At 36.0% G+C, this 56447-nt stretch carries 64 protein-coding genes, 3 tRNA genes, 1 other RNA gene and 1 pseudogene (2 of these 69 running past the window's edge); 42 read left to right on the forward strand and 27 right to left on the reverse strand.

What is annotated here, in order from left to right; all coding sequences use genetic code 11:
* Both PLI06_01655 and PLI06_01660 read left to right on the forward strand, forming a co-directional pair.
* Window positions 1–202, forward strand: partial view of a DUF433 domain-containing protein gene (locus PLI06_01655; protein ID HOI76305.1) — the 3' portion only. Its footprint begins 44 nt before the window's first position; only the last 202 of its 246 coding nucleotides appear in the window; the start codon falls outside the window, past its left edge; its stop codon occupies window positions 200–202.
* A 2-nt stretch (window positions 203–204) separates the two neighbouring features.
* Complete coding sequence (locus tag PLI06_01660) at window positions 205–564, forward strand: DUF5615 family PIN-like protein (protein HOI76306.1); 360 nt, start codon at window positions 205–207, stop codon at window positions 562–564.
* A 183-nt stretch (window positions 565–747) separates the two neighbouring features.
* Here the strand turns inward: PLI06_01660 and PLI06_01665 are convergent, their stop codons facing one another.
* From PLI06_01665 to PLI06_01685, 5 genes are all read right to left on the reverse strand, one after another.
* Window positions 748–945 (reverse strand): hypothetical protein, encoded by a 198-nt coding sequence (locus tag PLI06_01665; GenBank protein HOI76307.1) that lies wholly within the window; start codon window positions 943–945, stop codon window positions 748–750.
* Between the two features lie 4 nt (window positions 946–949).
* Entirely contained in the window at window positions 950–1165 is a 216-nt protein-coding gene (locus tag PLI06_01670) for a hypothetical protein (protein ID HOI76308.1), read from the reverse strand.
* Window positions 1166–1176: 11 nt separating this feature from the next.
* Window positions 1177–1542, reverse strand: coding sequence for a hypothetical protein (locus PLI06_01675; protein ID HOI76309.1), 366 nt, complete (start codon window positions 1540–1542; stop codon window positions 1177–1179).
* 98 nt (window positions 1543–1640) lie between these two features.
* Entirely contained in the window at window positions 1641–2696 is a 1056-nt protein-coding gene (locus PLI06_01680; GenBank protein HOI76310.1) for a PQQ-binding-like beta-propeller repeat protein, read from the reverse strand.
* A 36-nt stretch (window positions 2697–2732) separates the two neighbouring features.
* Window positions 2733–3827 carry an inositol-3-phosphate synthase gene (locus tag PLI06_01685; GenBank protein ID HOI76311.1) on the reverse strand — a complete coding sequence of 365 codons (1095 nt, stop codon included), beginning with the start codon at window positions 3825–3827 and terminating at the stop codon, window positions 2733–2735.
* Window positions 3828–3916: 89 nt separating this feature from the next.
* Between PLI06_01685 and PLI06_01690 the strand changes: the two genes are divergently transcribed.
* Together PLI06_01690 and PLI06_01695 are read left to right on the forward strand one after the other, a co-directional pair.
* Window positions 3917–4234, forward strand: coding sequence for a PadR family transcriptional regulator (locus PLI06_01690; GenBank protein HOI76312.1), 318 nt, complete (start codon window positions 3917–3919; stop codon window positions 4232–4234).
* Window positions 4235–4270: 36 nt separating this feature from the next.
* Window positions 4271–5212, forward strand: a complete 942-nt coding sequence (locus tag PLI06_01695; protein HOI76313.1) for a DHHA1 domain-containing protein — start codon at window positions 4271–4273, stop codon at window positions 5210–5212.
* On the opposite strand, the gene PLI06_01700 is transcribed toward PLI06_01695, so the two are convergent.
* The 3 genes from PLI06_01700 to PLI06_01710 form a co-directional block, all read right to left on the reverse strand.
* Window positions 5196–5969, reverse strand: coding sequence for a hypothetical protein (locus PLI06_01700; protein HOI76314.1), 774 nt, complete (start codon window positions 5967–5969; stop codon window positions 5196–5198). The two genes, PLI06_01695 and PLI06_01700, sit on opposite strands and share 17 nt — an antisense overlap.
* Window positions 5966–6466 carry a hypothetical protein gene (locus tag PLI06_01705; protein ID HOI76315.1) on the reverse strand — a complete coding sequence of 167 codons (501 nt, stop codon included), beginning with the start codon at window positions 6464–6466 and terminating at the stop codon, window positions 5966–5968. Before PLI06_01705 ends, PLI06_01700 begins: the two co-directional genes overlap by 4 nt.
* Window positions 6467–6519: 53 nt before the next feature.
* Window positions 6520–6595 (reverse strand) — tRNA-Gln (locus tag PLI06_01710).
* A gap of 75 nt (window positions 6596–6670) precedes the next feature.
* Between PLI06_01710 and PLI06_01715 the strand changes: the two genes are divergently transcribed.
* Window positions 6671–7090, forward strand: coding sequence for a translation initiation factor IF-2 subunit beta (locus PLI06_01715; GenBank protein HOI76316.1), 420 nt, complete (start codon window positions 6671–6673; stop codon window positions 7088–7090).
* Between the two features lie 100 nt (window positions 7091–7190).
* Window positions 7191–8120, forward strand: a complete 930-nt coding sequence (locus tag PLI06_01720; GenBank protein HOI76317.1) for a hypothetical protein — start codon at window positions 7191–7193, stop codon at window positions 8118–8120.
* Between the two features lie 17 nt (window positions 8121–8137).
* Here PLI06_01720 and PLI06_01725 read toward each other — a convergent pair whose 3' ends face one another.
* On the reverse strand, window positions 8138–9298 hold the full coding sequence (locus tag PLI06_01725) for a sugar phosphate nucleotidyltransferase (protein HOI76318.1): 1161 nt from the start codon (window positions 9296–9298) through the stop codon (window positions 8138–8140).
* 63 nt (window positions 9299–9361) lie between these two features.
* Between PLI06_01725 and PLI06_01730 the strand changes: the two genes are divergently transcribed.
* From PLI06_01730 to PLI06_01740, 3 genes are read left to right on the forward strand one after another with little or no spacing between them, the layout of a single operon-like run.
* On the forward strand, window positions 9362–9967 hold the full coding sequence (locus PLI06_01730; GenBank protein ID HOI76319.1) for a TIGR00296 family protein: 606 nt from the start codon (window positions 9362–9364) through the stop codon (window positions 9965–9967).
* 4 nt (window positions 9968–9971) lie between these two features.
* Window positions 9972–10823 carry a diadenylate cyclase gene (locus PLI06_01735; GenBank protein ID HOI76320.1) on the forward strand — a complete coding sequence of 284 codons (852 nt, stop codon included), beginning with the start codon at window positions 9972–9974 and terminating at the stop codon, window positions 10821–10823.
* Window position 10824: 1 nt separating this feature from the next.
* Complete coding sequence (locus tag PLI06_01740) at window positions 10825–11637, forward strand: mechanosensitive ion channel (GenBank protein HOI76321.1); 813 nt, start codon at window positions 10825–10827, stop codon at window positions 11635–11637.
* A 36-nt stretch (window positions 11638–11673) separates the two neighbouring features.
* Here the strand turns inward: PLI06_01740 and PLI06_01745 are convergent.
* Window positions 11674–11758: transfer RNA gene (locus PLI06_01745), tRNA-Ser, on the reverse strand.
* Window positions 11759–11796: 38 nt separating this feature from the next.
* Window positions 11797–12105, reverse strand: an RNA gene (ffs, locus tag PLI06_01750) — signal recognition particle sRNA.
* Between the two features lie 88 nt (window positions 12106–12193).
* Between ffs and PLI06_01755 the strand changes: the two genes are divergently transcribed.
* Complete coding sequence (locus tag PLI06_01755) at window positions 12194–13057, forward strand: DMT family transporter (GenBank protein ID HOI76322.1); 864 nt, start codon at window positions 12194–12196, stop codon at window positions 13055–13057.
* Here PLI06_01755 and PLI06_01760 read toward each other — a convergent pair.
* The gene (locus tag PLI06_01760; protein HOI76323.1) at window positions 13049–14191 is read right to left on the reverse strand and encodes a pyridoxal phosphate-dependent aminotransferase; all 1143 of its coding nucleotides are present in this window, start codon (window positions 14189–14191) and stop codon (window positions 13049–13051) included. The two genes, PLI06_01755 and PLI06_01760, sit on opposite strands and share 9 nt — an antisense overlap.
* Window positions 14192–14292: 101 nt before the next feature.
* On the opposite strand from PLI06_01760, the gene PLI06_01765 reads away from it, so the two are divergent.
* Genes PLI06_01765 through cas4 form a run of 5 tightly spaced genes read left to right on the forward strand, consistent with a single transcriptional unit; the run spans window position 14293 to window position 18354 of the window.
* A complete protein-coding gene (locus tag PLI06_01765) occupies window positions 14293–14472 on the forward strand; it encodes a hypothetical protein (GenBank protein ID HOI76324.1) in 180 nt (59 codons plus the stop codon).
* Window positions 14469–15596 (forward strand): O-phospho-L-seryl-tRNA:Cys-tRNA synthase, encoded by a 1128-nt coding sequence (pscS, locus tag PLI06_01770; protein HOI76325.1) that lies wholly within the window; start codon window positions 14469–14471, stop codon window positions 15594–15596. The genes PLI06_01765 and pscS overlap by 4 nt, the downstream gene beginning before the upstream one ends.
* Window positions 15597–16700: a tRNA uracil 4-sulfurtransferase ThiI gene (gene thiI, locus PLI06_01775; GenBank protein HOI76326.1), complete on the forward strand. Its 1104-nt coding sequence runs from the start codon at window positions 15597–15599 to the stop codon at window positions 16698–16700.
* Window positions 16691–17533 carry a UbiA family prenyltransferase gene (locus PLI06_01780; protein ID HOI76327.1) on the forward strand — a complete coding sequence of 281 codons (843 nt, stop codon included), beginning with the start codon at window positions 16691–16693 and terminating at the stop codon, window positions 17531–17533. The genes thiI and PLI06_01780 overlap by 10 nt, the downstream gene beginning before the upstream one ends.
* Before the next feature lie 14 nt (window positions 17534–17547).
* Window positions 17548–18354: a CRISPR-associated protein Cas4 gene (gene cas4, locus PLI06_01785; GenBank protein HOI76328.1), complete on the forward strand. Its 807-nt coding sequence runs from the start codon at window positions 17548–17550 to the stop codon at window positions 18352–18354.
* Here the strand turns inward: cas4 and PLI06_01790 are convergent.
* The 7 genes from PLI06_01790 to PLI06_01820 form a co-directional block, all read right to left on the reverse strand.
* On the reverse strand, window positions 18351–19274 hold the full coding sequence (locus PLI06_01790; GenBank protein ID HOI76329.1) for a transglutaminase-like domain-containing protein: 924 nt from the start codon (window positions 19272–19274) through the stop codon (window positions 18351–18353). The genes cas4 and PLI06_01790 overlap by 4 nt on opposite strands.
* A gap of 45 nt (window positions 19275–19319) precedes the next feature.
* Entirely contained in the window at window positions 19320–19664 is a 345-nt protein-coding gene (locus PLI06_01795; protein ID HOI76330.1) for a response regulator, read from the reverse strand.
* Window positions 19665–19673: 9 nt separating this feature from the next.
* Entirely contained in the window at window positions 19674–19925 is a 252-nt protein-coding gene (locus PLI06_01800) for a hypothetical protein (protein ID HOI76331.1), read from the reverse strand.
* A 156-nt stretch (window positions 19926–20081) separates the two neighbouring features.
* The gene (locus PLI06_01805; GenBank protein HOI76332.1) at window positions 20082–20816 is read right to left on the reverse strand and encodes an A24 family peptidase C-terminal domain-containing protein; all 735 of its coding nucleotides are present in this window, start codon (window positions 20814–20816) and stop codon (window positions 20082–20084) included.
* 108 nt (window positions 20817–20924) lie between these two features.
* A complete protein-coding gene (locus tag PLI06_01810) occupies window positions 20925–22280 on the reverse strand; it encodes an NADP-dependent malic enzyme (protein HOI76333.1) in 1356 nt (451 codons plus the stop codon).
* 8 nt (window positions 22281–22288) lie between these two features.
* The gene (locus PLI06_01815) at window positions 22289–22885 is read right to left on the reverse strand and encodes a FumA C-terminus/TtdB family hydratase beta subunit (GenBank protein ID HOI76334.1); all 597 of its coding nucleotides are present in this window, start codon (window positions 22883–22885) and stop codon (window positions 22289–22291) included.
* Window positions 22886–22889: 4 nt separating this feature from the next.
* On the reverse strand, window positions 22890–23771 hold the full coding sequence (locus tag PLI06_01820; GenBank protein HOI76335.1) for a fumarate hydratase: 882 nt from the start codon (window positions 23769–23771) through the stop codon (window positions 22890–22892).
* A 337-nt stretch (window positions 23772–24108) separates the two neighbouring features.
* On the opposite strand from PLI06_01820, the gene PLI06_01825 reads away from it, so the two are divergent.
* The 9 genes from PLI06_01825 to PLI06_01865 all read left to right on the forward strand — a co-directional run bounded on the left by PLI06_01825 (window position 24109) and on the right by PLI06_01865 (window position 34484).
* A complete protein-coding gene (locus tag PLI06_01825) occupies window positions 24109–25860 on the forward strand; it encodes an ABC transporter ATP-binding protein (GenBank protein HOI76336.1) in 1752 nt (583 codons plus the stop codon).
* Between the two features lie 159 nt (window positions 25861–26019).
* Entirely contained in the window at window positions 26020–28005 is a 1986-nt protein-coding gene (locus tag PLI06_01830) for a CoB--CoM heterodisulfide reductase iron-sulfur subunit A family protein (GenBank protein HOI76337.1), read from the forward strand.
* Between the two features lie 5 nt (window positions 28006–28010).
* Window positions 28011–28433 carry a hydrogenase iron-sulfur subunit gene (locus PLI06_01835; protein ID HOI76338.1) on the forward strand — a complete coding sequence of 141 codons (423 nt, stop codon included), beginning with the start codon at window positions 28011–28013 and terminating at the stop codon, window positions 28431–28433.
* Window positions 28430–29401 (forward strand): oxidoreductase, encoded by a 972-nt coding sequence (locus PLI06_01840; protein HOI76339.1) that lies wholly within the window; start codon window positions 28430–28432, stop codon window positions 29399–29401. The genes PLI06_01835 and PLI06_01840 overlap by 4 nt, the downstream gene beginning before the upstream one ends.
* The gene (locus PLI06_01845) at window positions 29398–30855 is read left to right on the forward strand and encodes a Ni/Fe hydrogenase subunit alpha (GenBank protein ID HOI76340.1); all 1458 of its coding nucleotides are present in this window, start codon (window positions 29398–29400) and stop codon (window positions 30853–30855) included. The genes PLI06_01840 and PLI06_01845 overlap by 4 nt, the downstream gene beginning before the upstream one ends.
* Window positions 30855–31259 carry a 4Fe-4S dicluster domain-containing protein gene (locus tag PLI06_01850; GenBank protein ID HOI76341.1) on the forward strand — a complete coding sequence of 135 codons (405 nt, stop codon included), beginning with the start codon at window positions 30855–30857 and terminating at the stop codon, window positions 31257–31259. Before PLI06_01845 ends, PLI06_01850 begins: the two co-directional genes overlap by 1 nt.
* On the forward strand, window positions 31259–32137 hold the full coding sequence (locus PLI06_01855) for a CoB--CoM heterodisulfide reductase iron-sulfur subunit B family protein (protein ID HOI76342.1): 879 nt from the start codon (window positions 31259–31261) through the stop codon (window positions 32135–32137). Before PLI06_01850 ends, PLI06_01855 begins: the two co-directional genes overlap by 1 nt.
* A 2-nt stretch (window positions 32138–32139) precedes the next feature.
* Window positions 32140–32826 carry a 4Fe-4S dicluster domain-containing protein gene (locus PLI06_01860; GenBank protein HOI76343.1) on the forward strand — a complete coding sequence of 229 codons (687 nt, stop codon included), beginning with the start codon at window positions 32140–32142 and terminating at the stop codon, window positions 32824–32826.
* An 8-nt stretch (window positions 32827–32834) separates the two neighbouring features.
* On the forward strand, window positions 32835–34484 hold the full coding sequence (locus PLI06_01865; GenBank protein HOI76344.1) for an FAD-binding protein: 1650 nt from the start codon (window positions 32835–32837) through the stop codon (window positions 34482–34484).
* Window positions 34485–34515: 31 nt separating this feature from the next.
* Here PLI06_01865 and PLI06_01870 read toward each other — a convergent pair whose 3' ends face one another.
* The 3 genes from PLI06_01870 to PLI06_01880 form a co-directional block, all read right to left on the reverse strand.
* Window positions 34516–35802, reverse strand: a complete 1287-nt coding sequence (locus tag PLI06_01870) for a phenylacetate--CoA ligase (GenBank protein HOI76345.1) — start codon at window positions 35800–35802, stop codon at window positions 34516–34518.
* 213 nt (window positions 35803–36015) lie between these two features.
* Complete coding sequence (locus tag PLI06_01875; protein HOI76346.1) at window positions 36016–36255, reverse strand: hypothetical protein; 240 nt, start codon at window positions 36253–36255, stop codon at window positions 36016–36018.
* Window positions 36234–36761: a DUF6125 family protein gene (locus tag PLI06_01880; protein ID HOI76347.1), complete on the reverse strand. Its 528-nt coding sequence runs from the start codon at window positions 36759–36761 to the stop codon at window positions 36234–36236. The genes PLI06_01875 and PLI06_01880 overlap by 22 nt, the downstream gene beginning before the upstream one ends.
* Window positions 36762–36887: 126 nt before the next feature.
* On the opposite strand from PLI06_01880, the gene PLI06_01885 reads away from it, so the two are divergent.
* Window positions 36888–37376 (forward strand): hypothetical protein, encoded by a 489-nt coding sequence (locus PLI06_01885; protein ID HOI76348.1) that lies wholly within the window; start codon window positions 36888–36890, stop codon window positions 37374–37376.
* A 17-nt stretch (window positions 37377–37393) separates the two neighbouring features.
* Window positions 37394–37870: a DUF2226 domain-containing protein gene (locus PLI06_01890; GenBank protein ID HOI76349.1), complete on the forward strand. Its 477-nt coding sequence runs from the start codon at window positions 37394–37396 to the stop codon at window positions 37868–37870.
* On the opposite strand, the gene hycI is transcribed toward PLI06_01890, so the two are convergent.
* Window positions 37836–38339 (reverse strand): hydrogenase maturation peptidase HycI, encoded by a 504-nt coding sequence (gene hycI, locus PLI06_01895; protein HOI76350.1) that lies wholly within the window; start codon window positions 38337–38339, stop codon window positions 37836–37838. The two genes, PLI06_01890 and hycI, sit on opposite strands and share 35 nt — an antisense overlap.
* Before the next feature lie 92 nt (window positions 38340–38431).
* Between hycI and PLI06_01900 the strand changes: the two genes are divergently transcribed.
* From PLI06_01900 to PLI06_01910, 3 genes are read left to right on the forward strand one after another with little or no spacing between them, the layout of a single operon-like run.
* The gene (locus tag PLI06_01900; GenBank protein ID HOI76351.1) at window positions 38432–39676 is read left to right on the forward strand and encodes a putative sugar nucleotidyl transferase; all 1245 of its coding nucleotides are present in this window, start codon (window positions 38432–38434) and stop codon (window positions 39674–39676) included.
* Window positions 39677–39680: 4 nt separating this feature from the next.
* Window positions 39681–41036 (forward strand): phosphoglucosamine mutase, encoded by a 1356-nt coding sequence (gene glmM / locus PLI06_01905; protein HOI76352.1) that lies wholly within the window; start codon window positions 39681–39683, stop codon window positions 41034–41036.
* Entirely contained in the window at window positions 41030–42070 is a 1041-nt protein-coding gene (locus PLI06_01910) for a DUF2117 domain-containing protein (GenBank protein HOI76353.1), read from the forward strand. The genes glmM and PLI06_01910 overlap by 7 nt, the downstream gene beginning before the upstream one ends.
* Window positions 42071–42363: 293 nt before the next feature.
* On the opposite strand, the gene PLI06_01915 is transcribed toward PLI06_01910, so the two are convergent.
* On the reverse strand, window positions 42364–43167 hold the full coding sequence (locus tag PLI06_01915; GenBank protein ID HOI76354.1) for an ATP-binding cassette domain-containing protein: 804 nt from the start codon (window positions 43165–43167) through the stop codon (window positions 42364–42366).
* Entirely contained in the window at window positions 43164–43988 is an 825-nt protein-coding gene (locus PLI06_01920) for an ATP-binding cassette domain-containing protein (GenBank protein HOI76355.1), read from the reverse strand. Before PLI06_01920 ends, PLI06_01915 begins: the two co-directional genes overlap by 4 nt.
* 66 nt (window positions 43989–44054) lie before the next feature.
* On the opposite strand from PLI06_01920, the gene PLI06_01925 reads away from it, so the two are divergent.
* The 3 genes from PLI06_01925 to PLI06_01935 all read left to right on the forward strand — a co-directional run bounded on the left by PLI06_01925 (window position 44055) and on the right by PLI06_01935 (window position 46014).
* On the forward strand, window positions 44055–44954 hold the full coding sequence (locus PLI06_01925) for a carbohydrate kinase family protein (GenBank protein ID HOI76356.1): 900 nt from the start codon (window positions 44055–44057) through the stop codon (window positions 44952–44954).
* The gene (locus PLI06_01930) at window positions 44947–45906 is read left to right on the forward strand and encodes a ribose 1,5-bisphosphate isomerase (protein HOI76357.1); all 960 of its coding nucleotides are present in this window, start codon (window positions 44947–44949) and stop codon (window positions 45904–45906) included. Before PLI06_01925 ends, PLI06_01930 begins: the two co-directional genes overlap by 8 nt.
* A 33-nt stretch (window positions 45907–45939) precedes the next feature.
* Window positions 45940–46014, forward strand: a tRNA-Thr gene (locus tag PLI06_01935).
* A gap of 154 nt (window positions 46015–46168) precedes the next feature.
* On the opposite strand, the gene PLI06_01940 is transcribed toward PLI06_01935, so the two are convergent.
* Entirely contained in the window at window positions 46169–46360 is a 192-nt protein-coding gene (locus tag PLI06_01940; GenBank protein HOI76358.1) for a hypothetical protein, read from the reverse strand.
* A gap of 213 nt (window positions 46361–46573) precedes the next feature.
* Between PLI06_01940 and PLI06_01945 the strand changes: the two genes are divergently transcribed.
* The 6 genes and pseudogenes from PLI06_01945 (at window position 46574) to PLI06_01970 (ending at window position 51449) form a co-directional block, all read left to right on the forward strand.
* On the forward strand, window positions 46574–46786 hold the full coding sequence (locus PLI06_01945) for a hypothetical protein (GenBank protein HOI76359.1): 213 nt from the start codon (window positions 46574–46576) through the stop codon (window positions 46784–46786).
* A 687-nt stretch (window positions 46787–47473) separates the two neighbouring features.
* Window positions 47474–48501: pseudogene (locus PLI06_01950) on the forward strand (MASE3 domain-containing protein).
* A complete protein-coding gene (locus PLI06_01955; protein ID HOI76360.1) occupies window positions 48499–49461 on the forward strand; it encodes a PAS domain S-box protein in 963 nt (320 codons plus the stop codon). Before PLI06_01950 ends, PLI06_01955 begins: the two are co-directional and overlap by 3 nt.
* A gap of 603 nt (window positions 49462–50064) precedes the next feature.
* Window positions 50065–50454 (forward strand): transcriptional repressor, encoded by a 390-nt coding sequence (locus tag PLI06_01960; GenBank protein ID HOI76361.1) that lies wholly within the window; start codon window positions 50065–50067, stop codon window positions 50452–50454.
* A gap of 85 nt (window positions 50455–50539) precedes the next feature.
* Window positions 50540–50968 carry a DUF6508 domain-containing protein gene (locus tag PLI06_01965; GenBank protein ID HOI76362.1) on the forward strand — a complete coding sequence of 143 codons (429 nt, stop codon included), beginning with the start codon at window positions 50540–50542 and terminating at the stop codon, window positions 50966–50968.
* Between the two features lie 97 nt (window positions 50969–51065).
* On the forward strand, window positions 51066–51449 hold the full coding sequence (locus tag PLI06_01970) for a tetratricopeptide repeat protein (GenBank protein ID HOI76363.1): 384 nt from the start codon (window positions 51066–51068) through the stop codon (window positions 51447–51449).
* Between the two features lie 13 nt (window positions 51450–51462).
* Here PLI06_01970 and PLI06_01975 read toward each other — a convergent pair whose 3' ends face one another.
* On the reverse strand, window positions 51463–51717 hold the full coding sequence (locus PLI06_01975; protein ID HOI76364.1) for a SemiSWEET transporter: 255 nt from the start codon (window positions 51715–51717) through the stop codon (window positions 51463–51465).
* A gap of 246 nt (window positions 51718–51963) precedes the next feature.
* Here PLI06_01975 and PLI06_01980 point away from each other — a divergent pair, with 246 nt between their 5' ends.
* From PLI06_01980 to PLI06_01995, 4 genes are all read left to right on the forward strand, one after another.
* The gene (locus PLI06_01980) at window positions 51964–53379 is read left to right on the forward strand and encodes a S8 family serine peptidase (GenBank protein HOI76365.1); all 1416 of its coding nucleotides are present in this window, start codon (window positions 51964–51966) and stop codon (window positions 53377–53379) included.
* Between the two features lie 61 nt (window positions 53380–53440).
* Complete coding sequence (guaA, locus tag PLI06_01985; GenBank protein HOI76366.1) at window positions 53441–54988, forward strand: glutamine-hydrolyzing GMP synthase; 1548 nt, start codon at window positions 53441–53443, stop codon at window positions 54986–54988.
* Between the two features lie 9 nt (window positions 54989–54997).
* Window positions 54998–55915 (forward strand): MBL fold metallo-hydrolase, encoded by a 918-nt coding sequence (locus tag PLI06_01990; protein ID HOI76367.1) that lies wholly within the window; start codon window positions 54998–55000, stop codon window positions 55913–55915.
* Between the two features lie 9 nt (window positions 55916–55924).
* A protein-coding gene (locus tag PLI06_01995; protein ID HOI76368.1) for a hypothetical protein crosses the window boundary here: on the forward strand, window positions 55925–56447 show its 5' portion. The gene runs 458 nt beyond the window's last position; 523 of the gene's 981 nt are visible here — the first part of the coding sequence; the start codon lies at window positions 55925–55927; its stop codon lies beyond the right edge, outside the window.

Here is a 56447-nt window from a genome sequence, read left to right on the forward strand (position 1 = left end):
AGTCATGACAGGAAAGCCAATCATAAAAGGCACAAGATTATCCGTACAATACATATTAAATCTATTGGCTAATGGCTATACAGTTGATGAAATATTGAAGGAATATGAAGGGCTAACAAAAGACGATATTAATGCTTGTCTTGTATACGCATCCGAAACAATTGAGAATACTACCTATATGCCACTTGCAGAGGCAATTTAAAGATGAAATTTATAGTTGATGAGTGCACCGGCCCAAAAGTTGCAAGATGGCTAAGATCATTAAACCACGAAGTATTGTCAGTTCACGATGAGGCAAAAGGTGCCGATGATGAAACAATAATAGATAAGGCCAACAGAGAGAATTTTATTCTAATTACTAATGATAAAGATTTTGGGGAACTCATTTTTAAATTTAACAGAGAGCACAAAGGAGTAATATTATTAAGACTCAAAAATGAAAGACCAGAAAATAAAATTTATGTATTATCACAACTACTTGAATTTTATTCAGAAAAATTGGCAAACAATTTCATTGTTGTCACCGAGAAAAATGTCAAAATAATTGAAATTGAGAAGGAATAGTAGTTAGTATTTTTGTAAAATAATTATGCGCCCTTCTCCATTTTGCTACCTCAGCAATTCCATTCCCCCGATTTTTTTCTAAGTTCATCTTGAATCTTTATAGCTTTTTTAGTGTATGAGTTTTCTATTAGACCTTTTTCTTTCTCCATAAGGTTCAACAACTCTATGAATTCTCTTTTAGATCTAATCTTTCTTGTACATTGAATTGATAAATTTTGAGTGTTGTTTGCTCCACTCTTTATTTGGTGTTTTCTTTATCCATTCTGCATATAATCTTACAAACTCTATTTTCTGCTTGAAGTTTCTTTTCTTTTCTTCCTCAAGCTCCTTTAGAATTTGTTCTCTGTTCTCATCAAATTTTTTTCTTTCAGATTCCTTCATCAATTCACCAGAAATTATCCAACTTATTTTGAATCTTAAAATACTTGGCCCAGTATTCGATTTCATCTCTTTGGACATTATTCTGAAATAACTCATATAAATATACTGCGTCCATTATGTCCTTTTCGCTGCCTAAAAAAAGTTTGTATGCTAACTGGATTTCTATAGGGGATATATACAGTAGATTCTTATCCAATTCAACTTTCAATCTGTTATCCAATACATATTTCTCTACTCATTTTTTATAATTTTAAGTTCGATGTTAGGTATAATTTCATTCTTTTTAGATATTCTTATCCATAAATTTTCACTTAACATCTCATACAAACCTTCTCTATCTTCAGGATTAAGAAAGTCGTATCTATCTTCGATTTCACTGACAAAGTTGAAAAATTCAGATTTAGTTATTTTTTCAATTAATATATCAATATCTTCAGTACCTCTGGATCTGCCGAATAATATAGCAACGTAACCACTTACTATAACATACCTAAAATGATTTTTTAGTATGTCTAAAAACTCTAGTACAAACCTATCAACGTTAGATAAGGACTTATTTTCCAATATTATCGAATCCTTTGAATACTCAATTTCCATTAATACTTAATTGAGACATCTAATATTTAATTTTATGGTTTGAACAAAAGTGACTCATATAATTAGAGAATTAAAAATAAAAGAAATATAAAAAATAATTATTTCTTCTTAATCTTCTTCGTGTAAATCAAAGCTCCTGATGCTAAAATTATCAATAGAGGAATTGCAATATATGTAGGATTAAACTTTGAGCTCTTCTCAGGTGTTGGCATTGATTCTACATCTAGGAAATAAACATAGGTATCAGTTGAGCCTGCCACAACATTTTTCCCGTCAGGCGTTATTGAAACTGACCAGACGTTTCCTTCGGTCTTGAATTCTCTTAAATGTTCTCCAGTCTTTGAGAATACATGCACCTTTTTATCCCAGGCACCTACAGCAATATAAGATCCGTCGGGCGTCATTGAAACAGAAGTAACGGTGTAACCTATTTTTTGATCCCATAATAATTTTCCATTGCCATCAAACAAATAGATTCTATAGTCCTTTGGAGCATCTCCCTCTTTTGACTCAAGACTTCCTGTTCCACATACTAGATATGAAGAATTGGGCGTTACTGCAACAGAAATTACGGGCATTTTTGTATCATATTTCCATAAGAGCAAACCTGACCTGATAAGATACACATTATTGTCTGATGAAGCTATAGCTAATGTTTGGCCATCTGGAGTTATAGAAACATAATTTACTTTATCTTCCGTCTTATAGTCCCACAAAGGCTTTCCATCTTTATAGACCATGGCATAACTATTTGATGAACTCCCTCCAATGTAGGCGCCGTCAGGAGTTATAGTCATGAATCCTCCCTTTACGGATTTATACTCATTCAATTGTGTTCCCGAACTATTAAATATGTATATTTTTTCTCCTGTGACTGCAGTAACTTTTGAATAATCTTCTAAAATTGAAAGAGATACCACTCTGTGACCAACATTAGAATTCCACAAAAGATTGCCTGATTTATCAAAATAATAAAATGACCCATCAAGAGAGCTTGCGGCTGTATATGCGCCGTCATTTGTTGCAGTAACAAATGGAACCCAACTATTAATCTTAGATTTCCATATTACTGGGTCAGTGTTTTCTTCCGCAACTACAAGCCCGAAAGAGGATATTATGCAAAATATTAGCAATATAACAATTAATTTCTTCATAGAAGAAGAGAAAAAAATAGATATTTAAGTTTTTCTTTAGCGCTCAAGTTTTCCTGAGATAAAGTCTTCGACTTTAATCTTAGCTTCAGAGTCTGAGTACTGAATTAACGGATGCTTCATTGTGTAGCTTGAAATTGATGTCAGTGGTCCGCCTATCTTCCTATCAAGACCTAGTTTTGCACATCTTATTGCATCTATTGCAACGCCTGCTGAGTTTGGTGAGTCTTCTACTGAAAGTCTTAGCTCCAAGTTCAAAGGTATATCTCCAAATCCTCTTCCTTCTAACCTCAAAAAGCAGAGCTTGTTGTCATTTAGCCATGGAACATAGTCAGATGGACCAATGTGAATATTGTCTGGGTTTAATGGAACGTCAAGCTGCGACTGGACCGCTTCAGTCTTGGAAATCTTCTTGGATTTTAATCTATCCTTTTCAAGCATGTTAAGAAAGTCTGTGTTTCCTCCAGTATTCAATTGATAAGTTCTATCAACGATAACACCTCTATCCTGAAATAGTTTTGTAAGAACCCTGTGTACAATTGTTGCGCCAAGCTGAGACTTAATATCATCCCCAACTATTGGTATACCCTTGTCTTCGAATCTTTTTGCCCACTCTTCATTCGAAGCTATGAAAACTGGCATGCAGTTTACAAATGCTACTCCTGCCTCAAGTGCAGCTTCAGCATAAAACTTTGTTGCTTTTTCTGAACCAACTGGCATATAGTTTATCAGGACATCGACCTTATGCTTTTTAAGCTCAGATACGACATCACAAGGTTTCTCATCAGAAACTACAAATCTCCTGTCTTCTGAGTAATCGCCCATATGAGATGCAAAACCATCTAGAACAGGCCCCATCATTACCTTTGCCCCAAACTTTGGAACATTTTTGTAAATAGTTTTCGTGCAATTTGGGCTTTGAAATATTGCTTCACTTATATCTTTTCCAACCTTTCTTTTATCAATATCAAATGCAACGACGAACTTAAGATCTTGAGGTCTGTAACCCCCTAAATTCTCGTTCATCAAACCAATTATTTGTTTTGTGCCATTATTTCTATAATATTCAATTCCTTGAACAAGTGATGAAGCACAATTGCCAACTCCAGCAATTGCAACCCTAATTTCTCCCATATAGGTACCTCCTAAAAGATGACATGATATTTTTAGAGTATTATAAAGATTTAAATAGTTTATGGTGATAAAATATTAAAGGTGCGTAAATGCCTCTCGATAGACTCAAAAAAAAGCTTACAACAGAAGTTCTGTGGATATATATTCTAAGCCTCTTATCTAATAAATCAATGTATGCATATGAAGTTAAGGCAGAAATAGAAAAAAACTTTTCATTTGCTCCGGCTAGGATAACTAGCTATATAGTTTTATACAATCTTGAAAAGGGAGGCTATGTTACTTCAGAATGGGAAGATTCAGAACATGGTAGACCAAACAGGAAATACTACATTATAACTGATTCTGGAAAAGAGCTCTTAAAGGAAGGAAAAAGTTTCATCAACTTAGTTATCTCAAAGATTGGATAGCGTAAAGGTTTTATTTAACCGCAGTTATTCTTTTCTATGAAGGATAAAAGGGCACATACAGGGGAGCATATATTTTTTCGATCACTTTCAAAAGTAATCCCAGAAGTATCTTTGGATAAGATTTCTATAAAGGAAGAAAAGAATGCGCTTTATATAAAATATTCTGGTGAGCTCAGCTGGGATAAACTTCTTGAAGCTGAAAAGCTTACAAACAATATTATTTTTGAAAACAGGAAAGTAATTGTCCACAATTCCAAGAAAGAAGAAGTCGTTACAAAATTCCCCGATATTAGGATAAAGCTTGATAGGATACAGACTGAAGAAGTCAGGATAGTTGAAGTAGAAAATTATGATTTTGCCGCCTGCTCTGGAGACCACGTAGACTCCACCAAAGAAATTGATTTTTTTATTTTAACTAAAGTCAATAAGACTGGAGAATTTTCTTACAGATTAGAATTCGAGGTGGCCGAGAAAGCAAAAGACGAAGCATTGAATCTATCAAAGATTTCTTTGGCATCAATGGAGATACTTCAATCTGCACCTGAAAATGTCGAAAGGACTATTTCTAACCTATTAAAAGACAATGATAAATATAGACAAAATCTAGCCGAAATTTCTCAAAAGAGTTTTGAATCAATTTGCCCTAAAGATATATGCGGAACAAAACTATACCTTGAAACCTTTAAAGGCCTTGATAGAAAATTAGTTATTAAAAAAGCAGGCGAGTTAATAGAACAATCAAAGACATTTTTAGTTCTCTTTTTAATTGACGATGGTATATTTGTCGTATGTGGCAGATCAAAAGATATAAATTATGACATGCGGACCCTTCTAGATTCAATTTTGGCAAGATTTGGTGGGAGAGGCGGAGGAAGAGAAAACTTTTCCCAAGGTGGAGGCTCTTTGACTGATAACTACGAAAGCATAATAAAAGAGATTGAGAAGGAAGTTGAAAAGATTGTCAGTTCTCTAGCCTAAGGTATGCCACCATGTTAGATATCAAAGCCCATGTATAGACAATGCCCCGTATAAGGATAAAAAATAGATCAAGCAATATTCCCCTCTCTCCGAGCACCCCAAGGTCATTTAAATGAAGCAGGATATAATTTAATGAAAAAATTGTAGCAGTTATTACGGCAAGAAGGCCCAAAGTGTAATCTGGATTTTTAAAGACAAGTGAAATCCCCCTCTTCATATCGGTAAATAATGAATTGTTGCTTGAAGTTGACTCAGGGACAACATAGAAAAAAAGATAGACTAAGAATACCCCAGGTAATACATAGGCTACGATACCGATTACTATCAATATTACTGTCAATATGCTTGAAATGACTATTTTTGGAAAAGATTTAAAGAAATTACTATAATTGATTTTTTTACCCCGATACATAGATTCAACTAAAAAGAATAAAATCGCTACTCCGACAACATAAATCATGCCCATTAAAAATGATGTGAATGGCGTCAATAGATCTCCTTTGAAAAGAAAAAGGAAAACTTCAGAAAATTGTGGTGGTAAAAATGAAGGTATATCTGAGAAAAAAGTCGATTTTTCTCCGAGCGTGAGATATTGAGTATTTAGCATTTTATCAATATCATGATAAAAATAATTGTTCAAAAATACTGAAAGAAAGTAAACTATATACATTGATAAAATGGTAGGAACAAACAGTTTCTTATTCTCGTTACAGAAACCAAAGGATATGGCAAGAGTTTGCCCCACGCCAGTTTTCATCTATTGCAACACCTTACTTTGACTAGGTATCTTTCTGTTCCTGACCTAATATTTGCACTGAAACTGAATGGATACTTTTCACCATAGCTGAGTTCACCGACATTCACATAGTAAGACTCTTCTCCTATAACATTTCCATTAATATTATAGAAGAAAATATACAGTTTTACACAGTTTATTGGTGGATTTTTATAGCTTGAATCCCCATAATTGAATACATTGCCTTCAATGTAGACTCTGTTTCCTTCAAATCTTTGTTTGTAGTCTGTTATATACATTGGGCAAGCAATAGAGCCTGAAGGTGTTTCGCCCTTGAGGGGATTGGGGATTGTAGACGTTCTTCCATCTGAACTAGTTTCCTCTATCGGATTAAAGTTCTGATTTCTCCAATCCTCTAACACATTTTTTGCTGTTTGGTCACTATCTTTAGAGCTGCATCCTGATGCAATAGGTATCAAAATGACAACAATAAATAAGGCAAATAATTTCTTAGACATTTTATCTTATTATTTAAGACAGTTATATTATATAAATATATTGAGGAAGAATATGGTAGCCGGGAACGGATTCGAACCGCTGTCGCGGGGACCAAAACCCCGCAGGATTGACCACTACCCTACCCGGCTGGTAATAATAGAAAATCTGATTTCCGATTTAAAACTTTCGGTAACTTTATAAATCACAAAATTCACTTGGCCAATATGGGAGATGAAAAGATAGACTACGAATCCCTTCTAAAACGGGCAGAAGAGTTATTGCCTATTAACGTCTCTGAAACAAACAGGTTTGAAATTCCCAGGGCAGACTCATTTATTATGGGTAACAGAACAATAGTCAAGAATTTCAGGGAAATTGCCCAAGTTCTAAACAGGGATGTTGAGCCATTCTTAAAATATATTCTAAGGGAACTTGCCACAGCAGGAAATATGAGCGGTCAGGAAGCTATATTCCAGGGAAAATTTTCATCTTCAGTTATTAGTGACAAGATTGAGAAATATGCCAAAGAGTCAGTAATATGCACTGAATGCAACAGGCCTGATACTAGAATTATTAGAGAAGATAGGATTACTTTTCTGCAGTGTGAAGCTTGTGGTGCACGTTATCCTATAAAACATGCCTAATAGCTTTATTTTCTTCAATATTTAGTGGAATTTTTAATTGTTTCCGATAAACATAAATAGGTATTATATATAATATATAATAATTTCAATGGTGATAACTATGGCAGGAAGAAATGATTTTATTGTTTTGGGCCTTATTCTTCTAATTGTTGCTGGAGGATTATTTTATTACACAACCATTCCCCTCCAGAGAACAGTTACAACACAAGAATATGTAACATTGGAGAGAGTAGAGATTAGGGAAAGAACAGTCCCAAAGGAAACACTTGTTAAAAGGAGTAGAGAGGTAATAGCATATACAAATTCAACGATAATTGATTCTGTAAAAGATTTTCAGCCAAATGATTATATATTACTGGGCGAGCCTTTAATGAAGCCAAATGACCGCATCAAATACATTATAACTACCGATCCTACTAAGAGGGATATTGAACGTTGGTTTGAGTTTAAAATTATAGATAGCCAAAATTATGAGCTTTGGTTGAACCAACAATCCTATAACGCATTTTATGACGCCCCCATCGGAACGATTGAATTAAATGGCATCTGGACCGTTCCAGCCAATACTGGCATCCAGCAGTATAGGATAATTCTTTCAAACAGACTTTTTGCGTATGCAAAAACAATAACATATACACTAATAAAACAGGAATCCTTTGTCACTAGGCAAGAATATCTCGAAACAGTTATTGAAAACGTAACTGAAACATATGAAGAGAGGATTCCGTACCAAGAACTTCAAACTGTAACAAAACGAGAAACATTCTGGCATGACGAGTATAGGCCTGTTGCATATATCTTGGGAGCTTTTGGAATTATAGGTATAATCGTTGGGCTTTTAACTCATGCACAAAGAGAAAAAATCAAGAGAATTCCTGGAGTTAAACATATAATGAGAACAAACGTGGAGCCACAGAACCTCCCTAAATGCCCGCTTTGCGGATCAAAAGTCGTTCCAACACATATAATGGAGAATCGAAAAAAGATTTACAAGTGCACATATTGCAATCATCTTTTGGAACTAGAATAAATAATTTTTATTTTTCTTTAAATTGTAACTCCAGGATCAATTTTTTGGCCTGGCTTTATTAGTTTATTGTCACTGATTCTTACATTTTTTCCTACTATTGCTCCAAGTTTAGTTCTGTTTGAATCGACAAGTTCTCCTTTGATTTCAATTTTTATGTTCTCTTTTGATTCACTTTCAAAAGTTACATTGAAGCCGATGTCTGAATTATCTCCTATTATAGAAAACGAGACAACAGAGTTATCTCCAATTTTCACTCCTTCCATTACCACAGAATTTTCAACAGTGCAATTTTTGCCAACCTTCACGTTTTTCCTTAAGACGGACGATTTTATTTTAGAATTATTTCCAATATTTACATTGTTTGATATGAGGCATGGTGAAATAATCTCGGAAGAATTAATAATTGAGTCAAAGTCGATATGGGCGGGGTATCCTATTTTTGAACTGGCTGAAATTTTTGAATCATTTGATATATAATGTTTCAAGCTTTCTAAAAAGAACATATTTGCATCTATTAGGTCCCAAGGCCTCCCAATGTCCAGCCATTTTCCTCCCAATGGAATCCATCTGACTTCATTACCATCCTCAATCATCATCTTTAAAGAATCTGTGAGTTCATATTCCCCTCTTGGCGAGAGTTTAGTTTTGTTTATATATGAAAAGGCTTCTTTTCTGAAACAATATATGCCTGTGTTGATTAAATTAGAAGGCGGATTATCCGACTTCTCATAAATGCCCACCACTTCATCTTCGTCTACGAGCACACTTCCAAAAAATTCCGGTGTTTCACTCTTTGTTAGTGCCATAGTGGCAATCGAATCAGAAGATCTAAACTTTGATAGAAGAGAAACGATAAAATCCTCTTTGAATAGAAGATCGCCATAGACGCATATGAAATCAGAATTTACATATTGTGACGCTATCATAAGTGCATGCCCAGTTCCAAGACGTTCTTTTTGCTCGATAAAATTAATGTCAAGGTTATAATTGCTATTTTTGATATACTCTTCAATAATTTCAGATTTGTGCCCAACTATTATTGAGACTTTCTTTATTCCTGACGATTTGAATATTCTAAGTATATTACCAAGTATTGTAGTATCGCCTAAAGGCAGCATCGGTTTTGGTATTTCATCTGTGAGCGGAGAAAGTCTCACCCCTTTGCCTGCGGCAAGTATTACAGCTTCGATATAATCACCATATACAAAAACTATTTATATTGACTTAAATAATTATCTTTAATGTATAATTTAGAGGAAGGGAAAAAACTTGTATTATTCGCAAGGAAGAATATTGAATCCTACATCAACACAAGAAAAAATATAGAAATACAAGATATCCCAGAATCCTTTAAAGTAAATTGCGGTGTCTTTGTGACACTTCATACTTATCCTAAATATAGTCTGAGGGGATGTATAGGCTATCCAGAACCTGTACTCCCTTTGATAGACGCGGTCCTTGACGCTTCAGTATCTTCAGCTACTAGGGATCCCAGATTTCAAAAGGTTAGACCTGATGAAATTAAGAACTTGGTAGTTGAGGTTACAGTTCTAACGCCCCCTGAGCTAATCAGTGTGGCCAATACAAATCAATATCCCTCAAAAATTGAAGTTGGCAGGGATGGGCTTATCGTTGAATTAGGATTTAGAAAAGGTTTACTTCTCCCACAGGTACCAGTTGAAGAAAAGTGGAATAGCGAAGATTTTCTATGCAACACTTGCCAAAAAGCCGGACTCCCATTAGATTGCTGGATGGACAAGCGCACAAAGATTTACAAATTTCAGGGCCAGATATTCTCTGAAATAAAACCAGAAGGAGAAGTAATAGAAAAAAACTTCATGGGGTAAAAATATGGAAATCGATCCATTTATACGAGCAGGAACAACACTCTTCGAGGAAATAGGTGCAGATGCTGTTCTAGTTGAAGTTGACTCAATAAAAGATATGGAGAGGCTTCAGGGATTTATTTCTTCTAGAGAGACAAATCTCTTTGGGGTATCTTCAAATGAGAAAATAAAGAAAAAATTTGACAACATTATCTTTGTACCCGGTATATTGAAAAAGATCACGACAAGACTCGAATTTGCTATTTCTGCCGCCCTCATGCAGGATTTACTAAAAAACGAGGATAAGATTGTCTATATCGGGAAGCTTGACAGCGAGTATTATAATTTCATTATAACACGAAAAACAAATCAGATAAATGCCAAAGGTATTTATGAACTGTTTTTCTCTCTGAAAAATGTTAAAACAGAAGTTATTTATTCTGTTCTTTCCATAGCCGTTCAATTGGGTAGAAAAGGGAAGGAAGGTAAGCCAATAGGAACTTCCTTTATTATTGGCGACTGTGGAAATGTCATGCAGAAATCTTCTCAGATAACTTACAATCCATTTGAAAGAAGTTATGTCACCATTAACGATGCAGGCGTCCAGAATATGATAAAGGAATTTTCTAGGCTTGATGGGGCATTTATTATTTCTGGCGATGGAAAACTGCTCGCAGCTTCAAGGTATCTAGAGGCTGGAAAGGATGGGATCTCTTTACCAAAGGGCCTTGGAGCAAGACATCTATCTGCCGCATGGATGACAAAAGTTACAGATGCTGTTGCGATAGTTCTTGCGGAGTCTGACAATATGATCCGTATCTTCAAAAATGGAGAGCTTGTTTGGGAAGTTGACCCTGATGAGGTTAAGGTAGATTAAAATGGATCTGGATATAATATTCCTTGAAATTAGATTATTTTTTGATTCATTAATCTCTGCTTTTTCACAAATCTTGCCCAGGATATTCTTTGCAATGGTAATTCTTGTTGCAGGATTTTTTATTGGCAAAGGTCTTGGCAGAGTGACCCAGACACTAATGAAAAAAATAGGAATTGAGAACGCCCTTAAAAAAACAGAAGCTGAAAAGATCACTGGCCGAATAGGATTTAAAATTTTAAAAAGTATCGAAGTTTTTATTAGCTGGATTGTATACATAATCTCAATATTCTTAGCTTTTGAAGTACTAAATCTACCAGGTTTAAGCAACTCAGTGGGGTTATTCATTACTTACGTTCCTAATATCCTGATAGCTTTTTTTGTAGTTATAATTGGGCTTGTAGTAGCAGACAAGATTGCCATATTTGTAGAAAAGGTATTCGAAGACACAAACATCCCGAAATACTGGTTTTTTGGGAAAGGCATAAGGTATTTTATCTATATATTAGTAGGCACAATGGCTTTGACACAACTTAAAGTAAGTACGGAAATACTGGTAATAACAATTACAATAATAATGGTTTTGTGGTCTATAATAACTATAATTGGATTAAAGAATATCGTTCCAAACTTTTTTTCAGGAGTTTTCATAGTTTTTTACAGGCAGATAAATGTAGGAGATAAGATAAAAATTGATGGCCTGGAAGGAACTGTAGAAGAAGTTTCTTTGATATACACAAAAATAAAGAGGGACGATGGAAAGTACCTATTGATACCTAATTCAAAAGTTCTTGACAATGTTATCACAAAAGATTAAGTGGTCCAGAACATAGTCTATAATATTTTTTTAAAGCGCCGAGGTAGGGATTTGAACCCTAGATCTCACAGGGAGAACGGGATTAGCAATCCCGCGCCGTACCAAGCTGGGCCACCTCGGCTTAAAAATATTCATTTAAGTTTGTTTTTAAATATATGGATAGTGACTCGCCTGGAAATGAGCAGAATAGACTACAAGGGAGGGATTCCCCCGTACTCGACCCTGCTACCCTACAAGCATTAAACGTCCTCCCTACCGTTGCTCCCTTCCGGGCCTGGCGGGATTCGAAAGGTGAAGGGTTTGTCCATTTCTTCCAAAAGGGACTACTCCGCCGCCAATCCTGTAGGACATGGCTTCAACATCGTAGGGACTCCACCATGTAGATATCCAACTGCTTTCCAGGCTTCGGCCCCTCTTAAGACGGCTTGGGGTAACAGGAGACGCCTAACCTCCCGGCCTAGTCTAATTCACATTAAATCAATTATATAAAAAGCTTACTAAAAAACAAAGAATATATAAAATAATTAACTAAGATACCTTATTACGGGCTGTTTAAATGAAAACTGAAGGTATTGTTGTTTTATCTACTTCTTCTGCATTGTATGGATTTTCTATAATTCTTGTTAAAATGGCCCTAAATCAAGGATATTCTTCGTATAGTTTGATGTCGTCTAGGTCGCTTCTCTCTATCCCATTTATGATTCTTGCTATGCTATTCTTAAAGGAAAGAGTAGAATACACAAAACCTTTGCCATTAAAGGACCTTTCAATTATTGGAATAATCGGAAGCGGTACGGCTATGATGACATTATACATAGGCCAAGCATATACCTTAGCAATCAATGCTGGATTTGTATTCAGATTTGTCTTTATATTCACAGCTCTATTCTCGCATTTCTTGCTTAAAGATAAGATTCAAAAAAGCCAATATGTATCAATGGGGATAATGTTTATCGGCATGTATCTTATATCTACAGACGGGAAGGCATTGAACCCTCATTGGGGTGACATATTGGTGTTATTGGCGTCAATGCAGGTAGGATTAACAAATGTTTTAGCAAAGATCACTATGAAAAAAGTAAACTCCTATATGATTTCTGCAATAAGAATTTTCATTGGATCACTTTTCATTGTTATAATTGTTTCTATTCTGTTTGGTCTGGATACATTAGAACCCTTGTATTCAATCCCTTACACAATACTTGCACTGGCTCTACTAGAAATTATATTCATTTTTTTATACTATAGAGGAATAGAAATTGAAGGTCCGTTGACAGCAACATTATTCTTTTTAATGGGGGCGCTTGTATCGGCCGTCCTTTCATATGTGATATTAGGTGAAAAACTTTCGGGCATAGGTTGGGTCGGGGGTTTGCTAATAATGGTGGGGGCTTATATATTAATAAAAAAATCAAAATGATTTTAGTGCCTTTTCCATTCTAAGTAAGGCTTCTTCAATCTTTTTGTAATCAGTTGCAAATGAGCATCTGACAAAACCTTCTCCTCTGTCTCCGAACGCATCGCCTGGAACAACTACAACTTTTGCATTGTCAAGCATGAAATCAGAAAACTCTCTTGAAGTCATACCCGTCTCAGTTATGTTAGCAAAACAATAGAATGTTCCTTTTGGATTTATACATGAAACTCCTGGAAGTTTGTTCAGTCCATTTACAATGAGATTTCTTCTTCGCTCATACTCTTTAACCATGTCGGCTACACACTCTTGTGACGATGTCAGGGCAGTGTATGTTCCTTCGAGAGCAGGTGTGTTCAAACATGAAACTGCATACTGGTGTACTCTTAGCATTGGAGTGAGCATCTCTTTTTCGGCCACTACAAATCCAACTCTCCACCCAGTCATCGCATAGTTCTTTGAAAACGAGTTTGTGATTATTGTTTTATCATAGTAGTTTAAAAAGCAGTCTGGCTTGTATCCATCAAAAACAATCTCTTCATAGGTATCATCAGATAATAAGTAAAGAGTATTATCTTCGCAAATATCTGCTATCATCTTATAATCGCTCTTTTCAAGAACGCCACCAGTTGGATTTGATGGGTAATTCAATACAAGCATCTTTGTCTTTTGATTTACCCTTTCAAGGATATCATCTTGGGAAGGTCTAAAGCTATTCTCTTCATATAAGGGAACTCTGACCGGTATGGATTCTGACATATAAGCATCATTCTCATAGCAAAGGAATGTTGGATCAGGTATCAAAACTTCGTCCCCCTTATTAAGAAGTGCCACAAAAGCAAGATAAACCGCTTCATATGCCCCTGCAGTCAATAGAATATTTTGAGGAAGTGCTTCAGCAGAAAATAATCGCATGTACCTATCAGAAATTGCTTTTCTGACCTTAAACAATCCCTGATTTTCTGTATAGTGGGTAAATCCTTGATCTAGGGCCTTCTTTGCGGCTTCCTTTATATGGACAGGGGTATCAAAATCAGGCTCGCCTATGCCAAGACTTATAACATTTTCAATTTTTTTAGCCCTTTCCGAGAGCTCTCTAATTTTTGAGGGGATAACAAGTTTTACTCTTTCTGCAACCATTATAACCACTATCTTAAAAGACTTTAATTAATTTTAAAGATTTCTGTTATGCATTTCTGATCAAGGGCAATACTTAAATAAAATCCTAATAAATTAAGATCATGGAAGATGTGGTAGAAAAAACTTTTGACATGGCATTTCTAATAGAAGATTTGAGAGAAATCTGGAGAAAAACAGCTCCTTTTCACAAATTGAACGAAGAAGAAAAAAAACAGGTTTTGACTATTATAGAGGGTATTCGAAAAAACTGTGATTTGATTTCGGATAAGGTGTCCAAATGAACATTGGAAAGCTTGAATTGAGAGATAGGGAAGAATCTTTTATTAATTTAAATCCTTTGCAGACTGGCGGTAAGACCACTCCTGATGCTAGGAAGGCAATCATATCATATATTGATGGCTACTCCGTCTGTGACTGGTGCAAAGGAGCACTCCAAATTACTACTGAGCCCGATATAGCCGGATTTTTAGGCGAAGTTTCAGATTTTTTAGGAATGGATTATGCCCTGCCAACTAATGGTTGCAGGGAAGCAAAATATGGTGTGATGCATGCGATTTCAACAGGAGGTAGCATTCTCTGCGATGGAAACATGCACTATAGCTCCGAAGTTGCTGCAGAGAGGGCTGGATTAAAAATATATAAAGTTCCTAACAGAGGAGAGCCAGAATACAAGATCAGTCCTTCAAGCTACGCAGAAGGATTTGAATCAATCAAACAAGAAACAGGAAAATATCCAGAGCTCGCTTTATTGACTCACGTCGATGGGGAATATGGTAATCTCGTTGATGCAAAGGAAGTTGGAAAAATATGTAATGATTACTCTGTTCCTTTTTTACTTAATACTGCATACTCTTCAGGCAGGATGGAAATAGATGGAAAGAAGATAGGGGCCGACTTTATTGCATGTTCCGGCCACAAGTCCTGGGCGGCCGGCGGGGGAAATATTGGTATACTCGCCATAAAAGAAGGATGGCAAGATAAGGTATTCAAACCTGGAACAAACTGGAAGTCAAAACCTTTGGAAATACTTGGATGCTCTTCTAGAGGGGCATCGCTTATGGCACTTATGGCATCTTTTCCATATGTCAAGGAGAGGGTTAAAAATTGGGACGAAGAAGTCAAAAAGGCAAGATATCTTGTAAACGAGCTAGAAAAAATTGATATAAAACAGCTTGGAGAAAAACCTAAAAATCACGATTTAATAAAACTTGACACGCCCGTTTATGACAACATTGCGAAAACGCATAAGAAAAAAGGTTACTTTCTTTATTACGAATTAAAGGACAGAGGCATCATAGGGATGAAACCTGGCAGGACAAGAAAGTTTAAGATATCCACATACGGCCTTTCTTGGGAACAGATTAGCTATGTTGCAGAGAGCTTCCTTAAAATAGGAGGGGGCTAATTGGAAGGTTGCGTCCTTGTTAGATATGGAGAAATAGCCTTAAAGTCAGATCAAACAAGAAAATGGTGGAACAAGACTCTATTGGAAAATATGGAGGATTGCCTAAATAAAAATGATATATCTTACTCTTCAATTAGTGTTGTCTTGGGCAGGTTAATTGTTTATACAGAAGAAACAAGGAAAGCTTCAATTGCTTTAAAGAATGTTTTTGGTATTAAATCACTTTCACCAGCTATAAAAATAGAATCAGATTTTGAAAATATTAAAGAGATGTCTTTGGAGTTATCAAAAGATAAAGGCAAGAAGTTTAGGGTTAGTGCTAGAAGAATCACTAAAGAATTCTCTATGAATTCAAATGAAGTAAACGAAGTTCTAGGGGCATATCTAAAGGAAAAGCTTAATCTTGAAGTAAGTCTTTTGAATTATGACTTTGAGATGGGGATAGAATTTCTTGAAGGCTATGCATATCTTTTCACTGAAAGAGTTGAAGCATACGGAGGGCTACCGCTTGGTGTGCAGGGCGATGCATTATGTCTTGTATCAAGTGGAATTGACTCTCCAGTTGCAGCATGGTTACTGATGAAAAGAGGGTGCAGGGTAGATCTTATGCATTTTAAGATTACCGAAGAAGGGTACCAAAAATATTTAAGAATAAAGGAAAATCTTCAGAAGTTTTCATATGGCCATGAAATTAAAGATTACATTATTGATGGTGTGCCATACCTTTCAAATACAAAGCAAAAATTATGTGAGAATGGAAAAGAAAAGTGGTTATGCATTTTTTGCAAGAGAAGATTCCTTAAGGAAGCTGAGCGGGTATGTAATGAAAAAGGGTATCTTGCAATTATTACTGGTGAAAATCTTGGCCAAGTCGCCTCCCAAACTTTAAAAAATCTTACTCTTCTTGATTCAACAGTTAAAACACCTGTACTGAGGCCAGTTTTGACTTATGATAAAAACGAGATAGTCGAGATGGCAAGAACAATAAATACCTATCAGATTTCAAAAGAAAAGGAACCTAAATGTCCATTCACGCCAAATTATCCGATGACTGCGGGCAGTATAGAAGAGCTTGAAAGTATTGAGAGGATACTATGGGAGTAAAAGAATTCATTGAAATAACAAGACCGTCAAACGCACTTTTTTCTGGCGTTGCAGTCCTAATAGGTGCACTTGTGGCAGGAGGCGGATTTACAGATATTTTCAAGATTGTTTCAGTATTCTTCGTTGCAATATTTGCCTGTGCCGGCGGAAATACAATAAATGATTACTTTGACTACGAGATAGACAAGATAAATGCGCCAAAAAGAGTCCTGCCAAGAGGCGCGATGAATTTAATGACTGCTTATAGATTCTCAATTATGTTGTTTATTATTTCATGCATATTTGCATTTATGGTTAATATTTTAGCATTTTCAATATGTGTTGCAGCTTGCATTTTGATGTATATATACGCAATGATTCTAAAAAGAAAACCATTCTCGGGGAACATCCTTGTGTCTTTTCTAACATCCATAACTTTTATCTATGGTGGCACGGCAGTTGGAAGTTATAAAGGCGTATTAATTCTCGCCTTGATTTCATTTTTTGCTATGGTCTCAAGGGAACTTGTAAAAGATATAGAAGATTTAGAGGGTGACATAAAAAAGGGCGCGAAAACCCTCCCCGCTATAATAGGCGAGTCAAAAACATTTAGCTTGGCCTTTGTTTCTCTTCTGATAGCGGCTTTTCTCTTATATGTCCCCTTTGTTATCGGGCTTTACGGCTATATTTATCTTGGAATTGTAACGCCTATTGTAATTTTTGTCTTTTACATACTTTATAAAATTCTAAAGCATAATGAGAATTCAGGGGCGATACAGAAAAACATAAAGAAGGCAATGTATCTTGTCTTATTGATATTCCTTCTAAGTGCGCTTATTTATAGAATTACTTAAACGAGGCCAAAGATATGATTTATGTTACAGACCTGACTGAATACCTATTCTGTCCGTATAAACTATACCTCAAAAAAATTAAAGGCCTCCCGCTTCCACAAACACCTGAGATGCTAACCGGAACGATAATACACAAGATATACGAAGAAGTGATGTTGAGAGAAAAGATAATAATTGATCAACGAATAGATGAAAAAATGGGAATCGATGAAATCTTTAAGATTCTCTATGCAGATTCCAAAAGAGTCATTAAGAATATAATGATAAAAAACAAGGAAAAATTAAAAGATGCCGGCGTAGACTACCTAGAACTCATTAAAGAGCTCCAGGAAGAATTAAAGGAAGATGAGCTCTTGAAATCAATCCGGATCAAAAAATACATAGGTCTTTATGGCAAGGACCAAAATCTTTACAAAAATCTTTTCATGATGAAGGATATGGAGTATTCGATATTCTCAAATGAGTTGGGTTTAAGTGGAAAAATTGATAAGCTTGAAGAAGATTCAGAAGGAAACTTATTTCCTGTAGAACTTAAAACTGGGCTATTTTCAAACGGTATAAGAAAACATGAAAAACTACAAGTTTCAGCATATGCCCTGCTTTTAGAAAAAGAAAGAGGAATAAAAATACCTTTGGGATTTTTAGAATATTACCAGGTCAAACAGAGGATCCCTTTTCTGATTAAAGACGAAGACAAGAAGGAAGTACTGGATATACTATCAAAAGTAAAAGAACTTCTTGAAGGAGAAAAGGAGCCTAGAAAGGATAGGAAGAACTTCTGTAAGCGATGCGGATACAATGAATTCTGCTGGGGGAGCTAGCTGTAAGTTTTCTTTATGTTTGAGAACTCTTCATCATTGAAGCTATTGATTATTGTAACTCTTTCTGCTTTTATTGCTTTGATATATTTCATGAAAAGGTCATCTTGACTATTTCCTTCTATGTAAAGTTTTGAAGGTATATCTACAAGAAGTCTGTTGTTTACTGTAGATATGGCATGAAGTATCTGTATCCCATCTTTATCTATATCTACAATATAAACATATGAAGAGTAACCTTTAGTAATTGCCATTGAAGTGTAAAGAATAGCAAAATCTTCGCAATCCCCTCCTCCAAAATCTATAGTTTCGTCAGGGTAGAAAATTATGTCAGGGAAGTTCTGTGTCGTTACAGAGTCTCTGAGTTTGACTTCAAGCCACTTATCATTTTTTAAATCATATGCCTTGATGTTTGTCCATTCCTGAGTGCCTTCTGAAGTCCGGGTAAATGGGTCATAATAGTAGTAAAAATTGTCTACGATGTACTCGTATGAATTTAAGAGATAGTTCCCAGAGGGGATTTTTTCATTTAATTGATTTATTCCTTCGGAATTTGGAGTGATAAATTTTCCGATGTCTCTCTGATCTTCAACTATATTATTCTCTATTCTTGTAGAATATCTCTGCAGAATCAGCGACGATCTTTTCTGCGAATTAATAAATAGTTCTTGATAAACAAGTAGTTCTTCATTTTCTTCTTGGGCGCTGGAAAGAAGTTTTTCTAAATCTTGAATCTTTTCAGTGTATTGTTCAACTTGATCATCTGTTGCGTTCTGAGCTAATACCGGTGGTAGAGGGGGACCACTAGAATAATACTCTGTGAAAAAAACATTGTCTATCACTATGAACATAGCGATAAAAATAACTGGAATTATGAACCATTTCTTTGGAGTTTTCTTTTTTTGATTCTTTTCCGAAACCATTAAAATAAACTATAATTTAATATATTTAAGAGTTATTACTAATGTCTATTTCTTGGCATATTTATTAATTAATTCGTTTAGCTCTGATATCTTAAACGGTTTTCTTATCACATCTTTTGCCCCAGCTTCAAGAGCTTTGGGTCCAAGGTAGCCATAAGCTGTAATGGCCACTATTCTGGCATCTGGATCGACCGCCAATATTTCTTTTATTACCTCGATTCCATCCTTTTTTGGAAGTTTTAGATCCATAAGAGTTATGTCGGGTTTATGTTTCATATACATCTCAAATGCTTCATCTCCATCTTTTGCAAGAAGAAGTTCGTAACCAAGTGATATTTTATAAAAGTCCAAAAGCTCCAAATAATCCTCGGCTATTAATACTTTCACCATTTTAATACCTCATGTAATTTCATTATACATCTTTTCCATATTATCGAGAGTTTTTTTCAGGAATAACAGTTGTTCTCTCTCTCCTGGTGGTAGATTTTCAGCCTTCAAAGAGTCTGCCACACCCATGACTATTGTCAGAGGGTTTCTAAAGTAGTCAATCACGTTTCTAATCCTATATGACACGTATTCGAGAATCACTGCGGCCACTAAAAAGGCTATAACTGAACCCCTAACCATGTAAAAAGATCTGTCCCCCAGCATGAAATAGGAAACTCCTATTATCAATATTATCAATATTGAAATTAGATAACCGCCTATTTTGATACTGAAAATCTTTTTCATGGACTGACTATGATAGGGGTCAATGTATAAAAGCATTGCTATTATTTTAGGTGAATTATTGCCCCGAGATTATGCTCATTTTAATAAAATAAGAATCATAACTACTCTAAGCATAACATCTCCAAATAAAACAGCTATAAAATACCCAATTGTTATGGGCACGACAAATGGGAGACCTGGAGTCGCCCAAAGATTGTCTATGCCTTTTTCAATCAACTCTTCTTTATACTTCTTGACATCGAAATCCAAATCTCCAATGAAAAGTCTGATTGTTCTTTTTCCCTCTTTAAACTCCTCTAAGGGATAAAATTTGTCAGACAATTTATCTGTTTTTAGTCTATAACCGACCATCATAGCAACTATTTTTTTGAGCTTCCCTGAATAATATTCTTTTGGAGAATCCTTTCTAAATAAATTATATGCTAGAATCAAAATAGGGAGAAAAAGGCTGATGATTAAGGCATTATCAAAAACTGATACGGGAAATAGTCCAAATGCATATTCTTTTCCGGGAAGGGAGGGTAAAAGCGCTCCAAGGCCCATTAATATTTTTCCATCTCCTCCTCCAAACAGCCCTAGATAGAATAACAAAAGAGCAAGTCCAAACATTAGTAAAAATACTCCACCAGTAATCAATATGGGCCTAAACGATTGAAATGTAAAGGAAAGATAAATTGCATGAGTAAATCCTATTATTGCAAGAATAATCCAGTGCCACTCTTCAATCTCTCTCTTTTTTATGTCAAGATAAGAAGCATGAAAAAGGACAACCCCCCCGATGAATATTTTAAGAATGGTAAATAAATCCATGAAGATATTTAAGACATTGAATTTAAAAGGTTTGATTATCTCTTTATCTCTAAAAAATAACTATTAAAATTTAAATTGAATATGGAATTACATTAAAAAAATAAAAAATTATTTAGGAGGCATTTCTATTATGCCATGCTTCATTAGCATGTGTGTTTCATCTCTGGCCTTTTTGATGGTTTTTTCGGCAATTTCATAAAGCTCGTTTTTATTGTATTTGACTCTTGCAATGCCCTGTTCAATTGCCTTCATGCCTACGGCCACAGCCTCCCTTGGGAATACTTCCCACTCGCTCATCTTGGGGACTATGTATTCATCAGAAAGACCTTTGTCCTCTGCTGTCTTTGCAATTTCAAATGCAGCTGCAACGCACATTTCATCAGTAATAGTTTTTGCTCGAACATCTAAAGCTCCTCTAAAAATACCAGGGAACACAATTGAATTGTTTATTTGATTTGGGAAGTCGCTTCTTCCTGTTCCAACAATTCTAACACCAGCTTCTTTTGCCTCCCACGGCCAAATCTCCGGCATAGGATTTGCGGATGCAAATAGGATTGCATCAGTTGCCATTTCTCTTACCTCTTCCTTTTTTATGGTGTCTGGGCCAGGTTTTGATGCAGCTATACAAATGTCAGCTCCTTTAAGCGCTTCTTTTATCCCACCACTCCTCTGCTCCTTGTTTGCATTGATGCATAGATCCCATTTGAAGGGATTATTTGTTTTATCAGCCTCAAGGTCTTTTCTGTTTGCGTTTAAGATTCCTTTTGAATCAACTGCAGTTATGTTTTTCTTTTTTGCTCCAGCAGCAACTAAGACTCTTGAACTTGCAATATTTGCGGCGCCTGTTCCTACAAGTACGATATTAGCTTCGCTAAGTTTTTTGCCAACGACCTTTAAGGCATTAATCGCTCCTGCAACTTCTACAGTAGCTGTGCCCTGTTGGTCATCATGCCATACCGGTATGTCCATTTCCTTATCGGCCCTTAATTTATCCAGGATAAAGAAGCACTTTGGCTTTTCAAGGTCTTCAAGATTAATTCCTCCAAATGTGGGTTTGAGCAGTTTGCATACTTCAATTATTTTGTCCGGGTTTCGTGTGTCAAGGCAGATCGGATACGCATCGACTCCACCAAGATACTTGAAAAGAAGAGCTTTCCCTTCCATGACTGGCATAGCGGCCTCTGGTCCGATATTACCAAGACCCAATACTCTTGTTCCATCAGACACTACAGCAACTGCATTTCCCTTGTTTGTATGGTCAAATACGGCTTCCTTATTCTTGTGGATAGCCTTACAAGGCTCGGCAACTCCGGGGGTATACCATATCGCAAAATCAGAGAAGTCTCTTATACAAACTTTTGATGCAATCTCAATCTTTCCCTTGTAAAATGGGTGTAGTTTCATTGCATCTTCTGCCGGTTTTGATGCTTTTTTAATCAGATCTTCCTTTGAAAGTTTTTCCATTAAATCACCTATATTTTTAATATCTCCTTTGCCCTTGGTATATTTTTTTCAACTTCCTTATCAACATCGGCATAAAGGCTATTACCATGTGCATCAATTGCAACTGTCAGTGGGCCAAACTTCTCACCAACTAGTACCCATAAAGCTTCAGGCATCCCAAGCTCATACCATTCTACGCCAAGTACTTCTTTAATTCCCTTGGCGGCAAGAACTGCGGCACCACCTGTTATTGCAAGATAGACACATCCAAATTTTTTCATTGCATCAACTGTAGGCTTTGACATTCCGCCTTTTCCAATTATTGCTGAAACCTTAAACTTCTCTATAAACTCTGGTTCAAGCGAATTCATTCGAGTCGATGTAGTTGGACCTGCCGCAACTGCTCTCCACTTGTCATTTTGCTTTACCATGATCGGCCCGCAGTGATAGATTGCAGCACCCTTAAAGTCGTAGGGGATTTTCTTACCCTCCTTGGCATACTCAAGTGCATGCATATGGGCTTCATCTCGGGCGGTAAAGAAAACTCCATTAAGATAAACTGTTTCCCCAATCTTTAACTCTCTAACAGTTTTTTCATCAAGTGGTAAATTTAGTATCTTGTCCATAATATCACCTCTTGTAGGTCAGATGCTCTACCCTCCCATCTTTGTAAATTCTTGCAGTTGCCTTTCTTCCTGCCCAGCACTGGACATTTATCGCAACTGGAAGTGATGCTGTGTGGCAGTAGCCAAGCTCAGCATTGACACCTAAAACAGTAGTCTTCCCACCAAGCCCCATTACTCCGATGCCTAGAGAATTAAAAGCTTCAAACAACTCTTTTTCTAAAGTGGCCACAGTTGGATCTGAGTGCCTTTTGTCTATAGGTCTTAATAATGCCATCTTTGCAAGCTTTATCGATATATCTGCACTACCTCCAATACCAAGGCCGATTATTGTGGGTGGGCATGGTTTTGATCCTGCACTAACTACTGTGTCAAGAGCAAATTTTTTAATTCCCCTTATTCCATCAGAAGGATTTAGCATAGCTACCTTTGACATGTTTTCACTGCCTGCACCTTTTGGCATTGCAGTTATCTCTATATAATCAGAATCAATTGGAGTAAAATTAATATAAGGCATATAATCCCCTACATTGTCTCCGGGATTTTTTCTTGTGAGGGGGTGAACGGCATTAGGCCTCAAAGGTACTGTTTTTGTAGCTTCTCTCACTCCGTCAACAATTATGCCGGCCAATTTTTTTTCAAGTTTTGGATTCCCTACATCACCAATCTTAACAAAAAATATGTGAATGCCCGTGTCCTGACACATCGGAGTTGAAGTTTCCTCAGCCATTTTTATATTTTTTAGTATAGCCTCTAATTGGGCCTTTGCAGGTCCTTCTTCAATTTCATAAGCCTTTTCCAAGGCATTTTTGACATCCAAAGGAAGCTTTGTTGAAGAGTCCTTTAGAAGTTCAATTACGGTATTTTTTATTAGGGTTTCATCTATCATTTAATCCCCCGAAAAATAGAGTTCCGTATACACATTGTTTTTTCACTTTAAAAAGATTATTGTTTAGATAAATATCTATAATTATTTGACCATTTGTATGAAAATTATTAATTTTTCTACATAAAAAATCAATAAAGATAAAATTATTATACAAATTTTTATTTAATAGAAAATACGCTGAACATTTTCTCCGGTATAATTAAAATTATTGTCAATTTTATCCGGATTAATTTTTATTTATTGATTATTATTCGGCGCCTTACGATACTTTGACCAAAACATTTAAATTAATACTTAAAAGTTGAGACATATACGTAGTTTTTGTCAAGCTGATCAAATGGTGTTAAATCAAGATATCACAATTTCTGAAAAATATTCAGTAAGGTCTGTGATAAAAAGTTTGTTCAAAAAGAGAAAAAAACAATCAACAATAATAATCCTATTGTCGATTGTTGTGAGTTTTTTTGAGATGTTATCAATTAGTTTACTTGTTCCTGCACTGGAGCAAATCTTAAATCAATCTAATGATATTAATATTAAGCTTATATCCTATATAAAAAAAGCGTATTCTCTCATAAACGTGGAATATACGATTCTTTCTCTATTTATTGGGATCGCATTAATTTATATTATTAAAGCTTTGATAAATATATTCTTGGCCTCATTGATAAATAAGGAGAAATTGTGGTATGAGATAAGCAGAAGGAAAAAAATATGCGATATAATCTTGTATTCCGATTGGATTTTCATCAATGGGTCAATGAAAAGTTACATAACAAATATTCTTACAAATGAAATAGAAAAGGATAGGGATGTCTATCTGAGAACTCTAAATTTATTGCCTTTGATATTCCTTTTATTTGTTTATATCCTACTTTTAGTTTTGTTGTCATTTGAAATTACACTAATGATCTTCTTAATTATAGGGGGTGTTACTTTGATATTAGGAAGGCTAGTAAAAAATGCAAGATACAGCGGGTCAACTATCCTAAGTCAAAGAAACCTCTTTATGAAAGAAACTCTAGCTTCCCTAGATGGCCTAAAAAATATCAAATCGATGTCCAAGGAAAGTTTTGTCAGAAAGCTCCTATATGAAAAAACAGAGTATCTATCAAAGATAAGGTATGAAATGAATGACAAGATGAACTATGTCACCTATCTGCATGAACCTGCCAATTTTATACCAATCTTAATGATTATTTATTTCACTATGACCTATTTTTACGTGCCAATCTCTGTTATTGGGATAATGATATATGTTTTTCTAAAGCTCAGCGGTGATATGAAATCAATCCAAACTGAATATTACAGAATCAAATTTGAAATCCCTTCGATGAATGCAGTTGATGTATTGATTAATGAGGGGTATCAGAATGTTGAAAAAGACGGCGATACCATAATCAACAACTTCAACGATAAAATTGAATTTAAAAATGTCAGTTTTAGCTATTCTGATAAGAACGTTCTAAAAAACATTAATTTGACTATAAACAAGGGGGAGAAAATAGCTATTTTTGGGCCAACTGGCGTTGGCAAAAGTACCTTAATTGATTTAATATTGGGGCTGATTTACCCCAAATCAGGCAAATTAACTATAGACGGCATACAGATACAAAAAATCAAAAAAGAAAGTTGGCACAAAATTTTAAGTTGGATGGGGCAGGATCCGTATCTGTTTTATGGGACAATTGAAGAAAATATTACTTGGGGTCAAAAAGACATACAGAAGGATAAATTGAACAATGCATGTAAAATGGCATGTTGTAATGACTTTGTAAATAAAAAAGGAATTTCTTATGAATATATAATTGGAGATAGGGGGTCAAAATTATCAGGTGGCCAAAAACAACGTATCGCTCTAGCTAGAGTATTTTTGGAGGATCCAGAAATTGTTATTCTGGATGAACCCTCTTCCCACTTGGATTTAGGAACTAAAAATTTACTCTTTGACAACATAGAGGAATTTTGTAAAAATAAAACTTTAATCATGATAACACATGATCCCGAAATACCTTCTTTTATCAATACAGTATACGTTTTTGATAAAGGAGAGATTAAAAAAATTGATAATTCTAACAAATCACAATAGAGAAATATTTGTCATACGGAGAAAATAACTTAATTATGAATAATATCCGAAATTATTTTTATTTATTAATTAATATTCGAGTAACAAAGATTCTGTAACCAAAACATTTAAATTTAGAAAAATTATACTAATAGTACAAAATAAGCGAGATGACTTTTAATGGATACTAACTCTTCTTCCCCTAGGGTGGGTGTTTTTGTTTGTCACTGTGGTTCCAATATTGCTGGGTCAGTTGATGTGGAAAAAGTAGCGCAAGAAATATCAAAAATGGAAGGAGTCGCATATACAGGGACTTATATATACATGTGCTCAGATCCAGGTCAAAAGCTTATGAGAGAGACAATTGAGAAGGAAAGGCTTGATCGTGTCGTCGTTGCAGCATGCTCTCCAACACTTCATGAAAAAACCTTTCGTGTAAACTCAAAAAATGCGGGATTGAATCCATATCAATGCGAGATTTCTAACATCAGAGAACACTGTAGCTGGGTCCACGAAGATAAAGCCAAGGCTACTGAAAAGGCAATTAAGATCACTAAGAGCATTGTTGAAAAGGTCAAAAATGATAACTCTCTTACTGATATTGAGGTTCCAATTACTAAAAAAGCCGTTGTGTTAGGTGGTGGAGTTGCTGGGATACAAGCTGCGCTTGATATTGCGAATGGCGGGTACAAAACTTATCTTGTTGAAAGGGACTCATCAATTGGAGGAAAGATGGCAAAGCTATCAGAAACCTTTCCAACACTTGATTGCTCTCAGTGCATTTTAACTCCAAAGATGGTTGAAGTTGCTAATCATCCAAACATAGAGCTCTTGACATTCTCTGAAGTGGAGAATGTTAGTGGGTATGTTGGAAACTTTAAAGTGAAGATAAAGAAAAAACCTACTTCTGTTAATTGGGATCTTTGCACGGGGTGTGGCGACTGTTATACCAAGTGCCCAGTAAAAGTTTCTTCTGAGTTTCAGGAAGGTCTTGCAAAAAGAACAGCCATCTTCACGCCATTTCCACAGGCCGTTCCAAACAAACCGGTAATAGACAGAGAAAACTGCCTTTACTACCAGAAAGGTATATGTAAAATCTGCGAAAAGGTCTGTAAAATAGGGGCAATTGATTTTGATATGCAAGAGGAACTAAGGGAAGTTGAAGCCGGCGCAATTGTAGTTGCAACTGGATACAGAGAATATCCTTTGGAGAATCTTTCAGACTACGGTGGAGGCAGATACCCTAATGTTATTAGCGGTCTTAAGTTTGAAAGACTGCTCTCTGCATCAGGCCCTACAGGGGGGCAGATTATAAGGCCTTCAGATGGTAAGCCTGTGAAGGACGTTGTCTTTGTTCAGTGTGCTGGCTCAAGAGATATAGAAGAGCACAAGCCTTACTGCTCAAAGATTTGTTGCATGTACACTGCAAAACATGCGATGCTCTTTAAACACAAGGTTCATGACGGAAATGCATATGTTTTTTATATTGACGTTAGGACTGCAGGAAAGGACTATGAGGAGTTTTATTACAGGACTACAGAAGAAGATCATGCTTTATACACAAGAGGTAAAGTTTCAAAGATATTTGAAGATGGCGATAAAGTCATCGTATGGGGAGTCGATACTCTTACAGGTAAAAAAGTAGAGATAAAAGCCGATCTTGCTGTTCTGGCTATGGCAATCGAGCCAGCTTCTGGGATGATCGAACTCAAGCAAAAACTCAAAATATCTGTAGATGAAAATGGATTTTTAAAGGAGGCCCATCCAAAATTAAGGCCGGTTGAAAGCATGACATCTGGCATATTTTTTGCAGGTGCTGCCCAAGGCCCAAAAGATATTCCTGAATCAGTTTCTCAGGCAGGGGCAGCTGCATCCAAAATACTTTCGATGTTTTCCTCTGACTTACTACAGAAGGAGCCCTTGATTTGTGAGATTAATGAAGATGTATGCAGTGGGTGTGGAGTATGCATTACGCTTTGTCCTTACGGGGCATTAGAGGGAGAAATTACCAATAAAGATGGCAAGGAAATAAAGAGGTCTAAATTAAATGAGGCCCTATGCCAAGGTTGTGGCACATGTGCATCTGCTTGTCCAAGCGGAGCAGCTGCAATGAGAAACGATGAATCAAAAAACATGTTTAAGATGATTGAGGTTATACTGGAGTAGATTTTATGAAAGAGTTTGAACCTAAAATTATAGCTTTCCTATGCAAATGGTGCACTTATGCCGGAGCAGACCTTGCGGGAGTTTCAAGATTAAAGTTTTCCCCAAATGCCGTTCCTATACGAGTAATGTGTTCAGGCAGGGTAGATCCATCTTTTGTCCTTGATGCATTTGCTAAAGGCGCTGACGGTGTTCTTGTTGGTGGCTGCCATCCTGGTGACTGCCATTATGCACAAGGCAATTATAAAACACTCAGAAGGGTAAAACTTCTTAAGATGCTACTAAACGATATGGGATTAGAAGAGGAGAGGTTAAGACTAGAATGGATATCAGCAAGCGAAGGAAACAAGTTTAGAGAAGTCGTAAATGATATGGTCATTAAACTAAAAGAGATTGGCCCCTCTCCACTGAATCTGGAGGAATCAAAATGAATAAAGCCAACATAGCATTTTACTGGGCTGCTTCCTGTGGCGGCTGCGAAATTGCTGTTTTAGATATCAATGAAAAGATACTGGATGTAATTGAAAAAGCAAATATCTTGATGTGGCCTGTAGCCATGGACACCAAATATGAAGATTTGAAAAAAATGAAGGACAAATCTATCGACGTCTGCTTTTTTAACGGCGCCATAAGGACTAGTGAAAATGAAGAGCTTGCAAAGTTACTTAGAAATAAATCTAAGATTCTAGTTGCATTTGGCTCATGCGCACATGAGGGCTGTATACCTGCCTTAGCAAATCTATTTAACAAAAAACTGATATTCGATCGGGCATATCAAGAGACAGAAACGACAATAAATAAAGATAACATTTTACCTCAGCCTTCTTTCGATGTCAAGGAAGGGGAGATTCATATCCCTGAATTTTATGATACTGTAAAAACTCTTGATCAGGTTGTTGATGTTGATTATTATATCCCCGGATGCCCTCCAACGCCAAATATTGTAGAGGACGCCTTTAATAAATTCTTGACTGGGGATTTGCCGCCAAAAGGAGCAGTTTTAGCTCCAGTAAAAGCTTTGTGCGATGAATGCCCTAGAAAAAAGAAGGATAAAACAATTGAAACTATTTACAGAGTTTATGAGAAGGAAGCTGATCCAGAAAAGTGCTTCCTTGATCAAGGCATAATATGTATGGGCCCTGCAACAAGGTCTGGTTGTGGGCATCAGTGCATCAAAGGAAACATGCCTTGCACAGGTTGCTTTGGGAAGACCCCTGAAGTAACAGACCAAGGTGCAAAGATGATCTCTGCCTTAGCTTCAGTATTGGCAGTTGAGAATGAGACCGAACTTGATGAGAAAAAGGTGGAAGAATTAGTTTCTAAGATTAAAGACCCAGTTGGTACATTTTACAGGTATTCGCTTGCTTCATCCTTAATTAAGAGAAAGGTGATAAAATGAAAAGAATTACAATAGATCCAATAACAAGACTCGAGGGCCACGGTAAAATTGAGATTTTTCTAAATGATAGTGGAAATGTTGAGAATGCTTACCTCCAGATACCTGAACTTAGAGGTTTTGAGAAGTTCAGCGAGGGCAGGCTTGCAGAGGACATGCCTCAGATTACATCAAGGATTTGTGGTGTATGCCCAGTAGCTCATCATTTCGCATCAACTAAGGCATTAGACAATGCTTTTAACACACAGCCCACTGAAACAGCGAAGAAACTTAGGGAGTTAATGTACTGTGGGTATGTGATATATGACCATATACTCCACTTTTACTTCCTTGGCGGGCCTGACTTTGTTGTTGGGCCGGATGCGCCAAAAGGAGATAGAAACATAATAGGGGTTATAGGAAAAGTTGGCGTTGAAATAGGTAAGGAAGTAATAAAACACAGAGCATATGGGCAGAAGATAACAAGGATCCTCGGCGGTAAACCCACCCACCCTGTCTGTGGTCTTCCTGGGGGTATTTCAAAAGGATTGAATGAAGAGGAACGAAATGAAATTGAGTCGATGGCCGAATCTTGCGTGAAGTTCTCAGAGTTCACCTTAAATTTTTTCAAAGATACTGTACTGAAAAATAAGGCGTATCTTGATCTCATCAAAAGTGATGCGTACACTCTTGAAACTTATAACATGGGGATTGTTGATAAACATAATAATCTAAACTTCTATGATGGCATGATAAGAGTAAAAAGCCCAACAAATGAAGAATTTGCCTGTTTTGATGGAAGCCAATATTTTGAGTATATCGAAGAGCACGTCGAGCCATGGACCTATATGAAATATCCTTACTTAAAGCAGATTGGATGGAAAGGACTAACAGGTGGAGTTGATAGCGGGATTTACCGAGTTGGGCCATTAGGTAGGATAAACGTCATTGATGGATTTACAACTCCGCTTGCAAACGAAGCCTATAAAGAGTTGATTGAAACACTGGGAAAACCTGTCAATTCAACACTAGCATTCCATTGGGCAAGATTGATAGAGTTACTTTACGCTTCTGAAAGAGTCTTAGAACTTAGCAGAGATAAAAATATCCTAAAACAGGATCTTAGGAATAAGGTTGGCCTTCCAAATGAAGGAGTTGGTGTAGTTGAGGCTGCAAGAGGGACCCTATTCCATCATTATAAATTAACTGAAGATGCAAGAATTGAAAAAGCGAATATGATAGTTGCCACTACAAATAACGCCGGTGCCATATGTATGTCAGTAAGGGATGCGGCAAAAGGTATGATTTCAAACGGAAAAGTCAACGATGGAATACTCAATAAGGTAGAAATGGCATTTAGGGCATATGATCCATGTTTTGCATGCGCCACACACTGCCTACCTGGAACATCACCTATTGAGATATCCATTTACAACAAAGATAACTCACTTCTTAAACGGATTGGGAGGGGCGTATAGTGGTCTTCACAGTATCTGAAAAGGGATTGGAACTACGAAAAAATGTAGAAGAAATATCTGGACAGAATATATTCCAATGCTATCAGTGCGGTAAATGCTCAGCCACATGTCCTGTTGTTGACAGCATGGACATGGCTCCCAATAAGATAATAAGATTTGTGCAGATGGGGGACCTTGAAGTTTTGGACCAAAACACTTTCTGGGTATGTGCTGCATGTTTTACATGTTCAGCGAGATGCCCAAGAAGCGTTGATATAGCTAAGATAATGGAAGCTTTGAGAAACGTGATGTTGAGAAACAAACAGGATTTTATCAATATTTACTCAAAAGAATTTATAGAGAAGATGATTGAAGAAATACCTCAGATGGCCATTGTCGCAGCAATAAAGAAGGGGGTTTGGTGATGGAATATCCTTACTACCCGGGATGTACTCTAAAAACTACAGGAAAAAAGGACGAAGAAGCAGCTTTAGAAGTTGCAAAACTTCTGGAATTTGAACTAAAGGAGCTTCCTACATGGACATGTTGCGGTGTTGTCTACAATCTCACATCAGATGTTATGGCCGATCATCTCTCAGCTACAAGAACTCTGATAAGGGCTCAAGAGATGGGGAGGGAGCTTAAAACAAATAAACTTGTGACACTTTGTTCTATGTGCTACAATGTTTTAAAGCAGGTCAATCTGATGTATAAGAAAAATCCTGACAAACTCAATAACATCAATCTTTTTATGGACACTGAAGAGGACTATCTTGGAAATGTCGAGATTATGCATTTTTTGGAAGTTTTGTATAAAGATATAGGGCTTGAAAAGATTAAAGAAAAAGTAAAAACTCCACTTACAAATCTAAAAGTTGACCCATATTATGGATGTATGCTCTTAAGGCCAAAAAATATAGCATTTGACGATCAAGACGCTCCACACGTGATGGGGGATATACTTTCTGCGCTCGGGGCCAAAGTAATTGAAAATCCGATGACTGTCGAATGTTGCGGTGCCCATCAAATTATAACAAACAAGGAGGCTGTCCTTGATTGTGTTCAAAGAATAGTCAAAACATCTCAAAGCAAAGGGGCCGATGTAATTGTCACCCCATGCCCGCTTTGCCAGTACAATCTAACAACGGGACAGAAGAGTCTGTTTGAAAAAGGAAAAATAAATCACCAGACTCCTGTTATTTATCTATCAGAATTATTAATTATTTCACTTTCAGATAATAATGAGAATTATTTGAAGGACTATAAGTTCATTAAAGATAAATTAGAAGAAAGAGGGGGGTAATGTTGGCTGAAAAAAATCAGATCCCATTGGTAAGTGTATTTATTATGGGTAAGGAGTATAAAGTTCCATCAGGCTTAACCCTGATGAAAGCCATGGAATATGCAGGCTATAGGTATACTAGAGGTGCAGGTTGCAGGGCCGGTTTTTGTGGAGCATGCGCAACTATTTACAGATTAAAAGATGACTACAAATTAAAATCTGCTCTGGCGTGCCAGACTACAGTTGATGATGGAATGTATCTCGTCCAGTTGCCATTTACGCCTGCTAATAAGAAAAAGTATGATATGGAAAAACTCAATATAGCCCACAATGCACTTCTAAAGGAGTATCCTGAAATAGCGAGATGTATCAGTTGCAACAGTTGCACAAAGGTATGCCCCCAAGAGCTAAAAGTAATGGATTATGTTCAGGCTTCATTAAGAGGAGATATAGAAAAGGCAGCCATCCTCTCATTTGATTGCGTCCAGTGTGGTCTTTGCGCTTTTAGATGTCCTGCTGAGATTACCCAATATCATGTTGGGCAGCTTGCAAGAAGATTGAATGGAAAATTTGTTGCTCCAAAAGCGATACATACTGAAGAGGCGGTGGCAAAATTAAACAACGGAGTTTCAAAAAAAGAAATTTCAAAGCTAAAAATCTTGAAGCTTGCAGAGATAAAAGACCTTTACAAGAAGAGGGTGACTGAGTAGGTGATTTGATGAAGCTAATAAAAGGTTATCCGGAGTCTATGAGGGAATCCATTGAAATGGTTGAAAAGACCCGAGAAAAAAGACTGAAAGAAAAATATCAACAGATGTCTATGGAAGAGAGAGACGATGTCCTAAATAAGTATCATCCTGATTATAAACCTGAAGTCAAAAGAACGCTTTCAGTAGGGAATTCAAAAGGCGAGATAGTCCCTTTTGAAGTTGCAGATTTAATTGAGTCCTACTCTCGTATTTCTGAAAAAGATATTGATCTTTCCAATATCGACTATGACGTTGACCTTCTTATTATTGGGGGAGGAGGCGCAGGAACAATGGCAGGCATCTGGGCCACCTATGAAGGTATAGACCCTCAGAATATTCTTATGACAACTAAGCTCAGACATGGCGACTCCAATTCTATTATGGCTCAAGGCGGCATACAGGCAGCAGACAAATCCAATGACGCTCCTGAAATTCATTATCTTGATGTTATAGGAGGGGGGCACTTTGCAAATGACCCTGAACTTGTTGAAGCGTTAGTTTCTGATGGCCCCGCAATAATAAAATGGTTTGAAGGAAAAGGGGTTATGTTTGACAAGGAAAAAGATGGAACAATGATTACTATTCATGGGGGAGGAACTTCAAGGAAAAGAATGCACTCTGCCAAAGACTATACGGGAATGGAACTACTTAGAGTTATCAGGGATGAATTTATTAATCTATCAATCCCTGCTGTTGAATTTTCGCCTGCAATAGAACTTTTGATGGACGACAAAGGCCAAGTTGCCGGAGCAGTTCTTTTCAATATAGAAACTCACCAGTATTACGTTGTCAGGGCCAAGGCCACAATTATGGCAACTGGGGGATTTGGAAGACTTCACATCCAGGGATTTCCCACAACAAATCATTATGGTGCAACTGCTGATGGGCCTGCAATGGCTTACAGGTGTGGAGCAAGACTCAGAGACATGGATTCTGTGCAGTACCACCCCACGGGAGCAGCTTTTCCAGAACAGATAGTTGGCCTTCTAATAACTGAAAAGGTCAGGGGGCTTGGTGCGCAGCCTCTGAACAGAGAGGGTGAAATGTTTGTGCATCCATTAGAACCAAGGGATGTAGAAAGTGCAGCCTTCATAAAAGAATGTTATGGGGCAGGCGGAGGAGTAGAAACGCCTACCGGGATGCAGGGAGTATGGCTTGACTCACCAATGATCAACATGATAAAAGGTGAAGGTGTTACTGAAAGGGAACTATCTGCTATGTATAGAATGTTTAAGAGATTTGATATAAACATGGTAGAGGATCCTATACTGGTATTTCCTACATTGCACTACCAAAATGGCGGCGTCGTGATTGATTCAAATGGCGCCACAGAATTAAAAGGACTATTTGCTGGTGGAGAAGTCACAGGCGGAGTTCATGGAAAGAACAGGCTTATGGGAAACTCTCTCCTTGACTATTCTGTTTTTGGTAGAAGGGCGGGGATTTCCGCAGCAAGATACGCAAAGAAAGCATCTATTGGAAAATTGACATTATCCCACGTCACAAAATATTCTAAAGAATTGAAAAAAGTAGGGGTACCAGAAAGCAGAAAATCACCCATGATTCTTCCAGAATATAGGGGAAAAAATGTAATGTCAAGAGCAATAGATATATTCTAAAAAAATTTTAATTTTTAATATAAATAAAATTTTATTTCCAGACGTTTTTTCTATTGTCCTTAATCCTTTTTGCTTTATGGGTTTCTCTTGGTAATGTGCCATCTTCATATATTAGCACTTTTGGAGTTATGCCTAAAACTGCCCTAAGGTCTCGCTGGACTTCCCTCTCTAATAGTTTCACATCTCCTTTGTACTCGCACATGCTTTCGATTTCGATAGTCAAGACGTCAAGGTGATTTACTCTGTCCACCACTAGTCTATATTCTCCTGATAACTTCTTGTTGCCTCTTACAACCGGTTCGACACTTGAAGGCAATACATTTACCCCTTTTATGATAAGCATATCATCTGTTCTTCCGCATATTCCCATTAATCTCTTATGGGTTCTTCCGCATGCACATCTATCTGTTTCATATGAAACTATATCGCCAGTTCTAAATCTTATCATTGGTCTTGCCATCTTTTTGATTGTCGTGAGTACCATTTCTCCCTCTTCATTTTCCCCAACAGGTTCACCTGTCTTTAAATCTAATACCTCAACAATCATATGGTCTTCAGCAAAATGAAGCCCTGACTTCTCTTCACACTCTCCGGCGCAAGCCCCAAATATATCGGACAATCCATAATAGTCATATACATCTGCATCCCAAAGCTGCTCAATTCTCTTTTTTGTTGCATCAATCGAACCACCCGGTTCTCCAGCAACAAAAATTTTGCCTATGGCCGTGTCATGGGCTACATCAATTCCCTGTTTTTCTGCAGTTTCTCCAAGATACCATGCGTAGGAAGGTGTTGTCCAAGTAATTGTTGGCTGGAACTGCATCATTATCCTAAGCAACCTTTCTGACGGTATTGTGCCTGCATGTATGCATAACGCCCCAATCTTTTGTGCGCCCAAGACACACGGCCCCCCAACAAAAAGAGACATGTTTAATGCATGACAATACCTATCATTGTTTCTCATGCCAGATGAATAAAACAATCTTGCTTCAAAATCCATAAAATCTTCAAAATCTTGATAAGTGAAAGGGGAAGCTGTTGGCATCCCTGTGGAACCGCTTGAAACTGAGATATACACTACCTCATTCTCGGGAACGGCTGTCATTTTCCCCAAAGGGGGAGTTAGTTCTTGATCCTTCCTAATATTATCTTTTTGAATAGTTGGAAGTTTTTGAATATCAGAAAGACAATTAATGTCATTGGGCGATACTCCGGCGTCTTCAAAACTATTCCGATAGTGCTCACTATTGTTATAAGCATGATTTAATATATGTTTAAGATGTTTTAGCTGGAATGCTTCCAGTTCATCTCTTTTCATCGTTTCTATCTTTTCATCCCAATATTGCAAGGTATCTACCTCATTTTTAGGAGGAGAGAGCCCAAAAGGGCAATTCTGATGGAATCTTTTGGACATAAAGGAGGGTAATCATAATCGGAATATTATCTCTCCCCCATAAAATTTTTTTTATATATTTCTTTATATATTTTTCGGTATTAATATAACTACTAGGAATATTATTATTGTGGGCTTCTATGGATAGAACTCTTCTTGACATCTAGGGCATTTTATCATAACACATCCCGAAGTTGCCATCGGACATGTTTGGCATGACACCACCCTTGAATACTGTTTTGAAAAGACAAAGCCGCATTTAGGACATTTCACTAGGTCGTTTGAAGTATTTTTCCACGTAGTCATAAGCTCACTTTGAATTTTTAGGCTAGCCTCATTTTTAACCTTTTCTATCGTTATTTCATTGTAAAACGCCATTCACACCAAACATTCTCCGGGTGTTCATCAGGGGGGCATAAATTGCAACATACGTCAATGTTTGGGGAGAAATTTTCAACAAAAATTTTTAGATAATTTAATCTTACATTTTTACATGAAAATTGGGGCAGACCTTTTTCTCTTCTAGTTTTTTGTGTATGGCAGTCTGTTATCCGAAAGGTTAGCACCCCATCCTTAATTTCTATTTCTTTTGAAGGGTGATCAAGCGCCCAACTTGTAAATCTCAATGCTTTTGCAAGCCCTTCCAGGTTTGGTTCTAGTGAAAACATCTGTTTTAGATACTTAGACTCAATTTCTGCTAGATAATCCCAACACTTAACATCGATATCCGTAGCAGCCTGCGCTCCAAATCTTTCTTCGATACCTAAAAAATAGAGGCCATCTACTCTCCATAGGTTTTTTATATTAAAAAGTAAAAGGTCAATTAATTCCCATTCATCAAGCGACGAAAGCATTTTTAGATCTTCATTTCTTGAGATTTTCATTTGTCCAGCCTCTCAGAAGTTTTAATAAATTCTTTAATTTAAATTTAATTATTCCGCTTTAGTAAGACTTAAATAAATAAGAGTTGTATAGATATTAACCTAATAAAATTATTGAGGTAGAGAAAAATGACTGTAGATAGGAAGTTAAGATTTACTCAAGTAATTATGAATGCATGGCTTTATGGTGTTGAATCAACAGCCAACGTGTTTTTTGATAGGCCTAAGCTATTTTACAGGAAATGGGGCACAATTGCAATACGCCCTTTCATAGAGTCTTGGGGAGAACTTGGGATGGAGTTCCAAAAAGGGCTGAGCCCCTACAATACGGTTAAGATGTTCATTGATGCACTTGTTACCGCTCAATTTTTTAATCCAGATGACTTCGAATTTGCTGGTGATGATAAAAATTTTACTTTTAAGGCCATTCAATGCCCCTATAAATTTCACTGCAAGAAACTAATTGGAGAACAAAAGGAAATTGCATGTCTTAGAGCAATAACATTACTTGGTGCCCTTGATTACAATTTTGAAGGAGAATCCCTAAAATACAAATATAATTTTGAATTTAATGAAAATGCGCCTTGCCTTGTATCTTTCGAAAGATTTAAAGATTGAATATTTAAGGTATTGATATGAAACTCCCCAAAGGGCACATAATAAAGACATTAGTGAAATATAACATGAAGGCAAATTCACTTAATGATTTCGTCAAAGAAGTCCTTAATGATATTGACAAGTTTACTGGGTATGTAAGGATACTAGCTGACAAAGGGGAATATGAAGAAGAAATTAAAGTGATTTTATCTGATGGTGAAATTGTAGGCGGAGAACTTAAATTACTTGGTTCTGGAACTATCTTTTACGGTAATGAGTGTAGATTTGATGTTCCTTTTGAATTTCACCGTTGTGGAATTTCTGTTGTAAGACTTACGTCAAACGACATTGGCATAGTGAAGATATCTCGACCAGAATGTGTAATTATTAAAGATATCAATTTAGAGGAGCCTGAAGTAACAAATCAGCGAGATCAACTATTGAAAAAATACAGAATTAAAGAGATGAGTGACTCGGAAATTACAAATCTTTTAGAGAAAATGAATGGCGATTAGATAGCTCTTCTTTAATCATTTCAAATATTTTATCGGCTGACTCTCTTACTTCTAGAGATAATTCGCTTCCAAAATCAATGTAAATGGGCTGTATCCCAAGAATGTAGACATTCGCTCCAATTTCTTGTGAGAGATATTTTCCTAAGACTGATAGGGGCATTGAATGAGATGAAAAAGAGATCCCTGTTAATTCATTTATTTTGACAATTTCAATGTCGCCTGCAGATTTCCCCATGAATGCCGCATCTATTATGATTATGTTGTCAGGTTGAAATTTTCTCAAATCACGAGTAAAATTTTCTGGGACTAAATCACCATTTATGCTGAGAAAAGATTCACTATTAAAACCCGAAAGCTTTTCAGAAAGATATGGCCCCACACCATCATCGCCTCTAAGTTCGCTGCCTACGCCCAGCATAGCCAGTTTTTTTTTAAGAATTTCTTTAAGAAATATTTCAAGAGCTTGCATCTAATCTAACTTCCGAAGGTTATTCTAACTGATTTTCTTATTTTAATCACAACTTTTAAATGTATACATATTAAAAATTATTAGGGGATTATTTGGACAACATATGTATATTTGAAGATAGCATTTACGAGAATTTTTTACCCCTTACGTATTCAAGGCCTGTTTTTGAGCTGAGATGTGGATTTAAAAATCTGAGGGAAAAAATTGAATTTTTCTTTCCTGAGGCAACTCCCTACGTATTGATGAGGGATTATCTGAAATATTTATCTTCTGAGAATGGTCTTTCTCTGAAAGAATCAATCAAAGGAGATATACTCTTTATTAATGGAAGATTAATAATGAAAGAAAGACCAGAGATCAAGGAAGAAGGAATATACTATGTTAATAATGAAATCGCATTTATTTATTTAAATGAAAAATCATTGGGTACTATAAATATTTCTGGATACCAAGATATTGAAAAGTTAGTAGCAAGAGGATTAAAAGAATTCAAGATACAAAATACTATACTAATTAAATATCCCTGGGACATAATAAATGAAAACAGTAATGAGATTAAGAGAGAATTCTCTATTTACTGTTCCGACAAATGTAAAAATTATCTTGATATCGATATCACAGGCGATAAGAACCTAGTTTTTGTTGGCAAGGGCGTTGAAGCAGAAAAAAACATTGTCTTTGACGTAAGAAATGGGCCAATATATATTGGTAACAATACCGATATTCGGGCCTTTTCTAGAATTGCTGGGCCAACTTATATTGGGGCGAACTGCCTCATCAAAAGTGGCAGAATCCAGGAATGTTCGATTGGAAACGTATGTAAGATTGGAGGCGAGATAGAAGAATCTATTTTTCACGGCTATTCCAACAAGCAGCACTATGGATTTATTGGTCACTCTTACTTAGGGGAATGGGTTAATCTTGGAGCAGGCACATCAAACAGCGATTTAAAAGATACATACGGAACAATAAAATACAAAATTGCCGGGAAAATAATTGATTCCGGGCAGCAGTTTTTTGGATGTGTAATAGGGGATAATGCGAAATCTTCCATTGGAACAATGATTTATACTGGGAAAAAGATTGGATTTGCAGCCCACATTCATGGTACAATCTCTAAAGATGTTCCAAGTTTTTGTGTGTGGGCAAAATCACTTGGATCAGAACCTTCGGAGCTATTTTTTGATTCTGCAATAACAACTTATTCTAGGGCGGCAGGAAGGCGTGGAATTATTTTGACAAAAGAGTATGAAGAAATGATGAAAAAAATATTTGAACTCACAAAAGATGAAAGAAATAGTTGTGGCGTATCTCCCAATAAATTTTCCTTAAGGTGAATAGATGGACGTAATATTTGGAGTTTCTGGTCTTAGAGGTATAGTGGGCGAAGGTTTATCTCCAAAGCTCGTATGCAATTATGTGGCCTCTTTTGCAAAAGAGATTCCTTCAGGTAAAGTTGTTATTGGCAATGATTCAAGGATATCTGGTGATATGGTAAAGAATGCCGTCATTTCTTCACTTCAAGCTTCGGGGTTCGATATAATTGATATTGGAATTGCACCTACCCCTACGGTGCAATTTATAACAAAAATAAAAAATGCTTCGGGCGGTATATCGATTACTGCTAGTCACAACCCCGAGAAATGGAACGGATTAAAATTCATTGAGAGCAATGGTATATTCTTTAACGAAAAAAAGATCACAATCATTAAAAAAAATCTGGAAGAAAAAAATTTTAAGTATCAGGCTTACGATAAACTTGGAAAATTATTTCATGATTCAAATGCAAAAGAACTCCATATGAATTCAGTTCTTGAAAAGATTGATTTCGACTGTTTTGGTAAAGATAATTTTACTGTAGCAATCGACGCTTGTAATGCTGCAGGCTCAGAATTTCTACCCTCGTTCATTGAGAAACTTGGATTTAAGGTAATAAAACAAAATTGTGACGTTAAAGCGTCTTTTCCTAGAAATCCTGAACCCCTAAAAGAAAATCTCACTTCTTTTTCTAATTTCATAAGAGAAAAAGGAGATATAGACATTGGCTTTGCGCTAGATGGGGACGCCGATAGAGTCGCCATACTAGACGAAAAAGGTCAATACATTGGAGAGGAAAACACGCTTGTTCTTGCATCAAAATTTTTTATAGAACATATGAATCCACAAAATAAAACTGTTGTCACAAATCTTTCAACCACGCGAGCACTGGATGATGTAGTTTCATCAAATGGCGGAAGAGTTGTAAGATCAAAAGTTGGAGAGATAAATGTTGTAGAAGAAATGATAAGGGTCAATGCCTCAATCGGAGGAGAAGGAAATGGGGGCGTAATACTTCCTATGGTGCAATATGCGAGAGACTCTCTTTCTGCCATTTCATTGATTATGTTGGGATTATCAAAATCTAAGTTAAACCTTTCTTCAATAGTATCTGAGCTTCCAAAGTATTATATGCTAAAAGACAAAATAGCCATTTCAAGAGAGTCTTTTGAGAAAAATCTATCTTATCTAAAGGAGTTTTTCACAGGTTACCCATATAGTGACATAGATGGATTAAAGTTTGATCTTGATGATTCTTGGATACACATCAGGCCATCAAATACAGAGCCCATTGTCAGAATTATAGCGGAATCTAAGAGTATGGAAAAGGCAAATAAGCTTGTAGAAGAAACAAAGAATTTGATGAAAGTGTCATGTTAGTTCTTTTATTTCACGGAATTGATATTTTTTATGACGATAGAAGTAAAGATATTTTGGATAAATTAAGTAGTAGATATCACTTAAAGCCATATATTGTTGGAACTATGGGGATAACTTCACTGCTGGATAGTGGCATAGAAGGTGTTGAACTCATTTTTAAAAGACCCTCAGTTGCAATCTCAGAGCTTAAAGGATTTGATTCAGTCTTACTTGTGTTGAAAGCAAGATCAATTGAAACTGCTAGGACTTTTCTTGGGGCAATAGGGGAAAGGGCAGATTTCAAAGGTGAAATCTTAGGCATTGATATTAATACTAGCTCTCTTTTTCAAGTCAAATCGGGGCTTTCAGATATTAAGCCTTATTTGATTTCACTTGGATTTAAAGAAGAGCCCACTAGCAAAGGCATTGATGTCACAGTAGACGATAATTATCTTGTAAGACGTATAAGAGGGTGTAAGCCTGGGGAGCTTCTATTATTCAATGGTCTTGTAGTTGGCAAAATTTTTGATGAGGACGTCAAGGTATATGTCAAGGATAATCAGATTGAGCGGATACAAGGAGTAGAGATAAAAAAACATGGATTAGAAAAAATAAAGGAAGTAGATATATTTTCCTTAAAGATAGATAGCACAATTGGATTTGAAGCAAGAGAAGAGTTTATCATAAGAAAATTAAATGGAAAGCATATTCTTTTTATAAATCACGATTCATACTCAATATATAGAAATCTATCAAACTTATCCGGGGCCGTAACAGTTGGTGACGACACAACACGAATTTCAGGTTATATCCTGCAAAGGTTTGGGGTGCCTTTGATTGGTATAGTTGATGGGGATAAAGATGGTGTCATTAAAGGAGAACACTTCCATAAAGGCTCAGTTCTTTTTGAAGTAGAAGGAGACGATATAGCTGGGGACAAAATTCAATCTCAATTTTTTAGAGATAAAATTGCTATAAAATATGATTTCCAGAAACTAAAAGATAACATTGAAAAATATTTGGGTAAAGAAATAATAAGAAAAATTGAATACTAAAACATTAGATAATATTTTAGCATCTTACTTGTGTTTTATTTCCTTCTTTTTCTGTTTTATAACGACTGCTGCTGATACTGTAGCCAATATGGCACCTGCAGCAACATATCCAATAATTTTTCTCATACACTTCACCTCCAGTGTGATAGATGTATTGAACATTATTGTTTTATAAATCTTTCGATAATAGTAATTATTTTTATAATTAATGTAAATTAATATTTAAAATAATAAATATCAATAACTGAAAACTAAATTAAGGATTATGAAAAATAAGGAGGATGGCAAAGAAATCAAAGAGTTTCTACAATTCTCTTGTATAGTGCGTCCACTTTTACTTCAGGTTTTAATCCTAATATCTTGGAGAATTTCATAATCTGCGGCGGTTCAAGGCTTGCTCTTTTTAATAAGTCATCATCTGCAAATATTTCTTTTGGAGTTCCATCCCCAATGATTTGGCCGTTTCCCATTACAACTACCCTTTCAGATAGCTCCGATACAAGGCCCATATCGTGAGTTATCAAAATAACTGTAACATTTTTCTTGTGGAGTTCTTTTACTATTTCTAAAATTCCCATAATTGATAACAAATCAAGACCTGTTGTAGGCTCATCCAAAACAAGAATTTGCGGTTCCATTACAACAACAGATGCAAGGGCTAATCTCTGTTTCTCTCCCCCAGAAAGTGACAGCGGGTGGGTATCTCGGTACTTAGAAAGCCTAGTTGTCTTTAAGACTTTATCAACTCTAGCTTCTATTTCTCCCTCTGGGAGATTAAGATTTTTAGGGCCAAAAGCTATTTCAGCAAATACAGTTTCTTCAAAGATTTGATTTTCAGGATTCTGGAAAAGGTGGCCAACTTTTCTTGAGAGCTCTGCAATTGAAGAATTTTTAGTATCTTCTCCAAGAATGAAGACTTTGCCTTTGCTAGGTCTTAAGAGGCCATTGAAATGCTTCGCTAATGTTGTTTTTCCACTTCCATTTTGGCCTACAAGAGAAATAAATTCACCTTTCTTTACAGATAAGTTGACGCCTTTTATTATTTCTTTTGATTCTGGATAGGTAAAATGAAGATTTTTGACATCAATTGAATTCATATGAAGAGCCTCCTACCTTCCTCAACTGTTAGTGCTATATCCTTAACATATCCTCCTTCTTTTAGGAGATATGTAAGGTAACTAATGTCAGGAACCATTATTCCAAGTTCCCTTAGAAGAGGAACTTTCTCAAAAACCTCTTTTGGAGTTCCTTCCAAGACTATTGAACCTTTGTCCATTACAACTACTCTGTCAGAAAGCTCTGCTATAGGTTCTGTTCTATGCTCAACTAAGACTATTGTCATTTTTTCTTTTTCGTGAAGTTCTTTTAAAACTGAAAAAACTTCTCTTTTTCCAACTGGATCGAGTTGGCTCGTTGGCTCATCAAGTACAAGAATATCGGGCTTCATTGTGAGAGAAGCTGCTATCGCTATTCTCTGTTTTTGTCCACCCGATAAATTTCCAGGAAACTCCTCCCTCTTATCCCCCATATTAACAATGGATAGCGCCCAAGATATTCTCTCTTCAATTTCTTCTCTCGGAACAGCCAAATTTTCAGGCCCAAATGCCAACTCTTCTTCAACAGTCATTGCAAAAAGTTGGGATTCAGGATTTTGTAGTATCATGCCGACTCTTCTTGAGAATTCGCTTACTTCTCTGTCCTTTGTATTGATTCCATCTATAATGACATCTCCCGAAAAATCACCACTTATGGTCTTAGGTATTATACCATTTAATGTAAGGCAAAGAGTTGATTTTCCACAGCCAGACGGTCCGATGATTGAGACAAATTCACCTTTTTTTATACTAAGGTCTATTCCTTTGAGGACCTGTTCAGTTTGGGAATGGTATTTAAAATGAAGATTGTTAATCTCAATCATTACAACAGAGTTTCCAACAATCTTTATAAACTTTACATCAATTGAATTTGGAGAGGGGATTGTTAGTTGAAAGACTTATTGTGTATTGGAAATGTTAATCTAGATACAATTATGGGTGTTGAATCGTTTCCAGTTGTCAACGGTGAATCAAAGATAGAAGGGCTTGAAATCAGATATGGGGGGTCTGCTTTCAACGTTTCTGTGAACAGCTCGATACTTGGCCTAAGCTCCGGCGTTATGGCATCAGTTGGAAATGACAGCGATGGAATAATAGGCAATCTAAAAAATTATAATGTTGATTATTCTAATCTGATTCTTCAAAACTCGCCTTCAGGAAGAATGTTCATAATAAACAAAGAAAATGACAGAATGTTCCTCTTCTATAAAGGCGCTAATGATAAATTTGAAAAAAACATGATAAACTACCAAGTTTTTAAAGAATATAGATTTGTCCACGTTTCCCCCACAAAACTCGAAATTGCTGAGCATGCTATAAAAATTGCAAAAGAGAATAGCAATGTTGTAAGTTTTGATCCTGGAGAACAACTATGTTACTCCAACTCTGAAGAGGTATTAAAAATTATTAAAAATGTTGATTTTCTTTTTGTCAACAGACATGAACTTTTTGCTCTTTTAGGTTCAAGTGATATAGAGGAAGGTGGGCAATACCTAACTAAAAGAAGAGCCAAAAATGTCATAGTCAAAGCTGATAAAAACGGCGTTTATTATTTTGGTAAAAATTATATTCATGAAAAGGCGTTCCCTGCCAAGGTAATTGATCCTACGGGTGCAGGAGATAGCTTTTCCTCAGCTTTTATTGCTAACTACATAAGAACTTCCGATATTAGAAGTTCATTAAGGTATGCAAATGCAGCTGCAAGTTTCTGTGTCCAGAGTTATGGGGCCATATTAAAGGTTAAAAAAGAAGATATTGAAAAATTATACAGGAGTAGATTGGATGGATAAAAGAGTTATAGATATTGCAGAGGATATAAAGGAAATGAGGATAAGAGGGGCTGCCAAAATAGGAAGAACTGTTGCAGAGGCCATAAAAATAGAAGCACAGAGCTTTAGTGGAGACGATCCTAAAGAGTTTGTCAAAGATATTAAGAAAACTGCTAGATATCTCATTTCAACAAGACCGACTGCAGTATCCCTTGAGAACGCCCTTAGGTATGTGCTTGTTGAACTTGCAAAGGCATACAAAAATGGAGAGAATGTCAAAAACCTAAAGATTACGGTATCAAAAGCTTCTGATGAATTTTGTGAGAATTCAAACCTTGCGCTTGAAAGAATAGCTGAAATTGGATCAAAACGTATAATGGACGGAGATGTCATTTTCACTCATTGTAATAGCTCTATGGCACTTGGAATTATAAAGAAAGCCCATAGGGATGGAAAGAAGATAAAAGTTTATGCCGACGAAACAAGGCCAAGGCTTCAAGGTTTACTTACGGCAAAGGAGCTTTTGAACGAAGGTATAGACGTCACGTTAATCGTGGATTCTGCCGCTAGAATATTCATAAGAGAAGCTGACCATGTAATTATTGGTGCAGATGCTGTAACAGCAAACGGTGCCGTTGTTAATAAAGTTGGTACCGCTACACTTGCCTCAATTGCACACGAAGCAAGAGTAAAGGTAATCGTTGCTGCAGAAACTTACAAATTTAATCCTCAAACTTACTGCGGAGAATTAATTGAAATTGAAGAGAGGGATATTTTTGAAGTCATTTCAAAAGAGGACTATGAAAAACTTAAAGGGCTTAAGATAAATAATCCGGCCTTTGATGTCACGCCTCCGGAGTTTATAGATCTGATAATTACTGAAAAAGGATTAATAGCACCACAAGCAGCAATTTGGGTGTTGAAGGAAACATACGGATTAGGCCTATTTGACAAGGAGCCTTGGGAGGATTAAATTTATAAATTGTTACAGTTCTTTTTAGATTGCGCCTTGGTGGCTCAGCCTGGCTAGAGCGGCTGACTTGTAATCAGCAAGTCGGGGGTTCAAATCCCCCCCAGGGCTTCCGATTTTAATTCGAAATCACTTTGTGTTTTAAAGCCCTTAAATAGCTTGGATTCTTTATCTTTTATAGACTACGCTGCTCTTGTTTATCGAGAATACAACTATGCTGTCTTTTTCAATTTTATATATAATCTAATAGAATAGTACGGGACATTTATATCCCAAGCTGCTTTTTTACATCCTTTAACGAAACAAGATTTTCCTTGTCAAAACTTTTAATGTAAGCGTTGAACTCTTCCCCGCTCAAAGCATCTTCCTTTTTCATCATGTGTTCCTTGATGTAAGTAAGGTCTTCTTCTATCAAGTTAAGTTTTTCCAATATTGTTTTCTCTAGCTTAATTTCCATAATAATCAATTGCTATCAATTTTATATAAATTATCCTTTAAGTCTTTGGCTCAAGATCCAGACATATGGATGTCATGCACTACTGATAATCCAGATTCTTTTTGTTCTTAAATTTAGGGCCAAGAATTCGATTGGACCGATAAAACAATGGATAATAAATAAAGAATAAAAGAAAAACATAAATCTTTTATATGATTTGTTTTTCTCAATTTCATGGATAAAAAGAAATTTGATTACCACTCTCTTTTTGTCGTTGGCCTAATAATATTTATTCCAGCCGGAGTATCTTTACTTCTGATGAATAGTATAGCAGGCTATGGATTAATTGGATTGGGTGCAATCTGGGCTATAGTAGGCTATTTCAATAAAGAAATTGGCAATAATAAATTGAATGTGAATATAAGTGGAAAAACAAAAGTTGATTGAAAAATAATTGGATTTGTCATATTCTTCTTGATTATATTGCCAATATTTTTGTCCTTCTTTTTAAAATACAGCTGATACGATGAAAAGTTATGATTAAGAAGAAAATAACATTATCCTTTCTTTCAATTCAAGAACTTATTGTTTGGCATCACATGCCGCTCATTCCACCTGCACTTAGCTCTAACTGAGATCTAGGTGATTCGAGTCTTTTTCATAGGGAAGATGTAGATTGCAGAATCTTCAATCAAAAGCATTATTCTTTTAAATGTAGTGGTTATTTATAATCCAAATATAATAATTTCAAATGGATAAAAATATCTTGAATACTGAACTTAATATTCGACTAAAAATTATGCATACGTCAACGTGGCTCCCTCAACGAAGGGCTAAGAAATTAAAAAATATTGTGAAACATAATGATGTCTTGGGCTGGAGATTGTGAAGAAAGCGATAGGATTCCTTGGAAATGCGACTAAAGTTGAAGTTGACAAATCAAATGACACCCTCTGTTTAATAAAATTGAAAAGAGGCGCTTAATTGCTTCAATCAATCAACAATAGATCTAGCTTTACAAAGGCCATACATGACAATATAGATGCCATATGTCTTGTTTTAGCTGTAGTGCTGCTATACCCATTAGCTACAAATTATTTTTTGGTCTTCCATAGCTCTGTAGAAATTTTCAGCATGGTTATTGCGGCCGGGATTTTCATCATAGCAAGAAATACTAAAGATTATCAAGATAACGATTTCTTCATACTCATAGGGGTGGGCTATCTTTTTATTGGGATAATTGATGGCCTGCACACACTTGGATATGAGGGGATGGGGGTCTTCCAGATGCAAGGCCACAATTTAGCAAACCAGCTCTGGATTGCGGCAAGGTACCTCCAAGCAATTACTCTTCTGATATCCCCGTTTTTTTGAATAGAAAGGGCAATCTTCCTAAAATTTTTATTAGCTATTTTATAATCACCGGGCTTTTAATCTCTTCAATATTTTTCTGGGAAGTATTCCCAACTTGCTATGTCGAAGGTCAAGGCCTTACACCTTTTAAGGTAGCAAGCGAATACATAATCTCACTGATTTTGGTGATTGCCCTTCACTTGCTTTATACTAAAAGAAGTTTCTTTCAAATAAGAATTTTTTACCTCATCCTGGCATCCATCATACTAACAATATTTGCCGAGATATCATTTACAGCACATGTAAGCATTTATGATTTTTCAAAAATGCTTGGCCTCTATTTCAAGTTAATCTCATTCTTATTGCTATACAAAGCCTTTATCTCCATAGGGCTAAAAGAACCTTATTCGCTCCTTTTTAAGAAATTAAAGGAGAGCGAGGAGGAATACAGGACTATTGTCGAGGGGCAGACCGAATTCATTACTAAATTCTTACCTGATGGAACTCACACTTTTGTAAACGATGCCATGTGTAAGTTCTTTGGAATTACCAAAGAAGACATTTTAGGAAAAAAAATATTTGAAATGGATATTGGGGCCACTATACCAAATGAAGATATGGGGATGATAGATAAACATTTTGCCAAGTTTAGCCCAGCAAATCAAATAAACACCATAGCGCATAGATTTGTTTTTCCTGATGGAAACGAAAAGTGGGTAGAATGGACAGACAGGGCGATTTTTGATAAAAAAGGCAATATCTTAGAATTTCAGTCCATTGGAAGGGACATAACTGATAGAAAAATGATGAGAGAAGAGATAACTCTTCTGCACAACGCTATAGAGCAGACGCCCATAATAGTAAAAATAATTGATAAAGACGGCAAAATCGAATATGTGAATCCACAGTATGTCGAAGTAACGGGTTATGATCCATCAGAGGCTTTAGGAAAAAAACCAAGACTTTTTGAAACAGGATTTCTGCCCAAGGGGCGATTTGAAGAGTTATGGGATTCAATATGTTCCGGAAAAAGTTGGAAAGGGGAGTTCCAAAACAGGAAAAAGGATGGGACAATGTACTGGGAGTTGGCATCGATCTCCCCTGTAAGAAATTCAATAGGTGAGATAACTCACTTCATAAAAGTCTCAGAAGATATCACCTATAAGAAGCTTGCAGAAAAAGAAATCCAGGAGAAAGAAGAGGCTTTGAGGGGCATCCTTTCAGCGGCGCCAATTGGCATAAATCTTTTTCAGAACAGAACTATGATATGGTGCAACCATCACATGACTAAAATCACCGGCTACAGCGAACAAGAGCTAATCGGGAGAAATACTAAATTCCTCTATGCAAGCGAGGAGGAATACAAAAGATTAGGAGAGCTTTACAAGGAAAAGGTTGACGGGCATATAAACTCTGAAACCCAGTGGATAACTAAGGACAGAAGAGTTATTGATGTTTCAATCCTTTTAAATCCGTTAAACCCATATGACCTTTCAAAAGGGTACATAACAATCGTCTCAGATATCACAAATGCAAAAAGATCCCAAAGACAGCTTGATGAGAATCTAGAGTACTTTGCACACTTAGTAGACCATATAAGAAATCCTCTTACGATCCTGAGCGGGTTTGTCCAAGTCGAAACTGGAAATGAAAAACTAAAGGAGAGGCTCTTGAGGCAGATAGACAGGATTGAAGAGCTGATAAAACAGCTTGACCAGGGTTGGATGGATACAGAGGATACAAGAAAGTTTATGAAGAGATATATGTAACAGCACAGACGAATACATTGGACAATTCAGATGTATTACAAGAAATACCTAATAAAAAAGGAAATAAGATTTTCTATTAAAATAATTTTATCTAATCGAAGTATTAATAAAGAAATTTAACAATAATAAAAATATAAAAAGTTTTGAATGAAAACTTTTTGCAGATCTAAAAAGATCTTATTTTTTCTTAGTTGCTGGCTTTTTTCCTTTTGCTGGTGCCTTTGGTTTTTTTTCTACTTTCTTTACTTTACCTTTTTCTGCCATAATTTCACGCTCCGTAGTTTTTAACTACCACCATCTATAAAACATTAATACTATATAAAGTTATTGGCTACCGCTAACTTCAAATGATACTAATCATCCATAATGAGAGTTCATAACCGTCGATAATCAATTCAATAATGATTGCAATCTTATGTCTTTAGTTTGTTTATTTTACTTCTATTTTAAGGAATAGATTTTACCAGTTATCGTTCTTTTGCTATAGTTTCAATTAGATTATTCGTAATTTAACTCTCTGTTTATTAAATTTATATTAATTCTTAATTTGCTCTTTATTTATTTATAATTAATATTAAATATCAGTTGATACTAATTATACTCATGAAGGAAACTGAAGGTATAAAATATACAAATCAAAGAGTAGAAATCTTAAATTTTCTTCAAGGTAATTTAACGCATCCCACTGTAGACGAGGTTTATGAAGAAGTAAAGAAGAAGCTAACTAGGATAAGTAAAGCTACAGTTTACCAGAATCTTAGATTTCTTACCAATAAGGGTTTAATCCAGGAAGTCAATATCAAAGGTGTTTCAAGATTTGAGCCAAACTTAACTCCCCACCACCATATCATATGTAAAAACTGCGGATCTATTATTGATTTCGAATCAAAAGAATTAACTAATTACTCTTTAGAACTAATCAAGAAAATGAAAGAATTTAAGATAGAGTCTACAAATACGAATTTCTTTGGAATTTGCAGCAAATGTAAATAAAATATAATAAATTCTTTGAGTTGAAATAAACTGAAACTACATATTATTTAAATATCCTAGCTATAATAGATAGTAAGGTGAGTTTATGCCTATTGTGGATGAATCCGTTCCTTTAACAAAGAAAAACATTGAAGTTATCCTAAACTATCTTCCCTATTTTGAAGACAAAAATCAGAAATTTTTTGATATATTAATGCCTAAAAGAGACGGAGGAAATATTGTTGAATATATCTATGTTACTTATTCGGCAAAATTCATGGAGTTCTACAGGGAATTGCATGAACAAGGATTTGTCACAAATTTTAACTGGCTTGATTCTACTCTGGAATCAAATGATTTATCTCATTACTATGAACTTTTAGAAGATGCCGATATCGCGACACTGAGAAAACTTATTACAATAATTGTAAGGCACGATAAGCACAACGAGGGATTTTTCGCAGATGTGATTGATAGCGGTCTTCTTTTAGCTATGCTTAACAGATTGAAAGAATTAAATGAAGGGATAGAATAAGTGTATCGGGTACGTCTCTATGGAAAATTTTCACTGCCCAAAATGTAGACTAGAAATTAAATCTGATCCTACTTTTTGCTATAAATGTGGGTTTGATTTGAGAAAAATAACTGAATTACTCCGAGACGGGGATATTTTTTACAAAGAGGACAAATGCCCAGATGCAATTGAGTGCTATGAAAAGGTCATAAAAATAGACTCAAATAACGCACTTGCATGGTATGGCAAGGGAAATGTACTTCTAAAACAAGGTAAAAATTCTGAGGATGTAACATATTGCGTCAAGTGTCAGTTATCTCCTGTTCTATCCGAAGCATTTTATAATAATGCAGTTAAATGCTATGAAAAAGCGACTAAAATTAATCCTGAATTTAAAGACGCATGGTACAATAAAGGAGTTGCACTTGAAAGGCTAGGAAAAGGTTCAGAAGCGAAGAAATGTTTTGAAATTACAAAAGAGCTGAATCTAAATCAAATCTAAATTATTAAAAGGATTAACCATAGCGAATTTTAAGCGATAACACTATGAATACTAAAACAAGTGATACCCCATTGGCAACTATAATAGGAGTATTATCTATTAAAACTCCATAAGAAAACCACAATAAAATTCCTGTGAAAAAAATAATGTACATCAAAAGGGATATGTCTTTAGTCTCTTTAAACTTCCATGTTTTCATTACTTGAGGAATAAAGGATATTGTTGTAAGTGCACCAGCTAAAAGCCCTAACATAGTTATCATTTCCACGCTTTTAAGAGAATATAATCTTCTTAAAAGGCTTTAGTTAATCTTTCCAGAATACTCAATTAAACTAAAATATCGCTATATAATGAATATACTCTTCTTAACTTAGTATTTGAACATTAGTTATTGATTTTTATAAATTATTAATTAAAAATTTAATATTAATTCTATAATATTAATAATTAAGCAATAAATTTATAAATTATTATCGAAAAACAACTAACAAATAAACAAACTCAGAGGATCAACATGAAAAAAGCACTAGTGGTATATGTAGTAATAATAATTTTAATTTCTGCAATGCCTATTTTAGGCGAAACTACCGGCTATGAAAAAATGGATAAGACAGTCCGAAAGAGTGTCGAATCTGGCTTATCAAATATTGATGTGATTATAGAGTTTTATGAATTAGATGATTCTTCAAGAGCTTTGATTTCTAAGGAAAAAATAATCAATGAGTTTATTGAATTAAATTCTATTCATGCTATACTGAGTGCTGATGAAATAAAAAACATGATCTCAAGTCAATATGTAAAAAACATATGGCACAATTCGAGCGGACTTACACTTTTTGACACAATAACTTTCTCTTCTGAAGATCATATGGTTGTCAATGGTTTTATGGGCGCAGATACAATTAATGCATCACCTCTGTACCAAATAGGATACAAGGGAAATGGTGTTACAGTTGCAGTGTTGGACACTGGTATACGTGAGACACATGTTGAATTTCCTAATGGAAAGATTTTATATCAGTATGATTTTGTAAATAATGATTTAGTGGCTGAAGATAATGATGGTCATGGAACATTTGTTTCAGGGATTATTTCTGGCCAGGCTTATACCACAGCTGATTGGGCAGGATATTACGACTTTGTTGATACAACACCCACAAATACTATGGGCGTTTCACCAGGCTCAAAGCTTGTAATTCTTAAAATAATTGAAAATGACCAAGGTACATTATCAGATTATTTAGAAGCGTGCAACTGGTTAATTGCCAACAAAAATATATACAATATCCAAGTTGTGAACATGAGCGCCGGATGGGATGTAGATTCAATGGTAGTGAGCGGCTGGCCTTTAGATGGGACAGATCCAGCTAGCATGGCTGCAAATTCAGTTGTAAACAAAGGTATTGTTTGGGTGAATGCAGCTGGAAACAGAGGTCCATCATCCGATACAATTGGTTCACCTGCCAGAGCCAAAAATGTCATCACAGTTGCAAATGCGATTGATAGAACTGTTGTATCTAATGGAGTGACAATAATAAAAAGAGCTCCAATTTCAATAGCAAACGATTCAAGCAGAGGTGGAGGATATTCTGGATTTAAGCCAGATGTTTCAGCACCAGGTACTCAAATAATGTCTTCTTTTATATCTCATGATTATGATTATGCTCTTGCAAGCGGAACTTCTTTCTCTGCTCCTTTTATAGCAGGATCAGCTGCAATATTAATTCAAAGACATCCCAACTGGACCCCTTACCAGATAAAACTTGCTTTAATGAGAACAGCAACACCAATAGCCGGGGTATCAGTTTATGAACAGGGCGCAGGACTTGTCAATGTCAATAGGGCATTTTCATACAGACAAGACTTTGAAAGAGCCGCCGTAATTGGAAAAGTAATGGCTATATTAAAGAAAAATAAAGAAAACAACTGACATTTGTATATTTATTCTTTTTATTAGTTAATTTTATATCTTATTGTTTGCATTTTTCATTATGAGTATAGGGGAAGAGGTAATCCTTGTAGTTGATTTTGGAAGTCAGTATGCACATCTAATAGCAAGAAGAGTCCGAGAGCTTAAGGTCTACTCTGAAATAGTATTTCCTGAGATAACAGTTTCAGAAATTGAAAAAATCTACCCCAAAGGGATAATATTGTCGGGAGGGCCAAGGAGCGTTTATGAAAAAGATTCCCCTGTCCTAAGCGATGAAGTATTTGATTTTATTCTTAAGAAAGAAATTCCAGTTCTAGGGATATGTTATGGTCATCAATTAATTGCATTTAAAATGGGGGGCAGTGTTAAAGGTGAGAAACGAAAAGAGTATGGCATTGCAACAGTTGACATACTTGACTCTGAAGGAATATTCAAAGATTTAGATAAGAAAGAAACAGTATGGATGAGCCATGGAGATCAGGTTTTTGAGATACCTCCAGATTTCATTGTAACATCTAAGACTGAGACCTCTCCAATAGCAGCCTTCAGAAATACTTCCAAAAAAATTTATGGATTGCAATGGCATCCTGAGGTTGTACACACAAAGAACGGCAAAAAAATTCTATCAAATTTTGTATATAATGTATGTAGCTGTCAAGGTACATGGGATCTCTCTAATTTCATCGAAGAAACGATCAAGGAGATCAAAAGTAAAATAGGTAACGGTAGGGCAGTTATAGCCTTGAGTGGCGGTGTTGATTCATCTGTTGCAGCTGCAATAACTGAAAAAGCAATTGGGAACAGATTGTATGCAGTATTTGTTGACCACGGGCTATTAAGAAAAGGTGAAGCAGAAATAGTATCAATGGCTTTTTCAGGCCACGATATCAACTTTAAAAAAATTGATGCAAAGAAAAGGTTCTTTGAAAAGTTAGACTGTGTATCAGATCCAGAGAAAAAAAGAATGATTATCGGTGAAGAGTTTATCAGGATATTCGAGGAAGAAGCAAAAAAGATAGGGGCTGACTTCCTTGTGCAGGGAACTATTTATCCCGATATAATTGAAAGTGGAAGATCTCAGCATGCGGACACAATAAAGTCTCACCACAATGTTGGCGGGCTTCCAGAATCAATTTCATTTAAGGAGATAATTGAGCCATTGAGAGATTTATATAAGGATGAAGTCAGAGAAGTTGGAAGAAAGCTTGGGCTCCCCGATAAAATAATTGATCAGTATCCATTCCCAGGCCCTGGTCTTGCCGTTAGAATCACTGGCCCAGTTACAGAAGAAAACATCAGGATCTGTAGAGAAGCCTCGGCCATTGTTGAGGAAGAGCTAGAAAACGCTTCAATTGAAAACATCTGGCAGGCATTTGCAGTTACCCTGGAGGATAGGGTAGTTGGAGTTGTAGGGGACCAGAGAAAGTTTGGCAGGATAGTTGGACTTAGGGTAGTAGAATCCCAGGACGCAATGACGGCCAACTTTAAGAAACTCCCGTGGGATTTACTGGAGACCATCTCAACCAGAATAACAAATGAGATTCCAGAAGTAGTTTCAGTTGCTTACTTCATAAGTCACAAGCCCCCTCAAACAATAGAACCCTGTTAGTTGATTTATATGGTCTTTCTTGAGATAAAGGACAACCTAAGTTATATTTCTATGAATACAAATATCGGCGTCATAGAATCTGGAAATTCTTGCATATTAATCGATGGAGGCGGTAGCAAAGAGGACGGAGAACATATACTTTCAATTTTGCATGAAGAAAATATCGTTCCAAAAGCAGCCATAATAACACACGGTCACTGGGACCATTTTTATGGAATTCTTAAAATAAAAGAAGACTTTCCAGAAATAAAAATATACTCATCTCCTCTCGAAAAAGCATTCATCGAAAATCCTTACCTTGAATTTTATTCTTATTTTTCTTCGACATCACCCTTAAAAGTTTCTGACACTCCTCTGGAGTTTAATGGAATTAATGTCGATGGTGTGTTGGATAAGGGATTGGTGAAAATCAACGGAGAAGAAATGGAGATTATCCCTTTGTCTGGGCACTCTCCCGGTGGGATAGGCATACTATACAAAGGAGTCCTATTTTCTGGTGATTGCCTCTATTCAGTTCCTTCCCTAGGTATATATAAAATGCCTTTTTATACAAATATACAGGCTCAATTTGAGGATCTAAAAATCTTATCTAGTTCCGAAATTGAATATTGTCTTCCCGCGCACGGGCTTCCAATAAGAGGCGCTGATGAATTTAAAAAGGCTCTTATTGAAAACAGGAAAAAACTTGAGACCCTAGAAGAAATGATCTTAGAAATAATCAGTGAGGAAAAAAGTGAAGATATTATCAAAAGTGAAATAAGTGCTAAATTATCAATTAATTATGATTTTACAAAGTATATCTATGTCACAATAACTACAAAGGCGTTCCTCCATTATTTGTATAATGCCGGTAAAGCAACCTTTGTAATTGAGGATGGAATCTTAGAATGGGTATCCTTACAGAAATCTTTTAAGGAAAAATCATAATTATCAATTATGCATAAATTGCCCGTATTTCTCATTTTCTTATTGTTTTCATCAATGCTGGGCTCAAGTATGGTAGAAGCATCTACTTATGATGTGATAGTCGTTAGGGGGGATATTTTAATTGACTATACAGTAGCACAAGCTTATTCGCAGAAGGAAAAAATCCCCATATTACTGACAGACCCAAAGACACTCTCGGGGTCTTCTAAAAGAGAGCTGATGGGTTTTTATGACGAAGGCGCAAGAAAAGTTCTCCTTATAGGTGGAACAACTGACGCTATTTCAGAGAATATTGAACTTGACATAGCCAATATCGGATATGAGGTGACTAGGATATGGGACTGGGACAGGGCAGGTACAGCTGCACGTGTTGCTATCGATTTATGGAAGTCTTCAAGGGAATCTGTAATTATCAACGGAAATATAGAGGAATCATACCTCATTGCTTCAAAATTTGCAATGAAGAGGGGGATTCCTATTCTAATCACAAATGAAAACGAACTAACCGCTTCAACTATAGAGGCACTTGAGA

The sequence above is a fragment of the Methanofastidiosum sp. genome (assembly GCA_035362715.1).
GTDB lineage: Archaea > Methanobacteriota_B > Thermococci > Methanofastidiosales > Methanofastidiosaceae > Methanofastidiosum.

Excerpts from the sequence above, each read along its gene's own strand:
- PLI06_01940 (HOI76358.1), bottom strand. The coding sequence starts at position 46,360 with ATGGAAATTAAGCTAGAGAAAACAATATTGGAAAAACTTAACTTGATA.
- PLI06_01875 (HOI76346.1), bottom strand. The coding sequence starts at position 36,255 with ATGGCGTTTTACAATGAAATAACGATAGAAAAGGTTAAAAATGAGGCT.
- PLI06_01665 (HOI76307.1), bottom strand. The coding sequence starts at position 945 with ATGAAGGAATCTGAAAGAAAAAAATTTGATGAGAACAGAGAACAAATT.
- PLI06_01735 (HOI76320.1), top strand. The coding sequence starts at position 9,972 with ATGGAAATCGATCCATTTATACGAGCAGGAACAACACTCTTCGAGGAA.
- cas4 (HOI76328.1), top strand. The coding sequence starts at position 17,548 with ATGATTTATGTTACAGACCTGACTGAATACCTATTCTGTCCGTATAAA.
- PLI06_01680 (HOI76310.1), bottom strand. The coding sequence starts at position 2,696 with ATGAAGAAATTAATTGTTATATTGCTAATATTTTGCATAATATCCTCT.
- PLI06_01805 (HOI76332.1), bottom strand. The coding sequence starts at position 20,816 with ATGGATTTATTTACCATTCTTAAAATATTCATCGGGGGGGTTGTCCTT.
- PLI06_01800 (HOI76331.1), bottom strand. The coding sequence starts at position 19,925 with ATGCTGGGGGACAGATCTTTTTACATGGTTAGGGGTTCAGTTATAGCC.
- PLI06_01965 (HOI76362.1), top strand. The coding sequence starts at position 50,540 with ATGCCTATTGTGGATGAATCCGTTCCTTTAACAAAGAAAAACATTGAA.
- PLI06_01930 (HOI76357.1), top strand. The coding sequence starts at position 44,947 with ATGGATAAAAGAGTTATAGATATTGCAGAGGATATAAAGGAAATGAGG.
- PLI06_01820 (HOI76335.1), bottom strand. The coding sequence starts at position 23,771 with ATGATAGATGAAACCCTAATAAAAAATACCGTAATTGAACTTCTAAAG.
- PLI06_01795 (HOI76330.1), bottom strand. The coding sequence starts at position 19,664 with ATGGTGAAAGTATTAATAGCCGAGGATTATTTGGAGCTTTTGGACTTT.
- PLI06_01705 (HOI76315.1), bottom strand. The coding sequence starts at position 6,466 with ATGTCTAAGAAATTATTTGCCTTATTTATTGTTGTCATTTTGATACCT.
- PLI06_01755 (HOI76322.1), top strand. The coding sequence starts at position 12,194 with ATGAAAACTGAAGGTATTGTTGTTTTATCTACTTCTTCTGCATTGTAT.
- PLI06_01835 (HOI76338.1), top strand. The coding sequence starts at position 28,011 with ATGAAAGAGTTTGAACCTAAAATTATAGCTTTCCTATGCAAATGGTGC.
- PLI06_01870 (HOI76345.1), bottom strand. The coding sequence starts at position 35,802 with ATGAAAAGAGATGAACTGGAAGCATTCCAGCTAAAACATCTTAAACAT.
- PLI06_01730 (HOI76319.1), top strand. The coding sequence starts at position 9,362 with ATGTATAATTTAGAGGAAGGGAAAAAACTTGTATTATTCGCAAGGAAG.
- guaA (HOI76366.1), top strand. The coding sequence starts at position 53,441 with ATGAGTATAGGGGAAGAGGTAATCCTTGTAGTTGATTTTGGAAGTCAG.
- PLI06_01765 (HOI76324.1), top strand. The coding sequence starts at position 14,293 with ATGGAAGATGTGGTAGAAAAAACTTTTGACATGGCATTTCTAATAGAA.
- PLI06_01915 (HOI76354.1), bottom strand. The coding sequence starts at position 43,167 with ATGAATTCAATTGATGTCAAAAATCTTCATTTTACCTATCCAGAATCA.
- PLI06_01780 (HOI76327.1), top strand. The coding sequence starts at position 16,691 with ATGGGAGTAAAAGAATTCATTGAAATAACAAGACCGTCAAACGCACTT.
- PLI06_01885 (HOI76348.1), top strand. The coding sequence starts at position 36,888 with ATGACTGTAGATAGGAAGTTAAGATTTACTCAAGTAATTATGAATGCA.
- PLI06_01945 (HOI76359.1), top strand. The coding sequence starts at position 46,574 with ATGGATAAAAAGAAATTTGATTACCACTCTCTTTTTGTCGTTGGCCTA.
- PLI06_01675 (HOI76309.1), bottom strand. The coding sequence starts at position 1,542 with ATGGAAATTGAGTATTCAAAGGATTCGATAATATTGGAAAATAAGTCC.
- PLI06_01830 (HOI76337.1), top strand. The coding sequence starts at position 26,020 with ATGGATACTAACTCTTCTTCCCCTAGGGTGGGTGTTTTTGTTTGTCAC.
- PLI06_01880 (HOI76347.1), bottom strand. The coding sequence starts at position 36,761 with ATGAAAATCTCAAGAAATGAAGATCTAAAAATGCTTTCGTCGCTTGAT.
- PLI06_01810 (HOI76333.1), bottom strand. The coding sequence starts at position 22,280 with ATGGAAAAACTTTCAAAGGAAGATCTGATTAAAAAAGCATCAAAACCG.
- PLI06_01715 (HOI76316.1), top strand. The coding sequence starts at position 6,671 with ATGGGAGATGAAAAGATAGACTACGAATCCCTTCTAAAACGGGCAGAA.
- PLI06_01910 (HOI76353.1), top strand. The coding sequence starts at position 41,030 with ATGTTAGTTCTTTTATTTCACGGAATTGATATTTTTTATGACGATAGA.
- PLI06_01840 (HOI76339.1), top strand. The coding sequence starts at position 28,430 with ATGAATAAAGCCAACATAGCATTTTACTGGGCTGCTTCCTGTGGCGGC.
- PLI06_01690 (HOI76312.1), top strand. The coding sequence starts at position 3,917 with ATGCCTCTCGATAGACTCAAAAAAAAGCTTACAACAGAAGTTCTGTGG.
- pscS (HOI76325.1), top strand. The coding sequence starts at position 14,469 with ATGAACATTGGAAAGCTTGAATTGAGAGATAGGGAAGAATCTTTTATT.
- PLI06_01955 (HOI76360.1), top strand. The coding sequence starts at position 48,499 with ATGAGAGAAGAGATAACTCTTCTGCACAACGCTATAGAGCAGACGCCC.
- PLI06_01960 (HOI76361.1), top strand. The coding sequence starts at position 50,065 with ATGAAGGAAACTGAAGGTATAAAATATACAAATCAAAGAGTAGAAATC.
- PLI06_01720 (HOI76317.1), top strand. The coding sequence starts at position 7,191 with ATGGCAGGAAGAAATGATTTTATTGTTTTGGGCCTTATTCTTCTAATT.
- PLI06_01760 (HOI76323.1), bottom strand. The coding sequence starts at position 14,191 with ATGGTTGCAGAAAGAGTAAAACTTGTTATCCCCTCAAAAATTAGAGAG.
- PLI06_01865 (HOI76344.1), top strand. The coding sequence starts at position 32,835 with ATGAAGCTAATAAAAGGTTATCCGGAGTCTATGAGGGAATCCATTGAA.
- PLI06_01980 (HOI76365.1), top strand. The coding sequence starts at position 51,964 with ATGAAAAAAGCACTAGTGGTATATGTAGTAATAATAATTTTAATTTCT.
- PLI06_01700 (HOI76314.1), bottom strand. The coding sequence starts at position 5,969 with ATGAAAACTGGCGTGGGGCAAACTCTTGCCATATCCTTTGGTTTCTGT.
- hycI (HOI76350.1), bottom strand. The coding sequence starts at position 38,339 with ATGCAAGCTCTTGAAATATTTCTTAAAGAAATTCTTAAAAAAAAACTG.
- PLI06_01660 (HOI76306.1), top strand. The coding sequence starts at position 205 with ATGAAATTTATAGTTGATGAGTGCACCGGCCCAAAAGTTGCAAGATGG.
- PLI06_01685 (HOI76311.1), bottom strand. The coding sequence starts at position 3,827 with ATGGGAGAAATTAGGGTTGCAATTGCTGGAGTTGGCAATTGTGCTTCA.
- glmM (HOI76352.1), top strand. The coding sequence starts at position 39,681 with ATGGACGTAATATTTGGAGTTTCTGGTCTTAGAGGTATAGTGGGCGAA.
- PLI06_01815 (HOI76334.1), bottom strand. The coding sequence starts at position 22,885 with ATGGACAAGATACTAAATTTACCACTTGATGAAAAAACTGTTAGAGAG.
- PLI06_01845 (HOI76340.1), top strand. The coding sequence starts at position 29,398 with ATGAAAAGAATTACAATAGATCCAATAACAAGACTCGAGGGCCACGGT.
- PLI06_01790 (HOI76329.1), bottom strand. The coding sequence starts at position 19,274 with ATGGTTTCGGAAAAGAATCAAAAAAAGAAAACTCCAAAGAAATGGTTC.
- PLI06_01740 (HOI76321.1), top strand. The coding sequence starts at position 10,825 with ATGGATCTGGATATAATATTCCTTGAAATTAGATTATTTTTTGATTCA.
- PLI06_01990 (HOI76367.1), top strand. The coding sequence starts at position 54,998 with ATGGTCTTTCTTGAGATAAAGGACAACCTAAGTTATATTTCTATGAAT.
- PLI06_01695 (HOI76313.1), top strand. The coding sequence starts at position 4,271 with ATGAAGGATAAAAGGGCACATACAGGGGAGCATATATTTTTTCGATCA.
- PLI06_01825 (HOI76336.1), top strand. The coding sequence starts at position 24,109 with ATGGTGTTAAATCAAGATATCACAATTTCTGAAAAATATTCAGTAAGG.
- PLI06_01890 (HOI76349.1), top strand. The coding sequence starts at position 37,394 with ATGAAACTCCCCAAAGGGCACATAATAAAGACATTAGTGAAATATAAC.
- PLI06_01920 (HOI76355.1), bottom strand. The coding sequence starts at position 43,988 with ATGATTGAGATTAACAATCTTCATTTTAAATACCATTCCCAAACTGAA.
- PLI06_01855 (HOI76342.1), top strand. The coding sequence starts at position 31,259 with ATGGAATATCCTTACTACCCGGGATGTACTCTAAAAACTACAGGAAAA.